This is a genomic window from Streptomyces griseiscabiei (assembly GCF_020010925.1).
GTDB lineage: Bacteria > Actinomycetota > Actinomycetes > Streptomycetales > Streptomycetaceae > Streptomyces > Streptomyces griseiscabiei.
The window spans coordinates 457,237-514,907 of record NZ_JAGJBZ010000003.1 but is presented as its reverse complement, the minus strand read 5'-3'; the positions used below and the strand labels follow the sequence as shown (position 1 = coordinate 514,907).

Sequence of the window (57,671 nt, the reverse complement as noted above, 5' to 3'; positions counted from 1 at the left end):
CCCCCGATGTCCTCCACCCGCAGCGGCAGCTTCAGCACGGCGGCCCGCCGCTCCCTGGCCCGCGGATCCGTGGCCAGCCGCCGGGCCCGCTCGATGTGCCCCTGGGTGGCCCGGGCGGCCACCGCCGCAGCCTCCGGCTCGATGCCCTCCCGCCGTACGAGCATGTCCGCGACCGCGTCCACCGACGGCGTGAGCAGCCCGACGTGCCGGCACCGCGACCGGATGGTCGGCAGGACGTCCTCCAGCGAGGGCGCGCACAGCAGCCACACCGTACGAGGGGCGGGCTCCTCCACTGCCTTCAGCACCGCGTTCGCGGACTTCTCGTTCAACCGCTCGGCGTCCTCGACGAGGATCACCTGCCACCGCCCGTTGGCCGGCGACGTGAACGACTTCCGCACCGTGTCCCGCATGTCGTCGGCGAGGATCTGCGTGCCCACCGCCGCCACGGTGCTGACATCCGCGTGCGTCCCCACCAGCGCCGTATGGCACCCGTCGCAGAACCCGCACCCCGGGCTCCCCCCGAGCGCCCGGTCCGGACTCACACACTGCAGCGCCGCCGCGAACGCCCGCGCCGCCGTCACCCGCCCCGACCCCGGCGGCCCCGTGAACAGCCACGCGTGCGTCATCTTCGACGCCTCCGGAGGCGCGGTCCGCGTCACCGCCGCCGTGACGATCGCGTCCGCGTCCCGGGCAGCCGCGTCGAGCTGCCCGCTCAACCGCTCCTGCCCCACCAGGTCGTCCCACACGGTCATGCCCGCCACGCTCCGTCCCACAAGACCACTCCGCGCCCCATTGTGCGCGACCCCACTGACACCCGGCCGAACGGCGGGTCAGCCGCGAGACAACGGAAGGAGCCGTGCCGGTGCGTAGCAGCCCGTCGCATACAGCGGCCCGGAGAACGGCTCCCCACGCACCCCCGAGCAATAGGGCCACCCGCGACGGGCTCTACGCACCGGCACGGCCCCGCCCCACCCACGACCGCCCGCGCCCCCACAGGGGCGCGGGGAACCGCGCGAACAACCCCCACGCACCCGCACCCGCACCCGAAGAACGCACCCGCGCATGCCCCGAACCCGCACCCACAGAACGCGCCTTCACCACCCCGGACTCAGCGGCGCCGCCGCCCCCAACGCCCTCGCCCTTCATCCGAGTCGTCCTCGCCCCCGAGCGGCCCCAGCAACTCGTCCGCCAAGGTCGGCAGATCGTCCAACGGCGTTTCCTCGGCCCAGTCCGACCGAGGCCGCCGCCGAGGCACCCCTTCCTCGTCGACCTGCGGAAGCTCCCTCGTGCGCCCCTCCGCCCCATCGGGTCCGGTCCGCTCGTCACGGAAGTACCCCGGCGGCACCCGGTCCTCCCGCACCGGCGGCAGCACAGCCGTCTCGTCGACCGCACCCGAAGGCACCTGCGGCAACACCGTGGTCTCATCCTCCGCGGCACCCGCCGCACCCGCCACACCCGCAGCAGCCCCCGCCCCCGAGGACGGCGGCACCGGCGGCACCGGCGGCTTCGGCAACTTCGCCGTCGTCTCGGAGTCCGCCCCGCCCGGCCCGTCCCTGCGCACCGGAGGCAACACGGCCGTCTCGTCCACAGGTCCACCCGACGCGTTCGTCGGCGTCACCACAGGCGTAGGCACGGTGACCGCATCGTCGACCCCGGAAGCCTTCGAAGCGCCCGAAGCCGAACCCGAACCCGCGTCCCCAACCGAACCCGAACCCGAGCCCGCACCCGAACCCGAGCCCCCAGCCGAACCCGAAGCCGCAGCCGCCCTCTCCGCCGCAACCCGATCCGCCTCAGCCCGCTCAACCGCGGCCCGCTCGACCGCGGCCCTCTCGACCTCAGCCCGCTCCGCCGCGGCCTTCGCCGCCGCCGCCCGCTCCGCGGCAACCCGGTCCGCCTCGACCCGGGCCGCCCGCTCAGCCTCCGCCGCCGCGGCCACCCTCCGGGCCTCCTCGGCCCGAAGCAGCGCCTCCTCGGCCTTCCGCTGCTTCTCCAGGCGGAGCGCCTCCGCCTCGGCCCGCAGCCGCTGCTCCTCCGCCTCCTGCTTGCGCCGCCGTTCCTCCTCGACCCGCCGCCGCTCTTCCGCCTCGGCCCGGGCCTTCTCCTCCGCGAGGAGCCGCGCCTGCTCCTCCTCGGCCCGGCGGCGCGCTTCCTCGGCCCGCTGCCGGGCCTCCTCCGCCTGCCGTTCCGCCTCGCGCCGCTGAGCCTCTTCCAGCTCGCGCCGCTTGCGCTCCTCCTCCTCGGCCCGCAGCCGCGCCAGTTCCTCCTGGCGCTCCCGCTCCAGCCGCTCTTCCTCGGCCTTCCGCGCGGCCTCTTCCTCGGCCTTGCGGCGCGCTTCCTCCTCGGCCTTGCGCCGGGCCTCCTCCTGCGCCTTCACCTCGGCCTCGGACAGCGGCAGCATCACATCGAGCCGGGCCCGGACCACGGTCGTGACCGCCTCGGGGTCCTGCGCGGCGTCGACCACCAGATAGCGCCCGCCGTCCGCGGCGGCCAGCGTGAGGAATCCGGCCCGCACCCGCTCGTGGAACTCCGCCGGCTCCGACTCCAACCGGTCCGGCGCCTCGGTGAACCGCTCCCGCGCCGCCTCCGGCGAGACGTCCAGCAGCACCGTCAGATGAGGAACGAGCCCGTCCGTCGCCCAGCGCGAGATCCGCGCGATCTCCGTCGGCGAAAGATCACGCCCGGCGCCCTGGTAGGCCACGGACGAGTCGATGTACCGGTCGGAGATGACGACCGCGCCCCGCTCCAACGCGGGCCGCACCACGGTGTCCACGTGCTCGGCACGGTCCGCCGCGTACAGCAGCGCCTCGGCGCGGTGCGACAGCCCGGCGCTCGACACGTCCAGCAGGATCGACCGCAGCCGCTTGCCCACCGGGGTCGCCCCCGGCTCCCGGGTGACCACGACCTCGTGGCCCTTGGCCCGGATCCACTCGGCGAGCGCCTCGACCTGGGTGGACTTCCCGGCGCCGTCCCCGCCCTCCAGGGCGATGAAGAACCCTGAGGCGGCGGGCGCCTGAACCGGATCGTCACCCTTCAGCAGCGCGTCCCGCAGATCCTGCCGGAGCGGCACCCCGGACCGGTCGTCGACCTTGGCGAGCACCAGCGCGGCCACCGGCAGCAGCAACGCCCCCACCAGCATCAGCGTGAACGCCGCACCACCGTGCGCGAACACGAACTTGCCGCTCTCCAGCCGGTGCGGGCCGATCACGGCGGCGACCAGCGGAGCGACGAGCACCGCCAACGCCACGAACACCCGTACGACGGCATGGAGATGCTCGGTGGTCCGCGCCCGCCGGAAGTCCTCGGCCTCCTGGTCGAGCAGCGTGTGCCCGGTGTTCGCGGCGATGCCCGCACCGGCACCGGCCAGTCCCAGGATCAGGACCACACTCGTGACATCCGGGGTCAGTCCGGCGGCGAGCAGCGCGACACCGGTGAAGGCGATCGCGAGGGCGAGCAGCCGGCGCCGGGACAGCGAGGGCAGCACGGCGGGGGCCCGCCGGATCCCGACGACCACACCACCGGTCAGCGCGCCGACGAACAGCCCGTACATCACGGGCCCGCCGCCCAGGTCCTTGGCGTGCAGCACGGCGACGGCGACCACGGCGGCGACCGCACCGGCCACGGCGCCGCAGGCGGGCACCAGCAGCGGGATCGCACCCGTACGCCCCTTGTCGACGCCCGTGCCGGTCCTGGGCCGGCGCAGCCCCTCCAGCGGCGACCGCGCGCGCGGGGTGCGCGTCCTGGGCAGTTCGAGGAAGGTCACCAGCGACAGCGAGGCGGCGAAGAGCCCGGCGGCGACGTACGAGGCGAGCGCGGCCTGGTGCTGGCCGAACCAGTCGATGCCGGCGCCCAGCAGATTGTTGAGCAGCGAGGCGACGACGAGGACGGCGGCCGCGAGGGGCACGGCGACGAATCCGGTACGCAGGGCCAGACGCCGCAGGGCGTCCATGTGGTCCGGCAGCGGCCGTACGGTCGCGCCCTCGGGCGGCGGCGCGGGCAGCAGCGCGGGGGCCGCGCTCTCCCGGCAGACCGTCCAGAACCGCTCGGCGACACCGGCCACGAACACGGTGACCAGCAGCACCGCGAGGGCGTTGTCCGGCGTCCAGTCGATCCACAGGGGCGCGACGATCAGCAGCAGGACCCGGACGCCGTCGGCGCCGACCATGGTCCAACGGCGGTCGAGTGGCCCCTCCTGCGCGGTCAGTGAGGTGAGCGGCCCGAGGAGTACGGCCCCGAAGAGCAGCGTCGCGAGGGCGCGCGTACCGAAGACGGCCGCGACGGTGAGCGCGACGCCCCGGTACCCGCCCCCGAAGGCGCCCTCGGCGATCGCCGCCTGGAAGGCGAGGAGCACCAGCACGAACAGGGCGAGCACATCGCCCACACCGCCGACGAGTTGGGCGCCCCACAAGCGTTTCAGCTGCGGCCGCCGCAGCAGCGCCCGGACGGCGCGCTCCCTGGAATCCGCCGCCAGGGCCTCGTCGGAGGCCGGGTGGTGGGCCGTCGGCTGCTCGGCTCGCATCATGCTTTCAGCCTATCGGCACCCACCGACACCCAGAAGCAGTGCCCGAACGCACGCACGCGCCATCGCCAAGTCACACAAAACGCACACATTCGACAAGGCGCAGGCGAAACTTCCGGCCACCGGGAACAGCAGCCGAGTCAGGGACGCGGGAACTGCGCGACCAGTCACATCGATCCCACAGCCGCGCAAGCACCCGCACCCCCGAGCTACTGGGCGCCGTCCCTACTGGGCCCCGTCCCTACTGGGCGTCGTCCCCACTCGCCGCAGTCTTCTTCGCCGCCGCGGTCGCCTTCTTCGCCGGAGCGGCCTTCTTGGCCGCCGCGGTCTTGGACGTGGCCGTCTTCTTGGCGGCGGTCTTCTTCGCCGGCGCCGCCTTCTTCGCGGCGGCGGTCGTCGCCGTCTTCTTCGCCGGCGCCTTCTTGGCGGCCTTCTTCGCCGTCTTCTTGGCGGGCGCCTTCGCCCGCTTCTCCGCCAGCAGTTCGAACCCGCGCTCGGGAGTGATCTCCTCCACGCTGTCCCCGGACCGCAGCGTCGCGTTGGTCTCGCCGTCGGTGACGTACGGCCCGAAGCGGCCGTCCTTGACCACGACCGGCTTGCCGCTGACCGGGTCCTCGCCCAGTTCCTTCAGCGGCGGCTTGGCCGCGGCCCGCCCGCGCTGCTTGGGCTGGGCGTAGATCGCCAGCGCCTCTTCGAGGGTGATCGTGAAGAGCTGGTCCTCGGTCTGCAGCGATCGCGAGTCCGTGCCCTTCTTCAGATACGGCCCGTACCGCCCGTTCTGCGCGGTGATCTCCTGGCCCTCGGCGTCGGCACCGACCACGCGCGGCAGCGACATCAGCTTCAGCGCGTCGGCCAGCGTCACCGTGTCCAGTGACATGGACTTGAACAGCGAGGCCGTACGCGGCTTGACCGCGTTCTTGCCGGTCTTCGGGGTGCCCTCGGGAAGCACCTCGGTGACGTAGGGGCCGTAGCGGCCGTCCCGGGCGATGATCTGGTGGCCGCTCGTCGGGTCGGCGCCCAGCTCGAAGTCGCCGCTCGGCTTGGCGAGCAGTTCCTCGGCCAGCTCGACACTCAGCTCGTCGGGGGCGAGGTCCTCGGGGACGTCCGCCCGCTGATGCCCCTCGGCGTCCTTCTCGCCCCGCTCGATGTACGGGCCGTAGCGCCCGACGCGCAGCACGATGTCGTTGCCGACGGGGAAGGACGAGACCTCGCGGGCGTCGATCGCGCCCAGGTCGGTCACCAGCTCCTTCAGACCGCCGAGGTGATCGCCGTCGCCGTTGCCGGCCTCGGCCGCCGTGTCACCGGCGCCCGCGGCCGTGCCCGCGCCCTCGCCGAAGTAGAACCGCTTCAGCCACGGCACCGCCTGGGCCTCGCCGCGGGCGATGCGGTCGAGGTCGTCCTCCATCTTGGCGGTGAAGTCGTAGTCGACGAGCCGCCCGAAGTGCTTCTCCAGCAGGTTGACCACGGCGAAGCTCAGGAAGGACGGCACGAGGGCCGTGCCCTTCTTGAAGACGTAGCCCCGGTCGAGGATCGTGCCGATGATCGACGCGTACGTCGACGGGCGGCCGATCTCGCGCTCCTCCAGCTCCTTGACCAGCGACGCCTCGGTGTAGCGGGCCGGGGGCTTGGTGGCGTGCCCGTCGACCGTGATCTCCTCGGCGGAGAGCGGGTCGCCCTCGGCGACCTGGGGCAGCCGGCGCTCGCGGTCGTCCAGCTCGGCGTTCGGGTCGTCGGCGCCCTCGACGTAGGCCTTGAGGAAGCCGTGGAAGGTGATCGTCTTGCCGGAGGCGCTGAACTCCGCGTCCCGGCCGTCCGAGGTGGTGCCACCGATCTTGACGGTGACGCTGTTGCCGACCGCGTCCTTCATCTGGGAGGCGACGGTCCGCTTCCAGATCAGCTCGTACAGCTTGAACTGGTCGCCGGTGAGTCCGGTCTCGGCGGGCGTGCGGAAACGATCACCCGAGGGGCGGATCGCCTCGTGCGCCTCCTGCGCGTTCTTGACCTTCCCGGCGTACGTCCGTGGCTGGGCCGGCAGGTAGTCGGCGCCGTACAGCTGCGTGACCTGGGCGCGGGCGGCGGACACGGCGGTGTCGCTGAGCGTCGTGGAGTCCGTACGCATATAGGTGATGAAGCCGTTCTCGTACAGCTTCTGCGCCACCTGCATCGTCGCCTTGGCCCCGAAGCCGAGCTTGCGCGAGGCCTCCTGCTGGAGCGTCGTCGTCCGGAAGGGGGCGTACGGCGAGCGGCGGTACGGCTTGGACTCGACGGAGCGGACGGAGAACCGGGTGTTGTCCAGGGCGGCGGCCAGCGCGCGGGCGTCGGCCTCGTCGAGGTGCAGGACGTTGGCGCCCTTGAGCTGCCCGACCGAGTCGAAGTCGCGGCCCTGGGCGACGCGGCGGCCGTCGACCGACTGGAGGCGGGCGACCAGCGACGACGGATCGGAGGCGTCACCGGCGCGGCCGGTGGAGAAGGTGCCGGTCAGGTCCCAGTACTCGGCGGAGCGGAAGGCGATGCGCTCGCGCTCCCGCTCGACGACGAGCCGGGTCGCGACGGACTGGACGCGGCCCGCCGACAGCCGCGGCATGACCTTCTTCCACAGGACCGGCGAGACCTCGTAGCCGTAGAGGCGGTCGAGGATGCGGCGGGTCTCCTGGGCGTCGACCAGGCGCTGGTTCAGCTCGCGCGGGTTGGCGACGGCGGCCTGGATCGCGGCCTTGGTGATCTCGTGGAAGACCATCCGCTTGACCGGGACCTTGGGCTTGAGCACCTCCTGGAGGTGCCAGGCGATGGCCTCGCCCTCGCGGTCCTCATCGGTGGCGAGGAAGAGTTCGTCGGACTCCTTCAGGAGATCCTTGAGCTTCCTGACCTGCGCCTTCTTGTCCGCGTTGACCACGTAGACGGGCGCGAAGTCATGCTCGACGTCCACGCCGAGGCGGCGCACCTCGCCGGTGTACTGCTCGGGCACCTCCGCGGCGCCGTTGGGAAGGTCGCGGATGTGCCCCACGCTCGCCTCGACGATGTAGCCGGGGCCGAGATAGCCCTTGATCGTCTTCGCCTTGGCAGGCGACTCGACGATGACGAGTCGGCGGCCGCCCTTCGCGGTCTCGCTGGTCGGGGACAACTTCGCTCTTCTCTCCGGTCGACGCTGGGTCTCCCCAGGCTTGCGTCCCGGGGCGGGCGCCCCCTGCGGTCGGTGCCTGGCACGGGGCTCGGCGGTCGGCCCGGGGGTCGGGTCATGCTGACGCTGCGGAGTGTGACGGTACATCCCGCCCCCGTGTCAAACGGGAAAAGCCCGCAACGGCCACTCGAACGGTAACCCGACTACCGCCATTCCTGCCGCCCGGCGTGGTCGGCGATCCCCTCGGGGGCCTATGCGGAGCGTCACATCGCCGTTACCCCGCACGCTGCCCGCCCCCGGCTTCCCGGGGGCCTCAGACGCGGGTGAGACACCACGCGCCGAGCACGAGCGCGGTGACCGCGGTGACGCTCGCGAGCGTCGCCGACATCACAGGACGCACCCCCTGGGCGACGGGCTCGCCCGCCCTCAGCCGCCTCGCGGTCCACAGCAGCAGCCCACCCCCGAACAGGGCGAACACCATCCCCACGAAGATCGCCGGTCCGCTCTCCATGTCCCGTCCCTCCACCCCTCGACCGCTCCGGGACGGGAGGCTCGCACGGACGGGAAGCGGGTGTGCGAACCCGAGGTGAACGCGAGGCGTCCCCGGCTCTCAGACCGAGCCGGGCGTGGGTATCTTCCCGGTCGTCTTCGACGCGTCGGCGTTGCGCACCGTGCACACCACCTTGTTGAAGCCCTTCTCCCATTCCTTCTCTTCGGACACCCATCCCGACACGATCAGGTCGGTGCCGGGCGCCCAACTCGACTCGAACCGGTTGGTGCAGAGCTTCCCGCCTTCGGCGAGGGCCCCGTCGAAGGTCATGTTGGAGGGCGCCTGGACCGATCCGACGACCTGGTCGGTGTGCGCTTGGGCACAGTCGGTCAGCGGGGCGTCGTACCCCTCGTCCTCCCTGGGGGTGTAGTCCCAGCAGTCGCCGACGGCCATCTGTGTGGGCCACAGGTTCATGCCCGCGTCACGGAGGCGGCCCACCTCGCCGCCGATCGGGACGTGCCTGCCGAGCACGAGACATGCCGTACCGCCCTTGGCGGCGGTGAAGCCCGCCTTCGTGGGGACGAGCGCGTAGACGTCCGCGTCGGGCAGGGCCTCGGCCGTCGGGTCGGCCTGCCCGGCGCAGCGCCGGCCCCCGTCGGCCTTGGCGTCCGCGTGGTCGGAGGCCGTCTCTATCGCCACGACCTGGCCGTCGGGCCAGTCCTCGTCGCAGTCGACCACGCCCAGGTCGGGCACCGAGTCGAACGCCGTGCCCGTCCAGACCGCCTTCACGCAGTCGCCGACCTCCAGCGCCTTCTTGAGGGCGGCCCGCTCGCCGTACGGGTACTCCGATCCCGGTGGCGACGCCAGTGCCTCCGGGCTGTCGGAGGGCTTGGGGTCCGGGTCGCCCGTGAAGTTCACCGCGGCCCAGGTCCCGCCGCCGGCCACCAGCAGCACGGCGACCACGATCGCCACGACGGCCGCCGCGGGCGTCTTCCGCTTCGGCCCGCCGGGCGGCGGCGGTCCCCCGGCCGTGATGGTCGGGAACCCCGCGCTTCCCGGCGGCGGGGCGCCGCCGCCTCCGTACGGTGTCGACGGATTGGCCGCGTACGGCAGCCCCTGATGCCCCGCGGTGCCTCCGTGGCCCGGGGCCTGTCCGCCGGCTCCGGCGCCGTACGGGCCGCCGGGGGTGCCCGCGTAGGGCGTGGGCCGGCCGCCCCCGTACGGGTTGTAGCTGTCGTAGGGGCTGCCGGGCCGAGGCGGCTGCTGCCCCCGCTGCCAGGGGTCGTACGGCGACGGACCGGCCGCCGCCCCTCCCGGTGTGTGCGGAGCGCCGGCCGGCGTGTTCGGGGTGTTCGGCCCCGCGGGCCCGCCGGGTGTGTGCGGGGTCCCCGGGGTGTGCGGCCCGTACGGCGTGTGGGGTGCGCCCGGGGTGTTCGGGGCGCCTCCGAGACCGTGCTGCCCGGCGGCCACGTACCCGGGCGGCGCGCCGACCACGTACCCCGGGGGCGCGCCGGCGGTCGCGTGGCCGCCGGGCGTACCGGGGGTGGCGGGTGTACCGGGCGTGCCGGGAGCCGGTCCGAAGGCGCTCGGCGCCGAGGCCGGCGTGACCCCCCAGCCGGGCGGAGTCGATGCGCCGCCCGCGTCGGCCACCCGCTCCAGGCCCCGGGCCACCGCCTCCGGCGACAGCCGGCGCACCGGGTCCTTGATGAGCAACCCGTGCAGGACGGGGGCCAGTTCACCCGCGCGGACGGGCGGGGGCGGCTCCTCGCCGAGCAGGGCCGTGAGCGTGGCGTACTCGCCGTGCCGGTCGAAGGGGCCGCGGCCCTCGACCGCCGCGTACAGCGTGGCGCCGAGCGAGAACAGGTCGGCGGCCGGTGTGGGCGGCTCGCCCCGCGCGCGCTCCGGCGCCAGATAGCCAGGGGTGCCGAGGATGCCGGCGGTGGCGGTGAGCCGGGGTTCACGGGACTCCGGCTGGAGCGCGATGCCGTAGTCGGTCAGCAGCACGCGCGCGTACGGGTCGCCCGAGGCGTCGGCCGCGAGCAGGATGTTGGCCGGTTTCACATCCCGGTGGAGTATGCCGATCCGGTGCCCGGCGGTGAGCGCGTCGAGGACGGCGAGCCCGATCCGGGCGACCTGCTCGGGCGCGAGCGGCCCCCGCTGCCGTACGACCGCCTGGAGATCGATGGCGTCCGGTACGTACTCCATGACGATCCACGGCAGGCCCTCGTGGAGCACCACGTCGTGGACCGTGGCCACATGCGGATGGCCGCGCAGCCGGGCGGCGTGCCGGGCCTCGCTGCGGGCCCGGGCGATGCGCTGGGCGGGCTCGGTCGCGTCCAGCGGGACGCCGGGCAGGGAGATCTCCTTCATGGAGACCTCGCAGGCCAGCTCCTCGTCGTACGCGAGCCAGACCCGGCCCATGCCGCCCGCGCCCAGGGTGCGCAGCAGGCGGTACCGGCCGTTGATGATCCTGCCCTGGCCCTGCTCCGGCGTATCCCCCGCCATCGCGACCCCCCGATCCCCCAGAGACAGCGCGTGCCTCCCCCGAGGACACGTCGGATCCGTCTCTTGAAAATAGCTTCGCACGCACCACTGACAGGAGCCCTTTTACGGACCAATCCAGACAGAGGAGACGCATGAGCCACAGGGGCACGAACCCGCCCCGCCCGTCACGGGAACGGGCGCCTCGCGGGGTACCGATACGGTCATCGGACGGTACGGAAATCGTCACCCGGCACGAGAGGAGTCAGGGCCGGGCCGGACGCGGTCCGGTGGCTCACGGAGCCGGTTCGAGGAACCCCTGCTCGACGAGGAGCCGGATCTGGACCGGCGTACGGTCGCGCAGCGCCACGGGGTCCTCGCCGACGAGTTGGGCGATGGCGTCCAGAATCCGCCCCGCGCTGAGCGTGCCGTCGCACACACCGGCGAATCCCGCGCCGACCGTGTCCACCTTCGCGGCCCGGCGCATGCCCCGGTTCTGACGCAGCACCACATGCTCGGGGTCCTCGGCGCCGGGCAGTCCGACCTGCTCCTGCACGACCTCGGCGGTGAGCCGGAAGTGCGCCGCGAGCAGCGCCGCGTCGTCGTTCGCCCGCAGGTAGTCGACGCGCGCGAAGTGCCGCCGCACGGCCTCGCCGAGCGGTTGTTCGACCGGATGCGGCCACTCCTCGACGGTGACCGAGGGCGCGGAGTCCGCGGCGGCCGACCTGCGCAGCGTGATCCACCCGAACCCGACGCCCTTGACCTTGCGCGCCTCGAACTCGTCGAGCCAGGCGTCGTACCGCGCCTGGTACTCGGCCACGTCACCGCGGTGGTCGCCCGCGTCCCGCAGCCACAACTCGGCGTACTGGGTGACGTCCTGGACCTCCCGCTGCACGATCCACGCGTCGCAGCCGCGCGGCACCCACGACCTGAGCCGCTCCTGCCAGTCCTCGCCCTCCACGTGCTGCCAGTTGGCGAGGAACTGCGCGAACCCGCCCTCGTTGAGCCGCTCCCCCGCCTGCTGAACAAGCGTTTGGCAGAGTTCGTCCCCGGCCATCCCGCCGTCGCGGTACGTCAGCCGGGCCCCGGGCGAGATCACGAACGGCGGGTTGGACACAATCAGGTCGTACGTCTCGTCCGCCCGAATCGGCTCGAAGAGCGAGCCCTCGCGCAGCTCGGCCGCCGGGGCGCCGGAGAGCGCCAGCGTGAGCGCCGTGATGTGCAGCGCGCGCGGGTTGAGGTCGGTCGCGGTCACGCGCGTGGCGTGCTGGGCGGCGTGCAGCGCCTGGATACCGGAGCCGGTGCCGAGGTCGAGCGCGGCGGCGACGGGCGTGCGCACGGTGATCCCGGCCAGCGTCGTGGACGCCCCGCCGACCCCGAGCACGACACCCTCGTCCCGGCTCCCGATCCCCCCGGCCCCACCGACCGCGCACCCCAGGTCGGACACGATGAACCAGTCCTCGCCGGCGGGCCCGCCGTAGGGCCGTACGTCGACGGCGGCGGCGATCTCGTCCCCGCCGTCACCGACGCGCACGAGCCAGCCGCTCTCGACACACGCGTCCACGGGCAGCACGTCGTCCACGCGCGCGCGGACGACCGGCTCCTGCAACAGGAACAGCCGCACGAGCGCCTCCAGCGCGGTGTCGCCCCGGGTCGCTCTCAACGCAGGCACGACCTCACTGCGCGCGAGGGCCGCGTACGCGGAGGCGCCGAGCAGTTCGAGCAGCCCGTCAGCGGTGAAGTCGGCACCGAGCAGCGCCTCGCGAAGCCGCACGGCGACATCGGTCCGGTCGGTGGAGGGCAGGGACGACAGCTTGGAGTTACTCACGACGCTCAGCGTAGTCGCGCGGCACGCCCCGGCTCAGTCGCGGACGGCGCTCTCGCCGTGGCCGCGGGCGGTCGTGCCGCCAGGGGCGTCACGGGCGGGCACGGGTGGGCGCAGGTGGCACGGGTGGGCACGGGTGGCACAGGCGGGCGCGGCGGCACCTCGTGGCCGCCGCGCCGCGGAACCCGCCCCGCTCAGCTCCCCGTGGGCACGGCGGGCGCCGAAGCCGCCCCGGAGGTCGTCGCCGACTTGCAGCTCTGCTGCTCGGCCATCGCCTGCCCGACCTCCCCCTTCTCCAGCTCCTTGAGCGCGTCGCTCCCGGTCTTGCTCAGCTTCTCCAGCTCGGTCGCGACCCCTTCGAGCCCGTCCGCGAACTTCGCCTGGTCCTTCGTGTTGAGCGCGTCCGACTTCTTCTTCAGCTCCCCGTACGCCGTGGACAGCTGGTTCAGCTCGGCGACCGCGGCCTTCTGCTTCTTCGCGCCGTCCTCGACGTCCGGCGCACCGGCCTGCTGAATGGCCGTCGCCATCGCCTTGTAGGCGTCGGAGATGTCCTGGAAGCCCTGGGAGTCGGCCTTCTGCACGTCCGCCGGTGCGCTGTCGTCCGAGGTCTCCTTCTGGATCGAGGCGTTGGCCGCCGCGATCTTCTTGATCTGCGGCTGTACGGAGTCGCAGACCTCCTTGGCCCAGGAGTTCAGCTTGTCGTTCGTCTCGTCGTCGCCGCCGCAGCCGGACAGCGCCATCACCAGTACCGCACCGCCGGACAGTGCGGCCGCGAGCTTCTTGTTCACCGGATTGGTCCCTTCCATGGCTCTCGGCCCCGGAACATACACGCCGAATGGGAGCCACCTGTGTGCCGAGCACCCCCCGTGCACCTTTTGTAACCGTTTGCACCAAGAGAGAGAAGGCTCACGGAGACCGCGGGCACGGACAAGGGCGGGCGGCCGGCGCGTCAACACGCGCCGCCCGCCCGCCCCTTGAACAGGACCCTCGCAGGCCCGGTCGTAAGACCGTCTACGAAACCACCGCTGGATCCGCCGACTTGGCCACCCGCTCGGAGTTGCCTTCGTCACCCACGGCGATCCCGCGCCGCTTGGACACGTACACCGCCACGACGATCACGGCGATCGAGGCCACCGCGATGGCGACGCGCAGGGCGACGCTCTTGTCCTCGCCGTAGCTGAACTGGACGACCGCGGGCGCGATGAGCAGCGCGACGAGGTTCATCACCTTCAGCAGCGGGTTGATGGCCGGTCCCGCCGTGTCCTTGAACGGGTCGCCGACGGTGTCGCCGATGACGGTCGCGGCATGGGCCTCGCTGCCCTTGCCCCCGTGATGGCCGTCCTCGACGAGCTTCTTCGCGTTGTCCCACGCGCCACCGGAGTTGGCGAGGAACACCGCCATCAGCGTCCCCGTCCCGATCGCGCCGGCGAGATACGCGCCGAGCGCGCCGACCCCGAGCGTGAACCCGATCGCGATGGGCGCCATGACGGCGAGCAGGCCGGGCGTGGCCAGCTCCCGCAGGGCGTCCTTGGTGCAGATGTCGACGACCCGGCCGTACTCCGGCTGTTCGGTGTAGTCCATGATCCCGGGCCGCTCACGGAACTGCCGCCGCACCTCGTAGACCACCGAACCGGCCGACCGCGCGACCGCGTTGATCGCCAGCCCCGAGAAGAGGAAGACGACCGCGGCGCCCGCGACGAGCCCGACCAGGTTGTTGGGCTGCGAGATGTCCATCATCAGGTTCATGGGCGCGCCTTCACCGGAGACCTTCTCCCCGACGTCGTTCGCGGCCGTGAGGATCGCGTCCCGGTACGAGCCGAAGAGCGCGGCGGCGGCGAGGACGGCCGTGGCGATGGCGATGCCCTTGGTGATGGCCTTGGTGGTGTTGCCGACGGCGTCCAGGTCGGTGAGCACCTGCGCGCCGGCGCCCTCGACGTCACCGGACATCTCGGCGATGCCCTGCGCGTTGTCGGAGACCGGCCCGAAGGTGTCCATGGCGACGATGACACCGACCGTGGTGAGCAGACCGGTACCGGCCAGCGCCACCGCGAACAGCGCCAGCATGATCGACGTACCGCCGAGCAGGAACGCCCCGTACACGCCGAGGCCGATCAACAGGGCGGTGTAGACGGCCGATTCGAGACCGATGGAGATACCGGCGAGGACGACGGTGGCCGCGCCGGTCAGCGAACTCTTGCCGATGTCCTTCACGGGACGCCGGGTGGTCTCGGTGAAGTAGCCGGTCAACTGCTGGATCAGCGCCGCGAGCAGGATGCCGATGGCCACCGCGAGGACCGCGAGGACCCGCGGGTCGCCGTCGTGGCCCGCGATCGCCGTGTCCGTGACGCCTTCGAGGTCGGCGTACGAGGACGGCAGGTAGGCGTAGACGGCGATGGCGACGAGCACCAGCGAGATCACCGCGGAGATGAAGAAGCCGCGGTTGATGGCCGACATACCGCTGCGGTCGGTGCGGCGGGGGGCCACCGCGAAGATGCCGATCATCGCGGTGAGCACACCGATCGCGGGCACGATCAGCGGGAACGCGAGCCCGGAGTCGCCGAACGCCGCCTTGCCGAGGATCAGCGCGGCGACGAGCGTCACGGCGTACGACTCGAAGAGGTCGGCCGCCATGCCGGCGCAGTCGCCGACGTTGTCGCCCACGTTGTCGGCGATGGTCGCGGCATTGCGCGGGTCGTCCTCCGGGATGCCCTGCTCGACCTTGCCGACCAGGTCGGCGCCGACGTCGGCGGCCTTGGTGAAGATGCCGCCGCCGACTCGCATGAACATGGCGATGAGCGCGGCCCCGAGGCCGAAGCCCTCCAGCACCTTCGGCGCGTCGGCCGCGTAGACGAGGACCACGCAGGACGCGCCGAGAAGGCCGAGCCCCACCGTGAACATGCCGACGACGCCGCCGGTGCGAAATGCGATCTTCATCGCCTTGTGCGAGACGGCGGTGAGATCCTTTTCCGGCTCGCCTTCCGCCGGTGTCGCTTCCCGGGCCGCCGCGGCGACGCGCACATTGCTGCGCACGGCGAGCCACATACCGATATAGCCGGTGGCCGCCGAGAACGCCGCGCCGATCAAGAAGAACACCGATCGTCCGGCGCGCTGATTCCAGTCGTCGGCGGGAAGCAGCATGAGCAGGAAGAACACGACGACGGCGAATACGCCGAGCGTGCGCAACTGCCGTGCCAGATAGGCGTTGGCGCCTTCCTGGATGGCCGTCGCGATCTTCTTCATGCTGTCGGTGCCCTCGCCCGCCGCGAGCACCTGGCGCACCAGGACCCCGGCGACGGCGAGCGCGGCCAGGGCCACGACGCCGATGAGCATGACGATGATCCGGTTGTCGTCGGTCAGTACCGCGGCTGCGAAGTTCGCGGTGTGGTCAAAACTTTGAGGGGTAGAAAGCCCCGCCATTCGTCCTCCTTGACGCTTGGGCTGAGCTCAAGATGTGGACGGATTGTAGGGAGGTGCACCTGATCAAAACAGTGCGCGGGAAACGGAATTGGCCTTCACATGCTCTTCAGCAAATGATCCGCGCCCGTCCACGCTACTCGAAAGAAGTAACGCCTCAAAGGCATTGACACTTGATCAATTATCACGTGAATGATCGTGAATTCCTTCACGAATTCCGGTGTTCCGATGAACGGTGATCGGAATAGCTGCCGAGAAAACACGAAGGGCCCTGCTCAGCAGGGCCCTCGCGGTACTACGTGGAGCGGTACTACATGAAGTTGAGAAGATCGGGACGGAGACGATCAGGACGGAGACGATCAGGGCAGGACCGCGACCGACGGTGTCGTCGGCCAGGTCATACGGATCAGTCCGCCGTTCTCCCCGGCCGAGACCTCGACGTCGTCGACGAGGCCGCTGATGACCGCGAGGCCCATGTCGTCCTCCTCGATCTCGGCGTCCGCGCCACCGGCACCCGACGACCCGTCACCGGGCACGGCGTGCGGCGCCTCGTCACCGACCTCGATGGAGAACTGCTTCTCCTCCTCGATCAGCGACACCCGCACCGGTGCCGAGATGCCGCTGCTCTGATGCAGTCCGACGGCACGGGTGCACGCCTCGCCGACGGCCAACCTGACCTCGTCGAGGACGGCCTCGTCCACTCCGGCCCTGCGCGCCACCGCTGCCGCCACCAGTCGGGCGGTCCTGACGTGCTCGGGCAGCGCGCTGAAGCGGAGTTCAACGGTGGCCATGCATCCCCCTCGGAACTACGGGCGTGCTGTCGAAGGGCCGGGCCGTCGGGCCCGGTCCCCCCTCACTTGTCTCTTGCCGTTCCGGGCGCCGGGCCCGGGCGGGCACGATCAGTCGGTGGCAGCCACCGCTTCGTCGACCGAGGTGTGAATCGGGAACACCTTGGTCAGACCGGTGATGCGGAAGATCTTCAAAATCCGCTCCTGGTTGCACACCAGACGCAGCGAGCCCTCATGGGCCCGTACGCGCTTCAGTCCGCCCACCAACACGCCGAGCCCGGTGGAGTCGAGGAAGTCGACGCCCTCCATGTCGACGACGAGGTGGAAACTCCCGTCGTTGACCAGCTCGACCAGCTGCTCACGCAGCTTGGGCGCGGTATAAACGTCGATTTCGCCACCGACCTCGACGACCGTACGATCGCCGACGGTACGGGTCGACAGGGACAGGTCCACGGATCCTCCAGCACCTTGCTATCGAGCGTTCGCCCCTCGGGACACCTCGGCTTGAAAGCCCCCGGGACGGTTCGCCAGCCGCGATGGCATTCAATCACTTACCGGCAGGCGTGCACGACGCCTTGGCTCCATTGTCCGTCACGCCGGTGACACACTCGATGCCGATGGCCAAGAATCACCGATCCGATCGATCCCCGACGGACACCGCCTCCAGCCCCTCGCCGGGCACGGTCCTGGACCGGCTCGCCTCGGGCCCGAGCCGGGCTTCGCGCATCACTCATACGGAGCATGTGCCCCCGCGCGCGGGTCGCCATGCCGTCTGGCCCGACCGGATCCGACCGGAAGTGGTCGCCGCCGTGCAGCACGCGGGAATCGAACATCCCTGGGCCCACCAGGCACGCGTCGCCGAGCACGCGCTGGACGGCGAGTCGGTCGTCGTCGCCACCGGCACCGCCTCCGGCAAGTCGCTGGCCTACCTCGTCCCGGTCCTCTCCCGCCTCCTGGACGGCTCCGAGGCCCCCAACGGCCGTGGCGCGACCACCCTCTACCTGGCCCCCACCAAGGCCCTCGCGGCAGACCAGCGCCGCTCCGTGAAAGAACTTTCACAACCTCTGGGAAACGCCGTACGCCCGGCCGTGTACGACGGCGACACCCCCGTCGAGGAACGCGAGTGGATCCGCCAGTACGCCAACTACGTCCTCACCAACCCCGACATGCTCCACCTCGGGATCCTGCCCTCCCACCCCCGCTGGTCCTCCTTCCTGCGCGCCCTCAAGTACGTCGTCATCGACGAGTGCCACACCTACCGCGGCGTCTTCGGCTCCCACGTCGCCCAGGTACTGCGCCGTCTGCGCCGCCTCTGCGCCCGCTACGGCGCCGAACCCGTCTTCCTCCTCGCCTCCGCCACCGCCGCCGAGCCCTCGGTCGCCGCCCGCCGCCTCACCGGCGTCCCGGTCACCGAGGTCGCGGACGACGCCTCACCCCGTGGTGAACTGGTGTTCGCCCTCTGGGAGCCCCCGCTCACCGAACTGCACGGCGAGAAGGGCGCCCCCGTACGGCGTACGGCCACCGCCGAGACCGCCGACCTGCTCACCGACCTGACCGTCCAGGGCGTCCGCTCGGTCGCCTTCGTCCGCTCCCGGCGCGGCGCCGAACTGATCTCCGTGATCGCCCAGGAGCGCCTGGCGGAGGTCGACCGCTCCCTCGCCCGCCGCGTCGCCGCCTACCGCGGCGGCTACCTCCCCGAGGAACGCCGCGCCCTCGAACGCGCCCTCCACTCCGGCGAACTCCTCGGCCTCGCCGCCACCACCGCCCTCGAACTCGGCATCGACATCTCCGGCCTGGACGCCGTCCTCATCGCCGGCTACCCGGGCACCCGCGCCTCCCTCTGGCAACAGGCCGGCCGCGCCGGACGCGCCGGCCAGGGCGCCCTCGCCGTCCTCGTCGCCCGCGACGACCCGCTGGACACCTTCCTGGTCCACCACCCGGAGGCCTTGTTCGACCAACCGGTGGAATCGACCGTCCTCGATCCCGACAACCCGTACGTCCTCGCCCCCCATCTCTGTGCCGCCGCCGCGGAACACCCCCTGACGGACGAGGACCTCGCCCTCTTCGGCCCCGCCTGCGAGGACCTGCTGCCCCAGCTGGAGGCCGCGAAGCTGCTCCGCCGCCGAGCCAAGGCCTGGCACTGGACCCGCCGCGAACGGGCCGCCGACCTCGCCGACATCCGGGGCCAGGGCGGACGCCCCGTCCAGGTCGTCGAGACCGGCACGGGCCGCCTCCTCGGCACGGTCGACGCCGGCGCCGCCCACACCACCGTCCACGAGGGCGCGGTCCACCTGCACCAGGGCCGCACCTACCTGGTGCGCGACCTGGACCTGGACGACTCGGTGGCCCTCGTCGAACAGGCCGACCCGCCCTACTCGACGGTCGCCCGCGACACCACCGCCATCTCCGTCCTGGAGACCGACACCGAAGTCCCCTGGGGCGACGGCCGCTTGTGCTACGGCTCCGTCGAAGTCACCAACCAGGTCGTCTCCTTCCTCCGCCGCCGCCTCATCACCGGCGAGGTGCTCGGCGAGTCCAAACTCGATCTCCCCCCTCGTACCCTGCGCACCCGCGCCGTCTGGTGGACCGTCACCGAGGACCAGTTGGACGCGGCCCGGATCAACCCCGAGATCCTCGGCGGCGCCCTGCACGCCGCCGAACACGCCTCGATCGGCATGCTGCCCCTCTTCGCGACCTGCGACCGCTGGGACATCGGCGGCGTCTCGGTCCCGCTCCACCCGGACACCCTGCTCCCGACGGTCTTCGTCTACGACGGCCACCCCGGCGGCGCGGGCTTCGCCGAGCGCGCCTTCCACACGGCCCGCGCCTGGCTCACCGCCACCCGCCAGGCCATCTCCTCCTGCGAGTGCGACGCCGGCTGCCCGTCCTGCATCCAGTCCCCCAAGTGCGGCAACGGCAACGATCCGTTGCACAAGCGCGGCGCCGTACGCCTGCTGACCGAACTCCTCCGCTCAGCACCGGACGCTCCGCCGGAGGGCCAGGTTCCTTGAGGCCCGAAGGACTCGCCCCTCACTCCGGTGCCGGGACAACCGGTCCCGGTGGTCCGGCCCGTGCCCTCACCTCGACGGTCAGCGGGCCCGCCCCCGAGGCCGCCGTGAGGTCCGAGATCTCCCCCTCGACCGCACAGCGCACGACCCGACCGCCCTGGGCCCTCGCCACCCGTTCCGCCGTCGCACAGGCGCCCTCGCTGCCCTTCGTCCAGTGGTCGGCGGCAGCGAGAGCCGCGAGATCGGCCGCGGCAGCCGCCTGATGCCGGATCACCAGCGCCTGCCCCAGAGCGAGTACCGCACCGAACACGGCACACAGCACCGCCATCGCCCCTACGGCCCAGACGGTCGCCGACCCCCTGTCCGAACGGATGGAACGGTCGGAACGGTCGGAGCGGACGGAACGCACCCATTGCACCCATCGGACCCGTCTGGCCCACCTGGCCCACCTGACCGACCGGGGTGTACGCGCCCACAGGCGGACCCCCAGCAACCCGCTCACCCGGCCCTCACCCCCTCCCCCGCGGCCATCCCGACCGCACCCACCGTCTCCTCCGCCAGCGCCACAGCCGTATGGCTGAGGTCGAGCCCCAGCCCCCTCGGCCCCGGCGCCCGGGCCGAGACCACGACCCGTACGAGGTCGCCCTCCCGGCCCACGCTCACCTCGGCCCCGTCCGGCGCCGCCTCCCGGGCCACCGCCACGACCTCGGCCGACGGGTCCTGCCGGGCTGCCGCCCGGGCCCCGGCCCGGGCGGCGTCCACGACCTGGATCTGCGCACAGGCGGCAAGCAGACCCCACACCAGCGCCGTGGCGAGCAGAACCAGCACGGGCAGGGCTATGGCCGCCTCGGCTGTCACGAACCCCTGGTCGCCTCTCAGCGCCCTACGGCACCGACCCGGCTCACGCCCCGCCATTGAGGGCCCGCCCGACGATCTGCTGCAGCTCCGCCTGGACCTGCCCGCTGGTCACGACCTTGTAGAGCACCGCAGCGAAGGCCACCGCCGCGATGATCCCCACCGCGTACTCGGAGGTCACCATCCCCGCGTCCCTCCGCGCCGCCCGCACCCGGCACAGCACGGCACGCACCACCCGATCCCGGACCACGTCCCGCACGGTCTTCACCGCTGTCACTACCGTCACTGCCTTGGACATCTCAACCCCCGTGAGTTTCTGACCGGTTGCCGGTCACCGACTGCTCTTGGCCACTGCTGACTACTGATCACTGGTCTCTGGTCACCGCCGCCTCATCTCCGCCCCCTCATCTGCCACCCCCTCCCAACAACCCGTCCGCCAGCCCGATCACCACCGGCAGCACGCCCACCGCGATGAAGGCGGGCAGGAAACACAGCCCCACCGGTGCGGTGACCATCACGGCGGCCCGGCGCGCTCGCTCCGTCGCCGAGCGGCCCCACTCGGCGCGGGCCTCGGCCGCGAGGCGGGCGACGGGGGAGGCGGCGGGCACCCCTGACTCGTCGGCCCGTTCCAGAAGCCGTGCCAGGGGCCGGGCGCCGGGGAGGGCCGCCAACGAGCGCCACGCCTCGGCCGGTTCGCCACCGAGCCGTGCCTGTGCCGCCCCTCTGGCGAGCCGCTCGCCCACCGGGCCTCCCAGGGCCTCTCCGACGGCCTGGGCGGCCGTCACAGGGCTCGCCCCGGCGGTGATGCAGGCGGCCAGCAGATCGGCGGCGAGAGGCAGCTGACGGGCGGCCGCCGCGGCGTCGTACGCCTCCACGGGATCTCCGCCCGCGCGCCGTGCCCGCCGCAGCCACAGCCAGGCCCCGACCCCGGCCGCCGAACCCATCAGCAGTCCCGACGGACCGCCGACCAGCACCCACCCGGCACAGACCGCCCCGGCGACCGGCAGCCATCGCCGAACGGCACCCTGTGGCACGAGGTTGCGCCGGGGCGGCTCCGCCGCGAGGGCGAGCACGGCGGCCAGCCGGGCGCGGAGCCGGCGCTCGCGCCGGGCGGTGACGAACGACCGGGCCGACCACCACAGGGCCGCGAGCACACACACCACCGCCCCCAGCCTGTGGACGACCTCGCCGCTCACGCCGCCTCAGCTCCCCGTACGATCCGCAGCGCCCACCACAGCCCCGCGCCCTCCAGCACCCCGCCGACGAGCAGACAGCCCATCCCCGCCGTGCTGTGCAGCACCACGTGCAGGGGGTCGGCGCCGAGCGCGGAGCCCAGCAGGAGCCCCAGGACCGGGAGCCCGGCGAGCATCACCGCCGTCGACCGGGCGCCGGCCAACTGGGCGCGCAGGTCGGCCCGCTGGTCCCGCTCGGCGCGCAGCGCGCCCTCCAGCCGCTCGAGCCCGGCGGCGAGGCCCGCGCCCCGGTCGACCGCCACCCGCCAGCACGCGGCGAGCCCCAGCAACCCCTCGGCACCCGGTCGCCGTGACGCGTCCGCCAGCGCACCCGGCACGTCCCCGCCGAACCGCGCCGCGGCCAGTACCACCGCCTCGGCCTCCCCGAGCCCTCCGGAGTCCCGCACGGCCCGGGACAGCGCCTCGCCCGGCTGCCGCCCGGCCCGTACCTCCCCGGCGAGCGCCGAGCACAGCGCGACCACGGCACCGCCCCGCCGCTCCCGGACCCGGCGCTCCTCCGCGGCCCTCCGCACCCGCCCCAGCAACGGCACCGCGACCGCCCCCGCGAGCACCGGCAGCACCGAGGCCCCCAGCACGCCGATCACCACCCCGGCCACCGCCGCCCACCACTCGGCCCCCAGCGCCCGCACCCGGCCGGCCATCCGCTCCCGGAGCGGTGGCCCCTGCGTCCCGTCCCCGGGCAGCAAGGACCGCGCCCGCCGCAACCCGGCGCCCCGCCCCTCGTCCGACATCCAGGCCGCCGCCCCGGCGCACATCACCGCCACCACCCCCGAGACCTCCCCGACCCCCGTCGTCACCGCTCACTCCCTTCCGGCGAGCCGTCGGCCCGCACACGCGCCCCGTCCGTGAACCCGTCGCCCCGGCCGTGCGACCCGCCCCGCAGCAGCCCCCGCAACCGCTCCCACCCCCGCTCGTACACGAACGCCTCCTCGCCCCAGCGGAGCGCGGGCACGGTCACCACCAGCCCCGAGGCGTCCCGCTCCAGCACATGCGCCTCGGCGATCCGGCGCCGCCCGTCCCGGTCCCGTACGAGGTGCAGGACCACGGACAAGGCGGCCGCCACCTGGCTGTGCAGCGCGGCCCGGTCGAGCCCGGCGGCCGTCCCGAGGGCCTCCAGCCGGGCCGGCACCTGTCCCGCGGCGTTGGCGTGCAAAGTCCCGCAGCCGCCCTCGTGGCCGGTGTTGAGCGCGGCCAGCAGCGAGACGACCTCGCTTCCGCGCACCTCGCCGACCACGAGCCGGTCCGGGCGCATCCGCAGCGCCTGCCGTACGAGGTCCTGCAGCTCGACGAGGCCGACGCCCTCCTGGTTGGCCGGTCTGCCCTCCAGCCGCACCACATGCGGATGGTCGGGCCGCAGCTCCGCCGAGTCCTCGGCCAGCACGATCCGCTCGCCGGGGTCGACCAGGCCGAGCAGCGCGCTCAGGAGCGTGGTCTTGCCGGTCCCGGTCCCGCCGCTGATGACGTACGACAGCCGGGAGCGGATCAGCGCCCGCAGGACGCGGTCGCCGCCGGGCGGAACCGTGCCCGCCGCCACCAGTTCGGCGAGGGTGAAAGCGCGGGGCCGTACGACCCGCAGGGACAGGCAGGTGGAGCCGACGGCCACCGGTGGGAGCACCGCGTGGAGCCGGGTGCCGTCCGGAAGCCGGGCGTCCACCCAGGGCCGGGCGTCGTCCAGCCGGCGTCCGGCGACGGCCGCCAGGCGCTGTGCGAGGCGTCGTACGGCCGCCGCGTCCGGGAAGGCGATCCCGGTCAGTTCGAGGCCGCCGCCCCGGTCCACCCACACCCGGTCGGGCGCCGACACCAGCACATCGGTGACCGACGGGTCGGCGAGGAGCGGCTCCAACGGTCCGCTCCCCACCAGCTCCGACCGCAACCGCTCGGCCGCCCCGAGCACCTCGGCGTCCCCGAGCACCCTCCCCCGCTCCCGCAGCGCCTGCGCCACCCGCGCGGGCGTCGGCTCGGCCCCGCTCTCGACGAGCCACTGCCGGACGCCGTCCAGCAGCCCGTCGTCGGACATCTCCTTCACCGGACGCCATCCCCCGATCGAGGCACCGCCCGCGGGTTCCCCGCCCGCAGGCCGGTCCTCCCGCACGCGCTTCACGCCGCCTCACCCCTGACCGCCACCCGCTCCCAGAAGCCCTCGCAGAACCGCGCGAGCGGCCCGCGGGGAACGCCTCCCGGTGGTTTTCCGCCGTCCGGCAGGCCGGTCTCGGTGGGCACTTCGCCCGCGAGCGGCAGCTTCAGCAGGCGGGCCACTTCGTGGTCGTCGAGGCCGGGGGCGTACGGTCCGCGGACCGCGACGCGGAGGTCCCGCAGGACCATGCCGTAGGCGGAGGCGACCCGTGAGGCGGCGGCGACGGCGCGCAGCTCCGCGGGCACGACCAGGAGTCCGAGGTCGAGCTGGGCGAGGGCCTCGGCGACGCCTTCGTCGATGCGGCGCGGCAGGTCGACGACGACCGCGCCGCCGCGCCGCCGGCCCGCCGCGAGGACCGCCCGCACGGCCTGGGGCGGGACGGCGACGGCGTCGCCGCGGTCCCAGCTGAGGACGCGCAGCGAGTGCACTTCGGGCAGGGACTCCTCCAGGGCTCCGCCGCCGACCCGGCCGCGTGAGGCGGCGAAGGCCGGCCAGCGCAGTCCGTCGGCGCTCTCGCCGCCGAGGAGGACGTCCAGGCCGCCGCCCAGCGGGTCGGCGTCCACGAGGAGGGTGCGCGTGCCCTGCCGCGCGGAGGTGACGGCGAGCGCGCAGGCCAGGGTGGACGCCCCGGCCCCGCCCCGGCCGCCGATCACGCCGACGGTGAGCGCGGGCCTGCCGACGCCCTCCGCCACGTCGGCGATGCGGTCGACGAGCCACTGTTCGCCGTCCGGCAGCATCAGGACGTGATCGGCGCCGATCTCCACGGCCCGCTGCCAGACCCCGGAGTCGTCCTGGTCCCTGCCGACGAGCACCACTCCTCGTCTGCGCGCGGCCCCGCGCAACCGCCGCGCGGCATCGTCCCCGACGAGCACGAGCGGTGCCGCCTCCCACCGGCCCCGGCCCTGAGGCAGTCCGTGGTGGACCTCCGGCCGGGCCCCCGCCGCCGCGCACAGGCGCAGCAGGTCGTCCAGCAGCTCCACGTCCTCGGTGACGATCAGCGGCCTGCCCTGCCGCCCTTCGGCGGCGGACCGCCGGTCATGGGTGATGGCTCCCGCCACGATCCCCAGCCCCCTTCGCTCATGTCCACGCGGCGCCGTGTGTTCCGGGCGCCCGTGTTCAAGTCCTGTGTGAAGAACCGGTGATCGGCCGCCATTGGGGCGGCCGACGGAAACCGGCCGTACGCATCCGGGAAACGGAACCGGCCATGAACTCGCCGCCGTCGGGACGCGCTGGAATCACGGTGCAGCGAAGCCGGAAATCGTGTGGATCTTGGTCGATAACTGTGGACAACTCGGCGCTTGTGAATATCGCCGTCACCCGAACAGGCGACTCCGGAACGGCTGCCACAGCGCATCCCGACGACTACGTATGGTGACGAATCCTGGGTGGGGGCAGAGGAAAGCCCGCAGGGGCACGAAGGCGCCCGGCGGGCCGGCAGGAGGTGGGGAAAACGCACCCGGACATGCGACGACCCCCACCGGGGGGGAGAGTGGGGGTCGTCTTCACGGCCGACTCGGGGGGGGAGGAGCCGGGCCGCGTTAGCACGGTCGCGAACGATCCGTGACTTCCATGGTGTACCCGAGAGGCCTCTCAGGCAAACCCACGCGCCCCACACTAGCCCGAATGGCGGGCGCATATGCTCGGCCTCGTGGAAAACCACTCCTTGCCCCGCACAGCGGCCTTCTTTGACCTGGACAAGACGGTCATTGCGAAGTCGAGCACGCTCACGTTCAGCAAGTCGTTCTACCAAGGCGGCCTGATCAACCGCAGGGACGCCCTGCGGACGGCGTACACCCAGTTCGTGTTCCTCGCGGGCGGCGCCGACCACGACCAGATGGAGCGGATGCGGAAGTATCTGTCCGCGCTGTGCCGGGGCTGGAACGTCCAGCAGGTGAAGGACATCGTCGCCGAGACCCTGCACGACCTGATCGACCCGATCATCTACGACGAGGCCGCCTCCCTCATCGAGGAGCACCACGTCGCCGGACGGGACGTCGTCATCGTCTCCACGTCCGGCGCCGAGGTGGTCGAGCCGATCGGCGAACTCCTCGGCGCGGACCGGGTGGTGGCGACCCGGATGGTCGTCGGCGACGACGGCTGCTTCACCGGCGAGGTGGAGTACTACGCCTACGGTCCGACCAAGGCGGAGGCGATCCGGGAGCTGGCCGAGTCCGAGGAGTACGACCTCGCGCACTGCTACGCGTACAGCGACTCGGCGACCGATCTGCCGATGCTGGAGGCCGTGGGGCATCCGCACGCGGTGAATCCGGACCGGACGCTGCGCAAGGAGGCCCTCGCGCGCGGGTGGCCCATTCTCGACTTCCACCGCCCGGTACGTCTCAAGCAGCGCCTGGCGGTACGGCCGCGGCCCGCGCTGCTCGCGGCCGCCGCCATAGGCGCCGCGGCGGCCACCGCGGGCCTCGTCTGGTACGCGAGCCGGCGGCGGGTGGCGACCGCCTGAGCCGGGGTCTCGCACAGCGGCGGCCGAATGACCCTCTTTGAACCTAAAAGTAAAGAAGCACAGCGAGGGGTTCCGCTTACCCCGGTCCTGGAGTAGAAAGGATTCAAGGCCCGCGAGACCAAAGGACATCCGAGAGGATCACCTTTAATACTCATTTTGGCCCCACGGACCTAGCATGAACACCGGGCACCCACGCGACGTCGACCCGTCGATTACGGGCCAGCCGCACCAGGTCACGGGCCATAGTTCCCGGCCTGATGGGCATATTTCGAGGACGCTTGGTAACCGGGTGGACATGCCAGCGGCGGTACGAATTCTCGTACCGCCGCAACCCTTTTCCGGGGTTCCCCGTCGCCCGCCTCGGCGGCTTCCCGGGCGTTACGCCGCCCCGCGCTGCAGCGCCTCGCACACAGCCGTCGACTCGCGCGCGCCCAGCTCGATCGCCCTGCCGCAGTGGGCGATCCAGGAGGCCATCCCCTCCGGGGTGCCGGAGACATAGCCGTCGAGGGCGGCCAGGTAGGCGGCGCGGCCCAGTTCCGCGTGACCGACCTCCGCCGGGCAGACCGACTTGGGGTCGAGGCCGCTGCCGATCAGGACGATCCGCTCGGCCGCGCGCGCGACGAGGCCGTTGTGGAAACCGAAGGGCCGCAGGGCGAGCAGTTCGCCGTGGACGACGGCGGCGGTCACCAGGGCGGGGGCCGAACTGCCCTTGATGATCAGCTCGGAGAGGCCGTCGAGACGGCCCGCGACCTCGGCGGCGCCGGGCAGCGGCAGCTCGACGAGCGGCTCGTCGACGGGCTCGCCGTCCTGTCGCGGACGTCCCACGCGCGCGTCGTCGCTGCCGGCCGCCACCAGATGCAGCCGGGCCAGCACCCGCAGGGGCGACTGCCGCCAGATCGACAGCAACTGGCCGGCCTCGGCGGTCAGCCGCAGCGCGGCCCCCATGGCACGGGCCTCGTCGTCGCCGTCCTGGCCGCTGAAGTCGCTGCGGCGGCGCACCTCTTCGAGGGCCCAGTCGGCGCCGGAGAGCGCCGCCGAGCCGCGCGCGCCGCGCAGGGCCGCCTCGGAGGTGACCGCGTTGCTGCGGCGTCGCATGACGCGGTGGCCGTAGACCCGGTCCACGGACCTGCGCACCGACTCCACGGAGCCGGCCACGCCGGGAAGCTCTCCCAGGGCCGCGAGCGGATCGGCGGCCGCACCTGTCGTACTCATGAGTACGACCCTACGCGCACCGGCCCCGTCCCCCTCGAAGGAGTGGTCTTCCGCCACCGCGTGGACACCCTTGGCACTCACCCCACTACCGTTAGTGAACATGAAAATTGCTTTCGTCGGGAAGGGCGGGAGTGGCAAGACCACGCTGTCCTCGCTGTTCGTCCGCCATCTCGCCGCCTCAGGGGCGCCGGTCGTCGCCATCGACGCCGACATCAACCAGCACTTGGGCGCCGCTCTCGGCCTCGACGAGACGGAGGCCGCCGAACTGCCCGCGATGGGCGACCGGCTGGCGCTGATCAAGAACCATCTGCGCGGCTCCAATCCGCGGATCACCTCCGCCGAGACGATGATCAAGACCACCCCGCCCGGCGACGGCTCACGCCTGGTGCGGGTCCGCGAGCCCAACGCGATCTACGACGCCTGCGCCCGCCCGGTGGAACTCGACGGCGGGGCCGTCCGTTTGATGGTCACCGGCCCCTTCACCGACGCCGACCTCGGGGTCGCCTGCTACCACTCCAAGACGGGCGCGGTGGAGCTGTATCTGAACCACCTGGTGGACGGCCGCGACGAGTACGTGGTGGTCGACATGACGGCCGGTTCGGACTCCTTCGCCTCCGGCATGTTCACCCGCTTCGACATGACGTTCCTCGTCGCCGAGCCGACCCGGAGGGGGGTCTCCGTCTACCGCCAGTACAAGGAGTACGCCGCCGACTACGGCGTCGCCCTGAGGGTCGTCGGCAACAAGGTGCACGGTCAGGAGGATCTCGACTTCCTCCACGCCGAGGTCGGGGACGACCTGCTGGTCGCCTTCGGGCACTCGGACTGGGTGCGCGCCCTGGAGAAGGGCCGCCCGCCGCGCTTCGAGCACCTGGAGGAGGCCAACCACCGGTCCCTGCGCGCCCTGCACGACGCCGCGGACGCCATGTACGAGCTGCGGGACTGGGAGCGCTACACCCGTCAGACGGAGCACTTCCACCTGAAGAACGCGACCAGTTGGGGCAACGAACGGACCGGGGCCGACCTGGCCGCCCAGATCGACCCCGGGTTCGTGCTCGGCGAAGAGGTCGCCGCCGCCGTGTGAGTGCGGCTACGGCTTGGCCGCCGGAGCTCCGGGAACCCCCTTCGGGGCCGGTGCCGGTCCGGCGGACAGGAAGTTCTTCCACCCCTTCTTCGGCGCCTGACCGACTCCGAGGGTGCGCAGCCTGTCCAGGACCTTCGGGTCCTGGGCGTCGAGCCAGTCGGCGAGTTGCCGGAAGGAGACGCAGCGCACCTCGGCCTTGCCGCAGACCGCCTCGATGGTCTCCTCGACGGCACGCATGTAGACGCCGCCGTTCCAGGACTCGAAGTGGTTGCCGATGATCAGGGGCGCGCGGTTGCCCTCGTAGGCGCGCTCGAAGCCGGCGAGCAGGCCGTCACGGAACTGGTCGCCCCAGTGCTCCCGTCTGCCCTCCGCCCCCGCGCGGGCTCCGGACTGGTTCACATAGAAGTTGTAGTCCATGGTCAGCGTCTCGAAGTCCCGTCCGGGGACGGGGACGAGCTGCATCGACAGGTCCCACAGTCCGTCGTCCTTCTCGGGCCAGACCTGGTCCCTGACGCCGCTGGTGTCGTAGCGGAAGCCCAGTTCGCGGGCGGCCCGCATGAAGTTCTTCTGGCCTTCCAGGCAGGGCGTCCGGGCGCCGATCAGCTCCTTGTCGTAGTCGAAGGGCAGCGGCTCGGCCCGTCCCGAGCCCGTGTTGGTCTTCCACGCCTTCACGAACGACTTGGCCTGGGAGATCTCGCTCTTCCACTCCTCGACCGACCACTCGCCGACGCCGCCGGGGCCGCAGAAGTGGCCGTTGAAGTGCGTGCCGATCTCGTCGCCCTCCAGCCACGCGCCGCGCAGCTGGTCCACGGTGTCCTTGATTCCGCGGACGTCGTTGAAGCCGATGTCCGAACGGCCCGGTGAGTGCTGGGGCGGGCGGTAGAGGTCCCGCTTCTCCTCCGGCAGCATGTACACACCGCTGAGGAAGTACGTCATGGTCGCGTCGTTGTCCCGGGCCACCTTGCGGAAGTGCGAGAAGAGCCGCTGGCTGTCCTCGCCCGCGCCGTCCCAGGAGAACACCACGAACTGCGGGGGCTTCTGACCGGGCTTCAGCCGCTCGGGCCGGGGCAGGTGCGGCTGCGCACCGGTGTACGCGGTGGAGCCGTCACCGATCAGCCGGACCGCGGCCTTCGGCGGCGCCGGGACACCCTCCTTCGTGGCCGACAGGCCCTGCCCGCCCTCCTTCTCGGCCTTCTTCGCGCCGGGCGGGCCGACGGTGCCCGTCGGTTCACCGATCCCGCATCCGGCGAGGGCCGCGGCACATGTCGCGGCGAGCGTGACACCGACGGCGATCCTCTGGGTGACGGCCATCTTCCGCCCACCTTCTTCCTTCGCTCGGAGGCAGAGCCGCCAAGGTCACACAGAGTTCCGATCATGATTAATACGACAAGCCGATGAAATGCTTCATTCACTCCCACGAGTGATCTAATGACCTATTTGCGGCTTATGTTCTTGCGCAGCCTTTACTCTGCATTACGATTCGTTTACTGAGTGTTGAGAAAATCCCGCCGCTGAACGGAGACGGGAGAACATGTCCGCCTGTGTCCCCACCCACGCCACCGACCCGGACCCGACGAACCGGACGGAGCGTGATCACCGACCGCACAGCCCCCCGGAGGGGCCGCGTCGCCGGTTCCGTATTTCGGCCGCCGACCTGTCCGCCTCCGTCGCGGTCTTCCTGATCGCCCTTCCCCTGTCCCTGGGCATCGCCCTCGCCACCGACGCCCCGCTCCAGGCCGGCCTCGTCGCCGCCGCCGTCGGCGGTCTCGTCGCCGGCCGCCTGGGCGGCTCCCCCCTCCAGGTCAGTGGTCCGGCGGCCGGTCTCACCGTCGTCACCGCCGACCTCATCCACCAGTACGGCTGGCGCACCACCTGCGCCATCACCGTCTTCGCCGGCCTGTCCCAACTGGGCCTGGCCCACCTGCGCGTGGCCCGCTCGGCACTGGCCGTCAGCCCCGCGATCGTGCACGGCATGCTCGCCGGCATCGGCGTCACCATCGCCGTCGCCCAGCTCCACATCGTGCTCGGCGGCACCCCGCAGAGTTCGGTCGCCGCCAACATCGGGGCCCTGCCCGCCCAGTTGGCACATCTGCATCCCGCCGCGGTCTCCGTGAGCGCCCTCACCCTCGTCCTGCTGCTCGCCTGGCCCCGGCTCCCCGGCCGCCTCGGCCGGCAGCTGCGCACGATCCCGGCAGCCCTGGTCGCCGTCGCAGGCGCCACGGCGACCGCCTCGCTCGCGGCGCTGAGCCTGCCCAAGGTCGACCTGCCGTCCTGGCGGAGCCACGCCCTGGCGGGAGTGCCCGACGGACCGGTGCTCGGCCTGGCCGCCGCCGTCCTCACCACCACCCTGGTCTGCAGCGTGCAGTCGCTCCTGGGCGCCGTCGCCATGGACAAGCTGGCGGCGGGCCGGACCGACGTACGGCGCTCGGACCTCGACCGCGAGCTGCGCGGCCAGGGCGCTGCCAACGTCGTCTCCGGCATCCTCGGCGGCCTGCCCATCGCCGGCGTCGCCGTCCGCAGCACGGCCAACGTCCGCGCGGGCGCCATCAGCCGCAACTCCACGATGCTGCACGGCGTCTGGGTGGTGGCGGCCGCACTGCTCCTGGTCCCCTGCCTGGAGCTGATCCCCCTCGCCTCACTCGCCGCCCTGGTGATGGCCGTCGGGGTCCAGATGGTCTCCCTGCACCACATCCGCACGGTCACCCGCCACCGCGAAGTGCTGGTCTACGCGGTCACCACCCTCGGCGTCGTCGCCCTGGGCGTCCTGGAAGGCGTCGCGCTCGGCATCGCCGTGGCCGTCGGTGTCGCCCTGCACCGGCTCACCCGCACCCGGATCACCCATGAGGAGAGGGAGGGCGTCCATCACGTCCATGTACGAGGGCAGTTGACGTTCCTGGCCGTGCCCCGCCTCAGCCGCGCCCTGCACCAGGTCCCCCAGGGGGCCACCGTCGTCGTGGAGCTGGACGGGTCGTTCATGGACCACGCGGCGTACGAGTCGCTGCAGGACTGGCAGCACGCGCACCACGCGCACGGCGGCTCGGTGGAGATCACCGGCCGCGCGGGCACCCGTATCTCCGAACCCGCCGGTGCCTCGGCGGCCAATTGCCGCTGCCGCCCCTGGACGCCCTGGCGGAACCACCAGTGCGAGGCCCCGGCCACCCCGACCGCGGGCACACCCGAGGAGGAAGCCGCCGAGGGCCCGAACAGCCATCAGCTGGCGCGCGGCATCAGCGCCTTCCAGCGGAACACCGCCCCGCTGGTGCGCGGGGAGCTGGCCCGCCTCGCGCGCGAGGGACAGCAGCCCTCCCAGCTCTTCCTGACCTGCGCCGACTCCCGGCTGGTCACATCGATGATCACCTCCAGCGGCCCCGGCGACCTCTTCGTCGTCCGCAATGTCGGCAACCTCGTGCCGCTGCCCGGTGAGGAGAGCGGCGACGACTCGGTGGCGGCGGCGATCGAGTACGCGGTGGAGGTGCTGAACGTCCGGTCCATCACGGTCTGCGGGCACTCCGGCTGCGGTGCGATGCAGGCCCTGCTCAAGGCCGATCCGCACGGCGCCCAGACCCCGCTCAAGCGCTGGCTGCGGCACGGCCGGCCCAGCCTGGACCGGGCGACCGACAAGAACCGCCCCTGGGCCCGCCTCGCCGGACGCGAGCCGGCCGACGCCATCGAACAGCTCTGCCTGACCAACGTCATCCAGCAGCTGGAGCATCTGAGAGCCCACGAGTCCGTCGCCCGAGCCCTGCGCGCGGGCGCGCTCGAACTGCACGGGATGTACTTCCACGTGGGCGAGGCCCAGGCGTATCTGCTCACGGAGGCAGCACCCGAGAGCGGAGTCTTCGACCAGGTCGCCGGAACGACCGGCACGACCGGCACGAGCGGCAAGCCCGACCCCGACCCGACCGGGACGGTCCTGCACGACACGCGCGCGTGAACCGATTTCCGTTCCGGTCCGTGGGAACGGGTGGCGTCGCGGCCGCACGGCCACCCGCCCACAGGTCTAAACCAATCAGAGGAAGGCCCTTGTCATCGGGGGTCCGGGTCTGATGAGCTGTGGGCTGGGACACAACGGTCGCCCCGGCAAAGCACCGCGAGGGAGATGTCGTGAGCAACGAAAGCCTGGCCAACCTCTTGAAGGAGGAGCGTCGCTTCGCGCCGCCCGCTGACCTGGCCGAGAACGCCAACGTCACGGCCGAGGCGTACGAACGGGCCAGGGCGGACAGGCTCGGCTTCTGGGCGGCTCAGGCCCGGCGGCTGACCTGGGCCAAGAAGCCTACCGAGACGCTGGACTGGTCGAACCCGCCGTTCGCCAAGTGGTTCGCGGACGGCGAGTTGAACGTCGCGTACAACTGCGTGGACCGGCATGTCGAGGCCGGGAACGGCGACCGGGTCGCCATCCACTTCGAGGGCGAGCCCGGGGACAGCCGCTCCCTCACCTACGCCCAGCTGAAGGACGAGGTGAGCAGGGCGGCGAACGCCCTGCTGGAGCTGGGCGTCCAGGCGGGCGACCGGGTCGCGGTGTACATGCCGATGATCCCGGAGACGGCCGTGGCGATGCTCGCCTGCGCCCGGATCGGCGCCGCGCACTCCGTCGTGTTCGGCGGTTTCTCCGCCGACGCGCTCGCGACCCGGATCCAGGACGCGGACGCGAAGGTGGTCATCACCTCCGACGGCGGCTACCGCCGCGGCAAGCCCTCCGCGCTGAAGCCGGCCGTGGACGAGGCGGTCGCCAAGGCGGGCAACGTCGAGCATGTCCTCGTCGTCCGCCGCACCGGCCAGGACGTCGCGTGGGACGACTCACGCGACGTGTGGTGGCACGAGATCGTGGACCGGCAGAGCAGCGCGCACACCGCGCAGCCCTTCGGGGCCGAGCACCCGCTGTTCATCCTGTACACGTCCGGCACCACGGGGAAGCCCAAGGGCATCCTGCACACCTCCGGCGGCTACCTGACGCAGACCTCGTACACCCACCACTCCGTCTTCGACCTCAAGCCGGAGACGGACGTCTACTGGTGCACGGCCGACGTCGGCTGGGTCACCGGCCACTCGTACATCGTGTACGGGCCGCTGGCCAACGGCGCGACGCAGGTGATGTACGAGGGCACCCCGGACACCCCGCACCAGGGGCGGTTCTGGGAGATCGTGCAGAAGTACGGGGTGACGATCCTCTACACGGCGCCCACGGCCATCCGTACGTTCATGAAGTGGGGCGACGACATCCCCGCGAAGTTCGACCTGTCCTCCCTGCGCGTCCTCGGTTCCGTCGGTGAGCCGATCAACCCCGAGGCGTGGATCTGGTACCGCAAGCACATCGGGGGCGACGCGACGCCGATCGTGGACACCTGGTGGCAGACCGAGACCGGCGCGATGATGATCTCGCCGCTGCCCGGTGTGACGTCCACCAAGCCGGGCTCCGCGCAGACACCGCTGCCGGGCATCTCCGCGACCGTCGTCGACGACGAGGCGAACGAGGTACCGAACGGCGGCGGTGGCTATCTCGTCCTCACCGAGCCGTGGCCGTCGATGCTGCGCACCATCTGGGGCGACGACCAGCGGTTCCTCGACACCTACTGGTCCCGGTTCGAGGGCAAGTACTTCGCCGGTGACGGGGCGAAGAAGGACGACGACGGGGACATCTGGCTCCTCGGACGCGTCGACGACGTGATGCTCGTGTCCGGCCACAACATCTCGACGACCGAGGTGGAGTCGGCGCTCGTCTCGCACCCGTCCGTCGCCGAGGCGGCCGTGGTCGGCGCGGCCGACGAGACCACCGGTCAGGCGATCGTGGCGTTCGTGATCCTGCGCGGCACGGCGAACGCCGAGGACGAGAACCTCGTCGCCGACCTCCGCAACCACGTCGGCGCCACCCTCGGCCCGATCGCCAAGCCGAAGCGGGTCCTGCCGGTGCAGGAGCTGCCGAAGACCCGTTCCGGGAAGATCATGCGGCGGCTGCTGCGGGACGTCGCGGAGAACCGGCAGCTCGGTGACGTCACGACGCTCACCGACTCCACGGTGATGGACCTGATCCAGGCCAAGCTGCCGGCGGCGCCCAGCGAGGACTGACGCGCCGCGTACGACCACGAGGGGCACCCTGCGACAAGCGCGCCGGGTGCCCTTTCACTAAGCTGAAGAACAGGTGTGCCGGGAAGTCTGGTCGGCGAGCGATCCGTGCTGCCCACCGACCGGAGGTCCCCACCGTGGCCGCGTCCCGCACCACCCCCACCCGCAAGGTCCTCGGCCGGCTCTCACTGCCCGAGCGGACCTTCGTGGCGGACGCGCTGCGCACGGAGACCGTCGGCGGCTGTCTGCTGCTCCTGGCCGCCGTCACCGCGCTGGTCTGGGTCAACGTCCCCGCGCTGCACGACAGCTACGAGAGCGTCAGCGACTTCCACTTCGGCCCCGAGGCGCTGGGGCTGAACCTGTCCGTGGCGCACTGGGCGGCCGACGGACTGCTCGCGGTCTTCTTCTTCGTCGCCGGAATCGAGCTCAAACGCGAACTGGTCGCCGGTGATCTGAAGGACCCCAGGACGGCCGCGCTGCCCGTGGTCGCGGCCCTGTGCGGCATGGCCGTACCGGCGCTCGTGTACACGCTCACCAACCTCACCGGCGGCGGCTCCCTGGCCGGCTGGGCGGTGCCCACGGCGACCGACATCGCCTTCGCGCTGGCCGTGCTCGCCGTCATCGGCACCTCCCTGCCGAACGCGCTGCGGGCCTTTCTGCTCACCCTCGCCGTCGTCGACGACCTGTGCGCGATCCTGATCATCGCGGTGTTCTTCACCGACGATCTGAACTTCGCCGCGCTCGGCGGCGCGTTCGCCGGTCTCGCCGTCTTCTGGCTGCTGCTGAGGAAGGGCGTGCGCGGGTGGTTCGTGTACGTTCCGCTCGCGCTCGTCGTGTGGGCGCTGATGTACAACAGCGGCGTGCACGCCACCATCGCGGGTGTCGCGATGGGGCTCATGCTGCGCTGCACCCGGCGCGAAGGCGAGGAGCGCTCTCCCGGCGAGCACATCGAGCACCTTGTGCGCCCCCTGTCGGCCGGTCTCGCCGTGCCGTTGTTCGCCCTGTTCAGCGCGGGCGTCGCGGTGTCGGGCGGTGCGCTGGAGAAAGTGTTCACCCAGCCCGAGACGCTCGGGGTGGTGCTCGGGCTGGTCGTCGGCAAGGCGGTCGGCATCTTCGGCGGGACCTGGCTGACCGCCCGTTTCACCCGGGCCACGCTCTCCGAGGAACTGGCCTGGCCGGACGTCTTCGCGGTCGCCTCGCTGGCCGGCATCGGCTTCACCGTGTCGCTGCTCATCGGCGAACTCGCCTTCGAGGACGACCCGGTGCTCACCGACGGCGTCAAGGCGGCCGTCCTCACCGGGTCGCTCGTCGCGGCGGTCCTGGCGACCGTCCTGTTGAAGCTGCGGAACGCCAAGTACCAGGCGCTGTGGGCCGCCGAGGAGCGCGACGACGACCTCGACGGCGTCCCCGACGTCTACGAACAGGACGACCCGGCGTACCACCTGCGCATGGCCGCGATCCATGAACGTAAGGCCGCCGAGCATCGCAGGCTTGCCGAAGTGGCGGGCGGGGCAGGCGACGGCGACGACGGTCCGGCATGATCTGACAGGACCGCAGACAGGACCGTACAAACGCATATGAGGGAGACCCCGATGAGCGCACCCGACGGCAGCCCGGTCGGAGCCGAACGCAGCGTCGGCCAGTTGTTCGCCTCGGCGACGGCCGAGATGTCCGCGCTGGTGCACGACGAGATCGCGCTGGCCAAGGCCCAGCTGAGGCAGGACGTCAAGCGAGGCGTGATCGGCGGCGGGGCGTTCACCGCGGCCGGCGCGGTGCTGATCTTCTCCCTGCCCATGCTGAGCTTCGCCCTGGCGTACGGCATCCGCACCTGGAGCGAGTGGAACCTGGCGATCTGCTTCCTGCTGTCGTTCGCGGCGAACGTGGTGGTCGCCCTCGTGCTGACCCTCATCGGCGTGGTCTTCTCCAAGAAGGCCAAGAAGGGGCAGGGTCCGCAGAAGGTCGCCGCGTCGATGAAGGAGACGGCGGGCGTGCTGCAGAACGCCAAGCCGCACCCCCGTCGGCCCGCCCCGGCCGACGACGCCGTCGAGGCTGTGGCACGCTCGACGTCATGACCGACCCCGCGACCACCCCGGCCGCCCCCTCGAATCAGCCCGCGTCTCCCGTACGGCTCGACGTGCCCGGCGCCAAGGAGCTGATCCACCGGGACGTGGCCGCCAACGGCGCGCGCTTCCACATCGCCGAGGCGGGCGACGGGCCGCTGGTGCTGCTGCTGCACGGCTTCCCGCAGTTCTGGTGGACCTGGCGGCACCAACTGGTCGCCCTCGCCGACGCGGGGTTCCGGGCCGTGGCGATGGACCTGCGCGGGGTGGGCGGCAGCGACCGCACGCCCCGGGGGTACGACCCCGCGAACCTCGCCCTCGACATCACCGGGGTCGTACGGTCCCTCGGCGAGCCCGATGCCGCGCTGGTCGGCCACGACCTGGGCGGCTATCTGGCGTGGACGGCGGCCGTGATGCGCCCGAAGCTCGTACGGCGGCTCGCGGTCTCCTCGATGCCGCACCCGCGGCGCTGGCGCTCGGCGATGCTCTCCGACGTCAAGCAGACCTCGGCGGGCTCCTACATCTGGGGGTTCCAGCGGCCCTGGATCCCCGAGCGGCAGCTCACCGCCGACGACGGCGCCCTCGTCGGGCGGCTCCTGCGGGACTGGTCGGGGCCGCGGCTGCCCGACGACGAGGCCGTGGAGGCCTACCGGCGGGCCATGTGCATCCCGTCGACGGCCCACTGCTCGATCGAGCCGTACCGGTGGATGGTGCGGTCGATGGCCCGCCCGGACGGCATCCAGTTCAACCGCCGGATGAAGCGGCCGGTCCGGGTGCCCACCCTCCACCTGCACGGTTCGCTCGACCCGGTGATGCGCACCCGCAGCGCGGCGGGGTCCGGGGAGTACGTCGAAGCGCCGTACCGTTGGCGGCTGTTCGACGGTCTGGGACACTTCCCGCACGAGGAGGACCCGGTGGCGTTCTCCGCCGAACTCATCAACTGGCTGAAGGACCCCGAGCCCGACCGGTGAGTCCGGCCGGGCCGCCCGCTATCCGGACGTGAACACCTGTTCCCCGAACAGCCACTTGCCCGGCGCATAGGCCAATTGGGGGGCGTGGGGGCGGTTATCGACCTTGGGGCGGGGGCACACGTCGGGGTATGGGCTGGACGCACGACTACAGTGACGCAGCACGCAACCGCCGCTCGGCCGCGGGCCTGAGCTCCCACCAGAGGGGCGCCCCGCAGCTGCAGGGGACGGATCCCCGGCTGGGCATTCCGCGCATCCTGCGCCGCCGTGCCCGCTGGGTCTCGGCCCGGCTGCGCCATCCTCGCCCCTGACCCGTACGGGGCGACGCGCACGGGATCTCCACCGCACCGGCCCGCCCGGCCTCAGAGGGCGCAGCTGTCGCTGTCCACCTGCTGGTTGGCCGTACGGCCCTTGGCGATGTCCTCCTCGACCTCGTCCGCGGTGAGGGCGTACCCCGTGTCCGGGTCGTCGAGGGACTTGGCGAAGACCACGCCGTAGACCTTGCCCTCGGGTGTGAGCAGCGGGCCGCCGGAGTTGCCCTGGCGGACGGTCGCGTAGAGCGAGTAGACGTCGCGGTGGACGGTGCCGCGCTTGTAGATGTCGGCGCCGTTGGCCGTGATGCGACCACGCACGCGCGCGGGGCGGATGTCGTACGCGCCGTTCTCCGGGAAGCCGGCGACGATGGCGTCGTCGCTGCTGGCCGCATCCTCGGTGGTGAACTTCAGCACGGGTGCCTTCAGGCCCGGTACGTCCAGGACGGCGATGTCGCGCTCCCAGTCGTAGAGGACGACCTTGGCGTCGTACTTGCGGCCCTCGCCGCCGATCTGGACGGTGGGCTCGTCGACGCCGCCGACCACGTGGGCGTTGGTCATGACCCGGCGCTCGCCGAAGACGAAGCCGGTGCCTTCGAGGACCTTGCCGCAACTCTGGGCGGTGCCCATGACCTTGACGATGGAACGCTTGGCGCGCTGGGCCACCGGGCTGCTCGCGAGCGCCGGGTCGGGGGGCTGGACCTCGGTGATCGGCTCGTTGGAGAACGGGCTGAAGACCTGTGGGAAGCCGTTCTGTGTGAGGACCGAGGAGAAGTCCGCGAACCAGGTGTCGGCCTGGGTGGGCAGGGCTCCCGCCACGCCCTGCAGCACCTTGGAGTTGCGGACCTCCTTGCCGAGCGTCGGCAGGGTCGTCCCGGCGAGTGCGGAACCGATCAGCCAGGCGACCAGGAGCATGGCGACGACGTTGACGAGGGCGCCGCCGGTGGCGTCCAGGGCGCGGGCCGGGGACCAGGTGATGTACCGGCGCAGTTTGTTGCCGAGGTGGGTGGTCAGGGCCTGGCCGATCGAGGCGCAGACGATCACGATGACCACCGCGACGACCGCGGCGGCCGTGCTGACCTCGGAGTTGTCGGTCATCCAGTCCCAGATGACGGGCAGGGCGTAGACCGCGACGAGACCGCCGCCGAGGAAGCCGATCACCGAGAGGATGCCGACGACGAAGCCCTGTCGGTAGCCCACGATCGCGAACCAGACGGCGGCTACCAGCAACAGGATGTCCAGCACGTTCACCGCTTCAAGCCTCGCCTCGTCACTTCGCGATCACTACAGGCCGGCCGGGGGTCCGGTCCGCCGCGCGGCGACGGGAGGACACGACAAGCCCCAAAAGACGCAGCACGGCAGACACCCTGTCATGAGCGCCAGTCGAGCGGGACCTGCTTCTCCCGGTCCCAGGGGCGCTCCCAGCCCGCGTAGTGCAGCAGACGGTCGATCACTCCGGCCGTGAAGCCCCACACAAGGGCTGATTCGACCAGAAATGCCGGGCCTGCGTAGCCGCGGGGGTGAATGGCGGTGGCTCTGTTGGCCGGATCCGTGAGATCCGCCACGGGGACGGTGAAGACGCGGGCGGTCTCGTTCGGATCGACGACCCGGACCGGTGTCGGGCGGTGCCACCAGCCCAGGACGGGGGTGACGACGAAGCCGCTGACCGGGATGTACAGCTTGGGCAGCACGCCGAAGAGCTGGACTCCGGCGGGGTCGAGGCCGGTCTCCTCCTCGGCCTCGCGCAGGGCGGCGCGCAGCGGGCCGTCGGCGCCCGGGTCGCCGTCCTCCGGGTCGAGGGCGCCGCCGGGGAACGACGGCTGGCCCGCGTGCGACCGGAGCGAGCCGGCGCGCTCCATGAGCAGCAGCTCGGGCCCGTCCGTGCCGTCGCCGAAGAGGATCAGGACCGCCGACTGCCGTCCCGAGCCGTTCTCCGGCGGCAGGAAGCGGCTCAGCTGCAGCGGCTCGACCGTCTCGGCGGCGTGCACCACCGGGTCCAGCCAGCCCGGCAGGCCCGACTTGTCCAGACCGACCCGTCCGTCCCAGGCGTGCCGCCGCACCTCGTGGTGCCGCCCCCCGTGGTGCCCGTGCCCGGTGTCCGGGCCGCCGTCCGTCCGGCTCGCGCGTGTCATAGCCACCCCCGTCGTTCTTCCGGTCCCAACGCCCGAGGGACCGCTGATCGTTCCGCCCGGGCCCCGCGTCCCTCGTGTGGGTGGCGGCGGCCGGAGTGGGGCGGGTGCGCGCGGGAGTGGGCGCGCGCGGTGGCGTACGTGCCGGGTCGCTCCGGGCGGGCCGTCATCCGGCGGCTCCCAGGGGCGGGGCCGGGATGCCGCCCGCGTCCAGGTAGGACTGCGGCGGCTTGAGGCGCTGGCCGGGGAAGCCGCCCTTCTCGTACTTCAGCAGCTTCCGGGCCTTCTCCGGGTCGGTCTCGCCCTCGCCGAACGCCGGGCAGAGCGGGGCGATGGGGCAGGCGCCGCAGGCCGGTTTCCTGGCGTGGCAGATACGGCGGCCGTGGAAGATCACATGGTGCGACAGCATCGTCCACTCGCTCTTCGGGAAGAGCGCGCCGATGGCGGCCTCGATCTTGTCCGGGTCGGTCGCCTCGGTCCACTTCCAGCGTCGTACGAGCCGCTGGAAGTGGGTGTCCACGGTGATTCCGGGGCGGCCGAAGGCGTTGCCCAGCACGACGAAGGCGGTCTTGCGGCCGACTCCGGGCAGCTTGACGAGGTCTTCCAGACGGCCGGGGACCTCGCCGCCGTGGTTCTCCACCAGGGCCTTCGACAGCCCTATCACCGACTTCGTCTTGGCCCGGAAGAACCCGCAGGGCCGCAGGATCTCCTCGACCACCTCGGGTTCGGCCGCGGCCAGGTCCTCGGGGGTCGGGTACTTCGCGAAGAGCGCCGGTGTCGTCTGGTTGACCCTCAGGTCGGTCGTCTGCGCGGACAGGACGGTCGCGACGATCAGCTGGAACGAGTTCTCGAAGTCCAGCTCCGGGTGGGCGTACGGGTACACCTCGGCGAGTTCGCGGTTGATACGGCGGGCCCGGCGGACCAGGGCGGTGTGGGACTCGGGCTTGGCGGATCCTGCGGACTTGGCGGACCGATTCGCGGTCGCGGGAGCGGCGGGGGTCGCGTCCGCCGCGGGCGCCTTTCGCGCGGAGGCCGGCTTCTTCGCCGCCGCCTTCCGGGGGACGGCAGCCCTTCTCGCCGACGCGGCCTTCTTCGCCGGGGCCGTGGTCTTCTGGGCGGGGTTCTCCGCCGCTGATGGATCGGACACCTTCGTCGCCTTTGCCGTTTTGTTCGCTCCCGTGAGGCGCTGTTCGCCCACAGCGGAATCACGCCGTACCACCACGTGCCCAGCCCCCTCGGCCTGTGCTCTCACCGGCGATTTGGACACCCGGCCAGCCTAGAGCCCGGCACTGACATCCGCCCCGGGCCCTGAAGATCGGCCCCCAATTGGACCCCTGACGCTTACCCCGGGACATGTGTGCGGCATCCTTGTGACAGATCACACTGTTTGGACCGTCCGGCAAGATGGGGAACACGGTCCCCTGGTAGTACGGGGAGCAAGATCCCCTGAGCAGGTCGACAAGGAGAGAACTCGTGGACGACGTTCTGCGGCGCGCCCCGCTCTTCGCGGCGCTCGATGACGAGCAGGCCGCGGAGCTCCGCGCCTCCATGAGTGAGGTGACCCTCGCGCGCGGTGACGCTCTCTTCCACGAGGGCGACCCCGGTGACCGCCTCTATGTGGTCACCGAGGGCAAGGTCAAGCTGCACCGCGCGTCGCCCGACGGCCGCGAGAACATGCTGGCCGTGCTCGGCCCCGGCGAGCTGATCGGCGAGCTGTCGCTCTTCGACCCGGGCCCGCGGACGGCGACCGCCACCGCACTGACCGAGGTCAAGCTGCTCGGCCTCGGCCACGGCGACCTCCAGCCGTGGCTGAACGCACGGCCCGAGGTGGCGGCGGCGCTGCTGCGCGCCGTCGCACGGCGGCTGCGCAAGACCAACGACCAGATGTCCGACCTCGTCTTCTCGGACGTGCCCGGACGGGTCGCCCGCGCGCTGCTGGACCTCTCGCGGCGGTTCGGTGTGCAGTCGGAGGAGGGCATCCATGTGGTGCACGACCTCACGCAGGAAGAGCTGGCCCAGTTGGTGGGTGCGTCACGGGAGACCGTGAACAAGGCGCTGGCGGACTTCGCGCAGCGGGGGTGGCTGCGCCTGGAGGCCCGCGCGGTGATCCTGCTGGACGTGGAGCGGCTGGCGAAGCGGTCGCGCTGACGCGGGTGGTTCGTAGGCACGCGCAGACGCACGCAGTCGTCCGTACGTAGGACGTAGGCGTCCATGCGCAGTCGTACGTCGATGGGGTTCGTCTCGGTCCGGGGCGGGCCCCATCGGTGTCCCCCCTCCGCCCTCGGCCGTTCCCGTCCTCATGCATGGGGCCCCTCCCGGCACACTGACCGCATGGCGGGAACGGGGAGTTCGCGAGGGCTGGACGGGCAGGGGTTCATCGAGCGGGAGGGGGCTGTCGGGCGGGTCGGTGACGACTTCCGGCCGGTGGTCGCGGCGGCCCGGGACCGGGTTCTGAACGTGTTCGGGGATCGGCTGCACAGTGCGTACCTGTACGGGTCGATCCCCCGGGGTACGGCCCGTCCGGGGCGGAGCGACCTCGATCTGCTGGTGGTGTTGCGGGAGGAGCCCACGGGGACGGACCGGGCCGGGGCGCGGGCGCTGGACGAGACCCTGGACCGGGAGTTCCCGCAGATCGACGGGGGCGGGACGCTGCTGGCCGGCCGGGATCAGGTGCTCAGCGACCTGGAACGGTACGACCTGGGCTGGTTCGTGGCCTGTCTGTGCACTCCCCTGCTGGGCGAGGACCTGGCGGCGGACCTGCCCCGCTATCGGCCGACCTCCCTCCTCGCCCGCGAGACCAACGGCGACCTCGGGCTGCTCCTGCCGCGCTGGCGCGAGCGGGTCGCGGAGGCCTCCGGTGACGACGCCGTACGGGCGCTTGTGCGCGGCTGTTCCCGACGTCTCGTCCGCACCGGGTTCACCCTGGTCATGCCCCGCTGGAACGGCTGGACCAGCGATCTGCACGAGATGGCGGCGGCGTTCGGCGAGTACTACCCCGAGCGTGCCGCCCAGATGCGCGCCGCCGCGGTGGCCGGGTACGAGCCGGGCGCTCGCGTCGACGTTCTGCGTTCCTACCTCGACGACCTGGCCCCCTGGCTGGCCGAGGAGTACGCGCGCGTGCACGGCGCCAAGGCGCCCCGTCCTGGGGATCGGTGACGGGAGCACAGGAGGCGGGAGCGCCTGCGGATGCCTGCCGGATGCATCTGGATGCCTCTGGGCGCCTCTGGAGGGGGCTGCTGGGGTTCGGGGGCCCTTGTGGGGGCCCGTGAGCCCTCTGCGGTGCCGTGGCCCCGGAGAGGGCCCTCAGAGGGCCTCGGCCGGGCGCGTGGCGCGGGTCGTCAGATCAGGCCGTGTTCGGTGAGGTACTCCAGCTGTGCCCGTACCGAGAGTTCCGCGGCGGGCCACAGGGAGCGGTCGACGTCCGCGTAGACATGGGCGACGACCTGGTCGGGGGTGCGGTAGCCGTTCTCGACGGCCGTCTCGACCTGGGCGAGCCGGTGGGCCCGGTGGGCGAGGTAGAACTCGACGACTCCCTGGGCGTCGTCGAGGACGGGGCCGTGACCGGGCAGGACGGTGTGCACCCCGTCGTCGACCGTGAGGGACCTGAGGCGGCGGAGGGAGTCGAGGTAGTCGCCGAGGCGCCCGTCGGGGTGGGCCACGACCGTCGTACCGCGCCCCAGGACGGTGTCGCCCGTCAGGACGGCGCGGTCGGCCGGGAGATGGAAGCACAGCGAGTCGGCGGTGTGGCCGGGGGTGGGGACGACCCTGAGTTCCAGGCCGCCGACCGTGACGACGTCGCCCGCGCCGAGCCCTTCGTCGCCCAGCCGCAGCGCCGGGTCGAGGGCCCGTACGTTCGTCCCGGTCAGCTCGGCGAAGCGGGCGGCGCCCTCCGCGTGGTCCGGGTGCCCGTGGGTGAGCAGGGTCAGCGCGACCCGCTTGCCGGCCTCCTCCGCCGTGGCGACGACGTTGCGCAGGTGGACGTCGTCCAGGGGGCCCGGGTCGATCACCACCGCGAGGTCGGAGCCGGGCTCGGACACGATCCAGGTGTTGGTCCCGTCCAGCGTCATCATCGACGCGTTCGGCGCGAGCACGTTGACCGCGCGCGCGGTGGCGGGCCCCGACAGGACGCCGCCCCTGGGCTGGCCGGGGAGGGCTGCTGCGTCGGTCATGCGGGGGTGCCTTCCAGCGGGACGGGCGGAGTGTCGTGATGCGGGGCGCGGGAGCACGGGGTGGTGCGAGGAGCGCGCGACGGAGTGCAGCGCGGGGCGCCCGGCGCGTGAGGGAGCGTGGTCTCGCCGCTCCGTCGGCCCGCGAAGGTTCCGCCCCGCCACCCGGCGACGGCCGTCACGGGGTGCCCCCGCCGGCCGATATGCGCTTGGTGAACTCCTCGTGGCCGGGCCAGGAGAGGACCACGTCGTCGTTCTCCAGGCGGGCCCTGGCGAGGACGGGGGTCAGGTCGCGGGCCGGGGCCGCGGCGAGCGCGGCGGCGGCCGTGTCGTACTCCGCGAGCCGGCGCAGGGTCGCGATGGTGGGCGGCATCATCAGCAGTTCGCCCTTGTCGTAGCCGTCCGCGGCGTCCCCGGGGCGGATCCACACCGTACGGTCGGCCTCCGTGGAGGCGTTGCGGGTGCGCTGGCCCTGCGGGAGGGCGGCCACGAAGAACCAGGTGTCGTAGCGGCGGGACTCGAACTCAGGGGTGATCCAGCGGGCCCAGGCGCCCAGCAGGTCGGACCGCAGGACCAGCTGTCTGCGCTCCAGGAACTCCGCGAAGGACAGCTCCCGGGCGGCCACCGCCGCGCGGTCAGCCTCCCAGTCGTCGCCCGTCGTGTCGCCGATCACGGTGTCGGGGCTCGGCCCGGCGAGCAGGACGCCCGCCTCCTCGTACGTCTCCCGTACGGCCGCGCAGACGATCGCCTGGGCGTCGTCCTCGTCGACACCGAGCCGGGACGCCCACCACGCGCGCGTGGGGCCCGCCCAGCGGATGTGCCGGTCGTCGTCGCGCGGGTCGACGCCGCCGCCCGGATACGCGTACGCGCCCCCGGCGAAGGCCATGGAGGCGCGTCTGCGCAGCATGTGCACGACCGGGGTGTCGGCCGTGTCCTTGAGCAGCATGACGGTGGCGGCCCGCCTGGGGGTCACCGGTGTCAGCGTGCCGGCCGCGAGTGCGCGGATGCGGTCCGGCCACTCGGCTGGGTACCACTGCCCGTTTGCCATGGGCGGAGGCTAACTCGTCACGGGCGGATGTTCGAGTGAGCCTCCGCGATCTCGGCGGGCCTACGCGGTGGTCAGCTCCACCTGGATCTCCACCTCGACCGGAGCGTCCAGCGGCAGGACCGCCACACCGACCGCGCTGCGCGCGTGGACACCCTTGTCGCCGAGGACGGCACCCAGGAGCTCGCTCGCGCCGTTCAGCACGGCGGGCTGGCCCGTGAAGTCGGAGGCCGAGGCGACGAAGCCGACGACCTTCACCACGCGCGCGACGCGGTCCAGGTCGCCCGCCACGGACTTGACGGCCGCGAGGGCGTTCAGCGCGCAGGTGCGGGCCAGCTCCTTGGCCTCCTCGGGGGTGACCTCGGCGCCGACCTTGCCGGTGACGGGCAGCTTGCCGTCCACCATGGGCAGCTGTCCGGAGGTGTACACGTACACGCCGGAGCGGACGGCCGGCTGGTACGCGGCGAGCGGCGGGACGACCTCGGGCAGCCTCAGCCCGAGCTCCGCGAGCCTGGCCTCGACGGCGCTCACGGCTTGGGCCGCTTCAGGTAGGCCACCAGCTGCTCGGGGTTGTTCGGCCCGGGCACGACCTGGACGAGCTCCCAGCCGTCCTCGCCCCAGGTGTCCAGAATCTGCTTCGTGGCGTGGACGAGCAGCGGCACGGTTGAGTATTCCCACTTGGTCATGTGGCCGACTTTATCCGCTGCCCGCCCGCCGCCGTCCCGCACGGGTTCCGTCTCGGTCCGCCGCGGGTTCCGCCGCGGTCCAGGGCTCGGTCCGGGGCCAGGTCCGGCTCGGGTTCCCCCTCGGTTGCGCGGGGGTTCCGGGGCCGTCCCGGCGGGCAGGACGACCTGGACAGGCGGGGGTCGACAGGCAGGGGAAACACAAGTTGTCCACAGCCTCCCGCGTATGCCGGGCGTCGACTGGTTAGGCTCGAATACGTGAGCAGGCTCCAGGTCGTCAGCGGCAAGGGCGGGACCGGAAAGACCACGGTCGCCGCCGCACTCGCGCTCGCCCTCGCGACCGAGGGGAAGCGCACCCTCCTGGTCGAGGTCGAGGGCAGACAGGGCATCGCACAGCTCTTCGAGGCGGAGGCACTGCCGTACGAGGAGCGGAAGATCGCGGTGGCTCCCGGGGGCGGGGAGGTGTACGCGCTGGCCATCGACCCCGAACTGGCCCTGTTGGACTACCTCCAGATGTTCTACAAGCTCGGCAGCGCGGGCCGGGCCCTGAAGAAGCTCGGCGCCATCGACTTCGCGACCACCATCGCGCCGGGGCTGCGGGACGTGCTGCTGACCGGCAAGGCCTGCGAGGCGGTGCGCCGCAAGGAGAAGAGCGGGCGGTTCGCGTACGACTACGTGGTGATGGACGCGCCGCCCACCGGACGCATCACCCGCTTCCTGAACGTGAACGACGAGGTGGCGGGGCTCGCGAAGATCGGTCCGATACACAATCAGGCGCAGGCGGTGATGCGGGTCCTGAAGTCGCCGGAGACGGCTGTGCATCTGGTGACGCTGCTGGAGGAGATGCCCGTCCAGGAGACGGCGGACGGCATCGCCGAGCTGCGGGCGGCGAAGCTGCCGGTGGGACGGATCATCGTCAACATGGTGCGGCCGGAGATCCTGGACGCCGACGAGCTGGAGTACGCGCGCGCGGTGCCGCGTACAGCGGTCGCCAAGTCCCTGTCCACGGCGGGTCTGGGCGGCGCGCGGCGCGGCGGCACCGCGGAGCGTCTGGTGGAGCCGCTGCTCGCGCAGGCCGAGGAGTACGCCGAGCGGTACACCCTGGAGCACGAACAGCGGGGCGTCCTGGGCGAGCTGGACCTGCCGTTGCACGAACTGCCGCTGCTCGCCGAGGGAATGGATCTGGCGGGCCTGTACGAACTGGCCAAGGAACTGCGTCAGCAAGGGATCTCATGACTCCGGACCCGGCCGCCACGCGTGATTCGGCCCCCTCCCACGACGGACACCGCGCGATCAGCGCACCCAGGCTCCTCGCGGTCGATCCGCTGCTCGACGACCCCGGCACCCGCATCGTGGTCTGCTGCGGCGCCGGCGGCGTGGGCAAGACGACCACGGCGGCGGCGCTCGGGGTGCGGGCCGCCGAGCGCGGCCGCAAGGTGGTCGTGCTCACCATCGACCCGGCCCGGCGGCTCGCCCAGTCCATGGGCATCGACTCGCTGGACAACACCCCGCGCCGGGTGAAGGGCATCGACGGCGACGGCGAACTGCACGCCATGATGCTCGACATGAAGCGCACGTTCGACGAGATCGTCGAGGCGCACGCGGACCCCGACCGGGCCTCCGCGATCCTCGGCAATCCCTTCTACCAGTCGCTCTCCGCGGGCTTCGCCGGCACCCAGGAGTACATGGCGATGGAGAAGCTGGGCCAGCTGAGGGCCCGGGACGAGTGGGATCTGATCGTCGTCGACACCCCGCCGTCCCGTTCGGCACTGGACTTCCTGGACGCCCCGAAGCGGCTCGGCTCGTTCCTCGACGGCAAGCTGATCCGGGTGCTGCTGGCTCCGGCGAAGGTCGGCGGGCGGGCCGGCATGAAGTTCCTGAACGTCGGCATGTCGATGATGACGGGCGCCCTGGGCAAGCTGCTAGGCGGTCAACTGCTCAAGGACGTCCAGACGTTCGTGGCCGCCATGGACTCCATGTTCGGCGGTTTCCGTACCCGCGCGGACGCCACGTACAAGCTGCTCCAGGCACCCGGCACGGCGTTCCTGGTGGTGGCCGCGCCGGAGCGGGACGCGCTGCGTGAGGCGGCGTACTTCGTGGAGCGGCTGGCGGCCGAGGACATGCCGCTGGCCGGGCTGGTGCTGAACCGCGTCCATGGCAGCGGCGCGGCCCAGCTGTCCGCCGAGCGCGCGCTCGCCGCCGCGGAAAATCTTGACGAGCCCCGCATTGTGGATCAGGTGGACGGGAAAGCAGTTCGTAACTCTCCCGACACGTACGGCAGTTCAGACAATCCAAGCAGTCCGGACAGTCCAGAACCATCCGCAACCACCGCCGGTACCCAGGACGGCTCCCCTGCCCCGGACCGGACGGTGGAACAGCTCACGGCAGGCCTGCTCAGGCTGCATGCCGAGCGGATGCGGCTGCTCTCCCGTGAGCAACGCACGCGTGACCGCTTCACCGCGCTGCATCCCGAGGTGGCCGTGGCCGAAGTGGCCGCGCTGCCCGGTGATGTCCATGACCTCTCAGGTCTGCGGGACATCGGGGACCGGCTCGCGGCCATAAGGCCGGAACTGCCCACCTCCGACGAGACCTGACGCTCCGACGACGCCTGATACCCGGACTGGCGTCCGATGCCTGATGCCCGGACTGACGTCCGGCCGGGCCCGTCCGTTCGACCGGCCCGCCGATCCACCCCACCGATCCACGCCTCGGGGCACCCGAGAGCCGGCACACCTGCCCGACGCGCCGACACCTCAAGGGCGCCCTCGACCGACGTGACCCGGAAGGGGTCTCGCCTCAGCTCACCGCCGCGTAGTTCTCGTACATCTCGTCATCGTCGAGCGGCAGAATGCCCGCGCCACGCTCGTACTCCGTGCGCGCGGTCTCCAGCAGCCTGCGCCACGACGTGACGGTCGGTCGCCTGCGCAGCAGTGCGCGGCGCTCTCGCTCCGTCATTCCTCCCCACACGCCGAACTCGACGCGGTTGTCCAACGCGTCCGCCAGGCACTCCGTGCGTACCGGGCATCCGGTGCACACCGCCTTGGCCCTGTTCTGCGCTGCTCCTTGAACGAACAGTTCATCCGGATCGGTAGTGCGGCAGGCAGCCTGCGCACTCCAGTCGGTTACCCAGCCCATACCGGCGCCGTCCTCTCCCGAATCGAGGCTCCCCCACGGCGGCAGCGGCATATTCACCGCCGCCAGTTGAGGACGTTACGGAAGGTGGGCACAGCGCAACACCCCCTTCGGGCCCAATCTTGAATGGCCCGAACGGACTATGCGTAAGCGGCAGATCACCCGCGGGAGTGACCTGAGGACATACGTGACTATCCCGTCAGAACGGGACAGTTGACATGCGTCACAACGGACACCGAATGACACACGAGGTGGATTCGGACACGGCACCGGAAAAAAATCGGAAGAACGTCAGAACGATTCGGGCTCGCCCGACGTACTTGATACAAGGGCCTACGGCTGTGACAGTTGAGAGCAGCTTAGGCCAACGCCTGCGCGCGTGTCCGGCGAATGAGAACGTAGACAACCGTTCATGTTCTTCGGGCTTTCCAGAGCGCCCCGGATGTCACGATCCGGCACCCGTACCCCTCTGGACCCACCTGCTCCTTCGGAACGATCAGAACTACGGATTAGGCTGCCCCCATGCCAAACAAGCGCTCGGGTGGTGGTCTGTCCCCCACACAGCAGGCCGCCAAGTTCCTAGGTGTCAGCGTCCTCGCCGGTGCCGTCATGGCGGGCATCGCGCTGCCCGCGGTCGGCGCCCTGGGGCTCGCGGCCAAGGGGTCGGTCGAGGGGTTCGACGAACTCCCCGCCAATCTCAAGCAGCCACCGCTGAGCCAGCGCACGACGATCCTGGACAGCAAGGGCGACTCGATCGCCACGGTGTACAGCCGCGACCGTACGGTGGTCGATCTCAAGGAGATCTCGCCGTACATGCAGCAGGCGATCATCGCCATCGAGGACGCCCGCTTCTACCAGCACGGCGCGATCGACCTCAAGGGCGTCCTGCGCGCGCTCAACCGCAACGCGCAGGAAGGCGGTGTCGCCCAGGGCGCGTCCACGCTGACGCAGCAGCTGGTGAAGAACGTCGCCGTGGAGGAGGCCGGGGACGACCCGACCAAGGTCCAGCAGGCCACCCAGCAGACCCTCGGCCGGAAGATCAACGAGCTGAAGAAGGCGATCCAGCTCGAAGAGGAGCTGGGCAAGAAGAAGATCCTCGAGAACTACCTGAACATCACGTTCTTCGGCCAGCAGGCCTACGGCGTCGAGGCCGCCTCCCATCGCTACTTCTCCAAGTCCGCCAAGGACCTGGACGTCGACGAGGCCGCCCTCCTCGCCGGCATCGTGCAGTCGCCCAGCCGGTACGACCCGGTGAACGACCCGCAGGAGGCCACCAAGCGGCGCAACATCGTGCTGCAGCGCATGGCCGAGGTCGGTGACATCTCGCAGACGGAGGCCGACAAGGCCAAGGACAAGCCGCTCGGCCTGGACATCAGCAAGCCGAAGAACGGCTGCATCACGGCCGTCAAGAACGCGGGCTTCTTCTGCGACTACGTCCGTGAGGTCTTCCTGAACGACCCGATCTTCGGGAAGAGCAAGGAGGCCCGGGCCAAGATCTGGAACCAGGGCGGTCTGACCATTCGGACGACGATGGACCCGAAGGCCCAGAAGTCGGTCCAGGCGTCCATCAAGTCCCATGTCAACCAGACGGACGAGGTCGCCACGGCCGCCACCATCGTGGAGCCCGGCACCGGCAAGATCCTCGCCATGGGCCAGTCGCGGCCCTACGGTCTCGACATAAAGAAGAACGAGACCACGATCAACCTGTCGGTCGACGAGTCCATGGGCGGCGGCGCGGGCTACCAGCCCGGTTCGACGTTCAAGCCGATCGTCGCCGCGGCCGCCCTCGAGGACGGCATGGCCCCGACGAAGTCGTACTCGGCGCCGTACAAGATGAACTACCCGAGCCCGATCTCCGCCTGTGACGGCGCCACCTGGCGCAACGGCACCGGCAGCGCCGCCGCGGATCTCACCAACGAGAACACGTCCGAGGTCGGTCCGTACTCGATGAAGAAGGCGACCGCGCTCTCGGTCAACACCTACTTCGTCCAGATGATCGCGGACATCGGCATCTGCCCGGTGACGAAGATGGCGAAGAAGATGGGCGTCGAGCGGGCCGACGGCCGCAAGATCGACCAGGCCCCGTCGATCGCGCTCGGCACCCAGGAGATGTCGCCGCTGACCATGGCGAACGCGTACGCCACCTTCGCCTCGCGCGGTATGTACTGCACGCCGGTCGCCATCGAGTCCATCACCCAGCGGGTCGGTGAGACGTCGAAGTCGCTGGACGTCCCGAAGTCGACCTGCTCGCGCGCCATGTCCGAGAACACCGCCGACACCATCAACGCCCTGCTCAGGGGCGTGGTCGAGGACGGTACGGGTACGGAGGCCGGCCTCGGCAGCGGCCGTCCCAGCGCCGGTAAGACCGGTACGACGGACTACCGCTACGCAGCCTGGTTCGTGGGCTACACCCCGAACATGGCCGGTGCCGTCTGGGTGGGCGACCCCGCGCACAAGCGCCAGATGGTCAACATCACCATCGGCGGAGTGAGGTACGGCAAGGTCTTCGGCGGCAAGGTTCCCGGCCCGATCTGGCGCGACATGATGTCCGGCGCGCTGGAGGGCAAGCCCAACCCCGACTTCAACCGCGTCTACATCCCCGACCCGCAGCCGGACCGCGACCGCGGGGACGACGACAACGGGAACGGCAACGGAGGCCGGGGCGGGAACGACGACGACAACGGCAACGGTGACGACGGCGACAACGACGGCTTCATCGGCGGCGCCGACGGCGGCACGAGGTTCCCGACGCCGGAGTTCAGCATCCCGGAGAACTTCATCCAGGGGCAGGGCAACGGCGGGAACAACGGGAACGGCAACGGGGGCGGGTTCGGGTGACGGCCGGCCCTGGTCGGGTGACGGTCGTCGCTGGTCGGGTGACGGCAGGACCTGAGAGGGCTGTCCGAGCCTGATCCGATGGGTCTTCGGCCGGCCCGTTCTCCGGCCGGTACGTTCTCCGATCGGCTGGCTCTCCGATCAGCTGCTACTCCGGCCGGTACGCATACGGCGGTGGGGGCGTCCCTTGTAAGGGACGCCCCCACCGCCGTTCCGCTGTGGCGCGAAGTCCGGTCGTGCGTGCGGCCGACTCAGCCGCCGGCGAGCTGCTGCTTCACGAGGGCGGCGACCCGGCCGCCCTCCGCGAGCCCGGCCACCTTCGGGTTGACGATCTTCATGACCTGGCCCATGGCGCGCGGGCCCTCGGCACCGGCGGCCCTGGCCTCCTCGACGGCCTGGACGACGATCTGCCGCAGCTCCTCGTCGGACAGCTGCTTGGGCAGGTACTCGGCGAGGAGCGCGCCCTCCGCCTTCTCCCGCTCGGCCGACTCGGTACGACCGCCCTGGGCGAACGCGTCCGCGGCCTCACGGCGCTTCTTCGCCTCCTTGGTGATCACCTGGAGCACCTCGTCGTCGGAGAGCTCGCGCTTCTCCTTGCCCGCGACCTCCTCCTTGGTGATCGCGGTGAGGGTCAGCCGGAGCGTCGAGGAGCGGAGCTCGTCGCGCTCCTTGATGGCGGCGTTGAGGTCTTCCTGCAGCTTCGACTTGAGCGTGGTCATGGGGTCGATTGTCGCAGGTGCGGTGCGAGGAGCGCGCGTTGATTTCGCTGGTGTGTGCGGGCGGGGTGAGAAACGCGGACCGGGAGACGGAGTCGGTTGTCCACAGGGGGAGTTGACGATCGGCGGCGCTGTTCCGGAGTTGTCCACAGGCGCGCACGCGGGCTCGGCGGGGTCTGACACGATGGACACATGCGAGCGCGATACGGAGTACCTCTGGGGATCGCGGCGGTCGGTGCCGCCGGTGTGGTGTATGCGGCGGGTTTCGAGGCCCGCTCCTTCCGGTTGCGGCGGGTGACGGTGCCGGTGCTGCCACCGGGCATGCGGCCGCTGCGGATACTCCAGGTCTCCGACATCCACATGGTGAGCGGGCAGCGCAAGAAGCAGCGCTGGCTGCGTTCCCTGGCCGGGCTGCGCCCCGACTTCGTGATCAACACCGGGGACAACCTCTCCGACCCCGAGGGTGTCCCCGAGGTGCTGGACGCGCTGGGCCCGCTGATGGAGTTCCCGGGCGCGTACGTCTTCGGCTCGAACGACTACTACGGCCCCAAGCTGCGCAACCCCGCCCGTTACCTGCTGGAGAAGGCCCAGGGCCGCCATGGGCTGAACGGCAACAAGCCGGTGGTCGGCGCCATCCACAACCCGTGGGAGGACCTGCGCGACGGGTTCGACGGGGCGGGCTGGCTCAACCTCACCAACACCCGCGGCACACTGAAGGTCGAGGGCATGTCGGTCGAGCTGACCGGCCTCGACGACCCGCACATCAAGCGGGACCGCTACGCCCGCGTGGCCGGCGGTCCGTCCGACTCCGCCGACCTCTCCCTGGGCGTCGTGCACGCCCCCTACCTCCGCACCCTCGACGCCTTCACCGCCGACGGCTACCCCCTGATCCTGGCCGGCCACACCCACGGCGGTCAGCTCTGCATCCCCTTCTACGGCGCCCTCGTCACCAACTGCGACCTCGACACGGAGCGCGTGAAGGGCCTCTCCACGCACACGGCCGACGGCCACACCGCGTACATGCACGTCTCGGCCGGCTGCGGCACCAACCGCTACACCCCGGTACGGTTCGCCTGCCCTCCGGAGGCCTCGTTGCTGACGTTGGTGGGGCGGGAGGATTCGGCTGGCTGAGGGGGCGATCGACGGACCGGGGAGGGGTGTGGAGTCCGGCTCGGCCGGAGCGTTGACCCGTACGGATCACCCCGAATAGCCCGTTTCGCCGGGTCGTCCTAGCGTGAGCGCATGACCTCACCGATACCCAGGGACATCCCCGACCTGCCCGCGATCTCGGGCATTCCGGCGCCGGTGACGTCCGTCGTGCCCGCGACGGCGGTGGTGGCACCGGCCCGACGCCCACTGGCGGCGGTGTGCCGCGCCCTGATCGCACTGGCGGCGGCAGCGGCCGTGGTGACCGAGATGGTGCTGGGCAGCCCACTGCGCGCGTTCAGCCATTTCTCGGTCCAGAGCACGGCCCTGGTGGCGGTGGTCTTCGCCGCCTCGGCCCGCCGCGCGTGGGTGGCCGGGCGGCCCCTGCCCTCCTGGATGACGGGCGGCACGGTTCTCTATGCCACGATCACGGCACTGGTGTACCACCTGATCCTGACGAGGGATCCGGCGACGTTCTCCATGACCATGACGCCGACAGGCGCCCCGGTCGACCCGACCGGCTGGCTCGCGGTGACGAACGCGGCCTTCCACACGGCGATCCCCCTCGCGGTGGTGGCGGACTGGCTGCTCCTGACCCGCCCGTCGCCGCCACGCCTGAGCCATGCGGCGGCCTGGCTGCTCTACCCGATGGCGTACCTGCTCCTCACACTCGGCCGGGCCGCACTGGTGACCCCCGACTGGCCGGCCCCGTACCTGTATCCGTTCCTGGATGTCGACCGGCACGGCTACAAGAGCGTCCTCGGCAACGCCCTCCTCCTGGGCCTCGCCTCCTACGCCCTGGCCCTCCTCCTCATCGTCATCGACCACCTCCGCCCCGACCTCGTACACCCCCGCCGCGGCCGCCCCAGCCGCCACGACCGCCGCCCCGAAAACCGGATTTCGTCTCCGGCCACCGGTGGGCTAAAGTAAACGACGTCGCCGCGACAAGCAGTGACAATCGGGGTGTAGCGCAGCTTGGCAGCGCGCTTCGTTCGGGACGAAGAGGTCGTGGGTTCAAATCCCGCCACCCCGACAGCCAAAACACCAGGTCAGGCCCGGTTCTGAGAGATCAGAACCGGGCCTGATTTGCTTTGCAACCCTGTTTTGGGAGCCATTTGGGAACCAACTGGGTGTGATCTTCGAGATCCGGCTCCCGGTGGTTCCCCGAGGAGCTGCCCGGCTTGTGCCGCGCAGACCTGAGACGGTACGACGATCGCCATGCACCCTTGGTCTCCGTTAAATGACCGGCAACTCGCACTCCTCACCCGTATCGGGGGCGGAACCGACCCCGTCACGTCGGACAGCCCCGAGCTCGCCGTCACGGCTCGCGCGCTCAGGGATCGGGGCTTGGTGACCATGCCCCGGAAGAAGGGGAGGTGGCAGGCCGAGATCACTGACGCGGGGCGCTTCTACCTGGAGCACGGGCACCATCCCGACCGTCCGGAGTTGGCTCCACGCAAGCCTCGCGCTGCGGCGTCTGAATCCGGGGCGCCGGTTGCCGCTGGTCCGTCGCAGGATGCCGATCTCCCGACCGAGCCAAAGCCCGCCCCGAAACGGGCTGTGAAACCTCCGCGCCCGTCGCCAGCAGCTATCGGGCCGGCGCTCATCGCGCAGGTGCAGGAGGCCGGACGATTCCTTCGGATCCCTGACCCCAGCGCAGAGGAACGGGCTCGGTATCGCAGAGCGTTCGACGCGGCACGGCAGTGCGCTCCGGATGGGTACCACCTGAAGTACAGCGGGCGGGCGAAGGGCGACTTCTTCCTCGGTCTGCTGAGGGTGTCCGGCGAAGACGACACCGAGTGGAACCGAATCCGGCTGGCGCGCAGCCGAGTGATCACCGACGTCGAGGACGTGCTCGCCGCGGTCACCAAGGATCACAGCGCCTTCGAGATCTCCGACGAGGTCCTGCCGAGGGTGCTCGCGCTGATCCGGCTGCTCGCCGAACAGGCCCTCGCACGGTACGGCGAGATCGCGGTGTCCAAGAAGCGCAGGCAGCCAAGGCCGCTGCTCACTGTCCACGGCAGGACGTACGAGGTCGGCTTCCGTGAGCGGCAGAAGCAGGTCCGGTACGTCCCCAAGCAGCCGGGCCGACGCACGTACGACTGGCAGCGGGTCACGCCGGCCCAGAAGTTTGAGCCGTCCGGCGAACTGGAACTGCTGGTCAGCGAGAACTCGGGCTACAGCTACAACTACGGCTGGAAGAAGGAATGGGCCGACACGGCCAAGAAGCCGCTGGAGGAGCAGATCGCCTCAATCTTCCGGGCGTTGAAGGCACGCGCGGAGGAGCAGGAGCAGGCACGGCTAGAACGAGAGGCCGAGCAACGGCGTCTCCGCGAGGAGCGGGAGCGCCAGGAGGCCGAGCGCCGACGACTGGCGGAGGAGCGGGAGGAGCGCGAGCGGCGGGAGTGGGAGGCCGCGGTAAGTGCGGCTTCGGTGCAGGCGGTTCACGCGGTACGGGCCGAGCACTTCGGCACGGCCCTGGAGCAGTGGCGGGTCGCCGGTGAGATCCGGGCCTTCTGTGCCGCGCTGGATGACGTCGCCGCCGCATCGGAGGACGCCCTCGAAACTGAGAGGCTGCGCGAGTGGTCGGCTTGGGGGAACACAGAGGCCGATCAGCTCGACCCCACGACGAATGGCAAGGGTCTGGCCGCCCGTGACTTCAACGTGGAGCCGACGAAGAAGCAGCTGCGACCGTTCCTCGACGGCTGGCGGCCGGACCGTCCGGAGAAGGAGCCTCCGCCTCAGCCAACGCCTCCCAAGCCGGAGCCGGACTCGTGGCGCGGCGTCATCGACGCACATCAGGATCAAGGGTGGCGATATGGACGCCAAGGTCGCGCTCAATGGTGGAGGCGATGACGCCGTGACCTCGGTCGCGTAGGGCCTTGACCGCCTTGTCGACGAGTTCTCCGAGCCGGATGACCTCGGCGCGCAGGGCGACCAACTCGTCGTAGCGGTCGGCCTTGTCTTCGCCGCACCAGGCCCGGACGGTTCGCAAGACAGCTGCCTCTGCGTCCAGCTTCCGGTCGTCCCGTCGGCTGTAGGAGTACCAGGAGGACTGGGCACGCTCCTGTTCGACGCCCTGCTGCTTGCGATCCACCTCCGGAAGGATCTCGTCGGCGAGGCGGCCGGCGATCTGACGGGTAACGCGCTCGGTGACCGGCCACCCGGCCAGGCACATGCCGTGGCGGTTCTCGTACACCATGGCGTCGCTGCGGAGTTCGGCTGCATCCATGCCGATGAGCGGTGCCGTCTCGTCGAGGCGGCTCAGTTCCAGGACCCCGGCGTCGGCCACTGTTCGGCGCAGGCGGAGCCTGTTCTTCGGACGGACGAAGCCGAGGATCATGCGGGCCGCCTCGAAATCCGTGCTGCCCCGGACGTGGCGAGAGGACTCCGCCAGCGCCAGCTCCGCCGCGTCATCCGCGCGGAACGTATCGACATCCGCCCACGGCGCTACGAGAGAGCCGGAACTGACCCACTCCTGCAAGCCAGCGGCATCGCCTTCGAGAAACCGCACGTGGATCCAGCCAGACCTGCCGGAGCTGCCCACGCGTACGACCTCGACCTGGCGGACCTCGCTACCCAAGCCCTTCGGCCTCGCGCGGTATGCCCAGTGCTCGCCAATCTCCATGTGCCTATTGAGCCAGGTCTGATGGACCGTCGGTGAGCATTCACCGTTCCTGCGAGAGCCAGCTGACCCTGCTACCTCTGCCCCAGCGAGCTATAGCTGCGCGCGAAGTCGGCATCAGCTCTGCTCTCCTGGGCGACCGCATACGCCTGATCGAGC

General features: G+C 71.5%; 46 protein-coding genes and 1 tRNA gene (1 of these 47 running past the window's edge). 18 read left to right on the top strand and 29 right to left on the bottom strand.

Going from position 1 to position 57,671, the window contains the following annotated elements:
* The 10 genes from J8M51_RS36155 to bldG form a co-directional block, all read right to left on the bottom strand.
* On the bottom strand, positions 1-752 hold the 5' portion of the coding sequence (locus J8M51_RS36155; protein ID WP_086763958.1) for a DNA polymerase III subunit delta'. It extends 454 nt beyond the left edge of the window; the window shows 752 of its 1,206 coding nt (coding positions 1-752); its start codon is at positions 750-752; its stop codon lies beyond the left edge, outside the window.
* 356 nt (positions 753-1,108) lie between these two features.
* Positions 1,109-4,519, bottom strand: a complete 3,411-nt coding sequence (tmk, locus tag J8M51_RS36150; protein ID WP_267299783.1) for a dTMP kinase — start codon at positions 4,517-4,519, stop codon at positions 1,109-1,111.
* Positions 4,520-4,757: 238 nt separating this feature from the next.
* Positions 4,758-7,637: a type I DNA topoisomerase gene (gene topA / locus J8M51_RS36145; RefSeq protein WP_086753598.1), complete on the bottom strand. Its 2,880-nt coding sequence runs from the start codon at positions 7,635-7,637 to the stop codon at positions 4,758-4,760.
* Between the two features lie 310 nt (positions 7,638-7,947).
* Positions 7,948-8,145, bottom strand: coding sequence for a hypothetical protein (locus tag J8M51_RS36140; protein ID WP_086753600.1), 198 nt, complete (start codon positions 8,143-8,145; stop codon positions 7,948-7,950).
* Between the two features lie 99 nt (positions 8,146-8,244).
* Positions 8,245-10,629, bottom strand: a complete 2,385-nt coding sequence (locus J8M51_RS36135) for a serine/threonine-protein kinase (RefSeq protein ID WP_086753596.1) — start codon at positions 10,627-10,629, stop codon at positions 8,245-8,247.
* Between the two features lie 271 nt (positions 10,630-10,900).
* A complete protein-coding gene (locus J8M51_RS36130) occupies positions 10,901-12,433 on the bottom strand; it encodes a class I SAM-dependent methyltransferase (RefSeq protein ID WP_267299782.1) in 1,533 nt (510 codons plus the stop codon).
* A 191-nt stretch (positions 12,434-12,624) separates the two neighbouring features.
* Positions 12,625-13,236 carry a small secreted protein gene (locus tag J8M51_RS36125; protein WP_086764142.1) on the bottom strand — a complete coding sequence of 204 codons (612 nt, stop codon included), beginning with the start codon at positions 13,234-13,236 and terminating at the stop codon, positions 12,625-12,627.
* Between the two features lie 205 nt (positions 13,237-13,441).
* Positions 13,442-15,847 (bottom strand): sodium-translocating pyrophosphatase, encoded by a 2,406-nt coding sequence (locus J8M51_RS36120; protein ID WP_086764140.1) that lies wholly within the window; start codon positions 15,845-15,847, stop codon positions 13,442-13,444.
* Positions 15,848-16,203: 356 nt separating this feature from the next.
* On the bottom strand, positions 16,204-16,635 hold the full coding sequence (locus tag J8M51_RS36115; RefSeq protein WP_086764138.1) for an ATP-binding protein: 432 nt from the start codon (positions 16,633-16,635) through the stop codon (positions 16,204-16,206).
* A gap of 108 nt (positions 16,636-16,743) precedes the next feature.
* Positions 16,744-17,085 carry an anti-sigma factor antagonist BldG gene (gene bldG, locus J8M51_RS36110; protein ID WP_005475923.1) on the bottom strand — a complete coding sequence of 114 codons (342 nt, stop codon included), beginning with the start codon at positions 17,083-17,085 and terminating at the stop codon, positions 16,744-16,746.
* Between the two features lie 83 nt (positions 17,086-17,168).
* On the opposite strand from bldG, the gene J8M51_RS36105 reads away from it, so the two are divergent.
* Complete coding sequence (locus J8M51_RS36105; protein ID WP_179203527.1) at positions 17,169-19,643, top strand: DEAD/DEAH box helicase; 2,475 nt, start codon at positions 17,169-17,171, stop codon at positions 19,641-19,643.
* Between the two features lie 19 nt (positions 19,644-19,662).
* On the opposite strand, the gene J8M51_RS36100 is transcribed toward J8M51_RS36105, so the two are convergent.
* From J8M51_RS36100 to ssd, 7 genes are all read right to left on the bottom strand, one after another.
* Positions 19,663-20,049, bottom strand: coding sequence for an Rv3654c family TadE-like protein (locus J8M51_RS36100; protein ID WP_317853002.1), 387 nt, complete (start codon positions 20,047-20,049; stop codon positions 19,663-19,665).
* Between the two features lie 89 nt (positions 20,050-20,138).
* Positions 20,139-20,555 (bottom strand): TadE family type IV pilus minor pilin, encoded by a 417-nt coding sequence (locus J8M51_RS36095; protein ID WP_267299781.1) that lies wholly within the window; start codon positions 20,553-20,555, stop codon positions 20,139-20,141.
* Positions 20,542-20,793, bottom strand: a complete 252-nt coding sequence (locus J8M51_RS36090) for a DUF4244 domain-containing protein (RefSeq protein WP_086765043.1) — start codon at positions 20,791-20,793, stop codon at positions 20,542-20,544. The genes J8M51_RS36095 and J8M51_RS36090 overlap by 14 nt, the downstream gene beginning before the upstream one ends.
* Before the next feature lie 106 nt (positions 20,794-20,899).
* Complete coding sequence (locus J8M51_RS36085; protein ID WP_267299780.1) at positions 20,900-21,691, bottom strand: type II secretion system F family protein; 792 nt, start codon at positions 21,689-21,691, stop codon at positions 20,900-20,902.
* Positions 21,688-22,545 carry a type II secretion system F family protein gene (locus J8M51_RS36080; RefSeq protein WP_267299779.1) on the bottom strand — a complete coding sequence of 286 codons (858 nt, stop codon included), beginning with the start codon at positions 22,543-22,545 and terminating at the stop codon, positions 21,688-21,690. Before J8M51_RS36080 ends, J8M51_RS36085 begins: the two co-directional genes overlap by 4 nt.
* A complete protein-coding gene (locus tag J8M51_RS36075) occupies positions 22,542-23,765 on the bottom strand; it encodes a TadA family conjugal transfer-associated ATPase (RefSeq protein WP_086764501.1) in 1,224 nt (407 codons plus the stop codon). The genes J8M51_RS36080 and J8M51_RS36075 overlap by 4 nt, the downstream gene beginning before the upstream one ends.
* Positions 23,766-23,845: 80 nt before the next feature.
* On the bottom strand, positions 23,846-24,940 hold the full coding sequence (gene ssd, locus J8M51_RS36070; protein ID WP_086764498.1) for a septum site-determining protein Ssd: 1,095 nt from the start codon (positions 24,938-24,940) through the stop codon (positions 23,846-23,848).
* A gap of 578 nt (positions 24,941-25,518) precedes the next feature.
* On the opposite strand from ssd, the gene J8M51_RS36065 reads away from it, so the two are divergent.
* Positions 25,519-26,343, top strand: a complete 825-nt coding sequence (locus tag J8M51_RS36065; protein ID WP_086764495.1) for an HAD family hydrolase — start codon at positions 25,519-25,521, stop codon at positions 26,341-26,343.
* Between the two features lie 378 nt (positions 26,344-26,721).
* Here J8M51_RS36065 and J8M51_RS36060 read toward each other — a convergent pair whose 3' ends face one another.
* Entirely contained in the window at positions 26,722-27,555 is an 834-nt protein-coding gene (locus J8M51_RS36060; RefSeq protein WP_267299778.1) for a Fic family protein, read from the bottom strand.
* 100 nt (positions 27,556-27,655) lie between these two features.
* Here J8M51_RS36060 and J8M51_RS36055 point away from each other — a divergent pair, with 100 nt between their 5' ends.
* On the top strand, positions 27,656-28,636 hold the full coding sequence (locus tag J8M51_RS36055) for an ATP-binding protein (protein WP_086752055.1): 981 nt from the start codon (positions 27,656-27,658) through the stop codon (positions 28,634-28,636).
* A gap of 6 nt (positions 28,637-28,642) precedes the next feature.
* Here J8M51_RS36055 and J8M51_RS36050 read toward each other — a convergent pair whose 3' ends face one another.
* Positions 28,643-29,947, bottom strand: coding sequence for a polysaccharide deacetylase family protein (locus J8M51_RS36050; protein WP_086752054.1), 1,305 nt, complete (start codon positions 29,945-29,947; stop codon positions 28,643-28,645).
* 220 nt (positions 29,948-30,167) lie between these two features.
* Here J8M51_RS36050 and J8M51_RS36045 point away from each other — a divergent pair, with 220 nt between their 5' ends.
* The 6 genes from J8M51_RS36045 (at position 30,168) to J8M51_RS36020 (ending at position 38,035) form a co-directional block, all read left to right on the top strand.
* Entirely contained in the window at positions 30,168-32,570 is a 2,403-nt protein-coding gene (locus tag J8M51_RS36045) for a SulP family inorganic anion transporter (RefSeq protein WP_086752052.1), read from the top strand.
* Positions 32,571-32,740: 170 nt separating this feature from the next.
* On the top strand, positions 32,741-34,699 hold the full coding sequence (gene acs, locus J8M51_RS36040; RefSeq protein ID WP_086752051.1) for an acetate--CoA ligase: 1,959 nt from the start codon (positions 32,741-32,743) through the stop codon (positions 34,697-34,699).
* Between the two features lie 134 nt (positions 34,700-34,833).
* Positions 34,834-36,237: a Na+/H+ antiporter NhaA gene (gene nhaA / locus J8M51_RS36035; protein WP_086752049.1), complete on the top strand. Its 1,404-nt coding sequence runs from the start codon at positions 34,834-34,836 to the stop codon at positions 36,235-36,237.
* A gap of 51 nt (positions 36,238-36,288) precedes the next feature.
* Positions 36,289-36,768, top strand: a complete 480-nt coding sequence (locus J8M51_RS36030; RefSeq protein WP_086752047.1) for a phage holin family protein — start codon at positions 36,289-36,291, stop codon at positions 36,766-36,768.
* Positions 36,765-37,727, top strand: coding sequence for an alpha/beta fold hydrolase (locus tag J8M51_RS36025; protein ID WP_086752045.1), 963 nt, complete (start codon positions 36,765-36,767; stop codon positions 37,725-37,727). The genes J8M51_RS36030 and J8M51_RS36025 overlap by 4 nt, the downstream gene beginning before the upstream one ends.
* Before the next feature lie 128 nt (positions 37,728-37,855).
* Entirely contained in the window at positions 37,856-38,035 is a 180-nt protein-coding gene (locus tag J8M51_RS36020; protein ID WP_236067498.1) for a hypothetical protein, read from the top strand.
* Between the two features lie 51 nt (positions 38,036-38,086).
* On the opposite strand, the gene J8M51_RS36015 is transcribed toward J8M51_RS36020, so the two are convergent.
* The 3 genes from J8M51_RS36015 to nth form a co-directional block, all read right to left on the bottom strand.
* Positions 38,087-39,286, bottom strand: a complete 1,200-nt coding sequence (locus J8M51_RS36015; RefSeq protein ID WP_267299777.1) for a MarP family serine protease — start codon at positions 39,284-39,286, stop codon at positions 38,087-38,089.
* Positions 39,287-39,405: 119 nt separating this feature from the next.
* Positions 39,406-40,167: an NUDIX hydrolase gene (locus tag J8M51_RS36010; protein ID WP_216869066.1), complete on the bottom strand. Its 762-nt coding sequence runs from the start codon at positions 40,165-40,167 to the stop codon at positions 39,406-39,408.
* 163 nt (positions 40,168-40,330) lie between these two features.
* Complete coding sequence (nth, locus tag J8M51_RS36005; protein ID WP_107473773.1) at positions 40,331-41,386, bottom strand: endonuclease III; 1,056 nt, start codon at positions 41,384-41,386, stop codon at positions 40,331-40,333.
* A gap of 251 nt (positions 41,387-41,637) precedes the next feature.
* Between nth and J8M51_RS36000 the strand changes: the two genes are divergently transcribed.
* Both J8M51_RS36000 and J8M51_RS35995 read left to right on the top strand, forming a co-directional pair.
* Positions 41,638-42,312, top strand: coding sequence for a Crp/Fnr family transcriptional regulator (locus J8M51_RS36000; protein WP_005476003.1), 675 nt, complete (start codon positions 41,638-41,640; stop codon positions 42,310-42,312).
* A gap of 183 nt (positions 42,313-42,495) precedes the next feature.
* A complete protein-coding gene (locus tag J8M51_RS35995) occupies positions 42,496-43,320 on the top strand; it encodes a nucleotidyltransferase domain-containing protein (RefSeq protein WP_179203240.1) in 825 nt (274 codons plus the stop codon).
* A gap of 182 nt (positions 43,321-43,502) precedes the next feature.
* On the opposite strand, the gene J8M51_RS35990 is transcribed toward J8M51_RS35995, so the two are convergent.
* The 4 genes from J8M51_RS35990 to J8M51_RS35975 form a co-directional block, all read right to left on the bottom strand.
* A complete protein-coding gene (locus J8M51_RS35990) occupies positions 43,503-44,333 on the bottom strand; it encodes an MBL fold metallo-hydrolase (RefSeq protein WP_086758733.1) in 831 nt (276 codons plus the stop codon).
* A 175-nt stretch (positions 44,334-44,508) separates the two neighbouring features.
* The gene (locus J8M51_RS35985) at positions 44,509-45,378 is read right to left on the bottom strand and encodes an NUDIX hydrolase (RefSeq protein WP_086758735.1); all 870 of its coding nucleotides are present in this window, start codon (positions 45,376-45,378) and stop codon (positions 44,509-44,511) included.
* A gap of 60 nt (positions 45,379-45,438) precedes the next feature.
* On the bottom strand, positions 45,439-45,906 hold the full coding sequence (locus J8M51_RS35980) for a RidA family protein (RefSeq protein WP_086758737.1): 468 nt from the start codon (positions 45,904-45,906) through the stop codon (positions 45,439-45,441).
* Positions 45,903-46,061, bottom strand: a complete 159-nt coding sequence (locus J8M51_RS35975; RefSeq protein WP_005476015.1) for a DUF4177 domain-containing protein — start codon at positions 46,059-46,061, stop codon at positions 45,903-45,905. Before J8M51_RS35975 ends, J8M51_RS35980 begins: the two co-directional genes overlap by 4 nt.
* A 255-nt stretch (positions 46,062-46,316) precedes the next feature.
* Between J8M51_RS35975 and J8M51_RS35970 the strand changes: the two genes are divergently transcribed.
* Positions 46,317-47,294, top strand: coding sequence for an ArsA family ATPase (locus J8M51_RS35970; RefSeq protein ID WP_086758739.1), 978 nt, complete (start codon positions 46,317-46,319; stop codon positions 47,292-47,294).
* A complete protein-coding gene (locus J8M51_RS35965; protein WP_086758741.1) occupies positions 47,291-48,652 on the top strand; it encodes an ArsA family ATPase in 1,362 nt (453 codons plus the stop codon). Before J8M51_RS35970 ends, J8M51_RS35965 begins: the two co-directional genes overlap by 4 nt.
* A gap of 202 nt (positions 48,653-48,854) precedes the next feature.
* Here J8M51_RS35965 and wblA read toward each other — a convergent pair whose 3' ends face one another.
* Positions 48,855-49,193 carry a transcriptional regulator WblA gene (wblA, locus tag J8M51_RS35960; RefSeq protein ID WP_033524587.1) on the bottom strand — a complete coding sequence of 113 codons (339 nt, stop codon included), beginning with the start codon at positions 49,191-49,193 and terminating at the stop codon, positions 48,855-48,857.
* A 519-nt stretch (positions 49,194-49,712) separates the two neighbouring features.
* Here wblA and J8M51_RS35955 point away from each other — a divergent pair.
* Complete coding sequence (locus tag J8M51_RS35955) at positions 49,713-52,028, top strand: transglycosylase domain-containing protein (protein WP_179203241.1); 2,316 nt, start codon at positions 49,713-49,715, stop codon at positions 52,026-52,028.
* A gap of 248 nt (positions 52,029-52,276) precedes the next feature.
* Here J8M51_RS35955 and J8M51_RS35950 read toward each other — a convergent pair whose 3' ends face one another.
* Positions 52,277-52,744, bottom strand: coding sequence for a GatB/YqeY domain-containing protein (locus J8M51_RS35950; protein ID WP_086757963.1), 468 nt, complete (start codon positions 52,742-52,744; stop codon positions 52,277-52,279).
* 189 nt (positions 52,745-52,933) lie between these two features.
* Here J8M51_RS35950 and J8M51_RS35945 point away from each other — a divergent pair, with 189 nt between their 5' ends.
* The 4 genes from J8M51_RS35945 (at position 52,934) to J8M51_RS35930 (ending at position 56,743) form a co-directional block, all read left to right on the top strand.
* Complete coding sequence (locus tag J8M51_RS35945; RefSeq protein WP_086757965.1) at positions 52,934-53,872, top strand: metallophosphoesterase; 939 nt, start codon at positions 52,934-52,936, stop codon at positions 53,870-53,872.
* Between the two features lie 111 nt (positions 53,873-53,983).
* The gene (locus J8M51_RS35940; protein ID WP_107473763.1) at positions 53,984-54,817 is read left to right on the top strand and encodes a Pr6Pr family membrane protein; all 834 of its coding nucleotides are present in this window, start codon (positions 53,984-53,986) and stop codon (positions 54,815-54,817) included.
* A gap of 29 nt (positions 54,818-54,846) precedes the next feature.
* Positions 54,847-54,920, top strand: a tRNA-Pro gene (locus J8M51_RS35935).
* Positions 54,921-55,663: 743 nt separating this feature from the next.
* Positions 55,664-56,743 carry a hypothetical protein gene (locus tag J8M51_RS35930; protein WP_256965309.1) on the top strand — a complete coding sequence of 360 codons (1,080 nt, stop codon included), beginning with the start codon at positions 55,664-55,666 and terminating at the stop codon, positions 56,741-56,743.
* On the opposite strand, the gene J8M51_RS35925 is transcribed toward J8M51_RS35930, so the two are convergent.
* Positions 56,673-57,515 (bottom strand): PE-PGRS family protein, encoded by an 843-nt coding sequence (locus J8M51_RS35925; protein ID WP_086757969.1) that lies wholly within the window; start codon positions 57,513-57,515, stop codon positions 56,673-56,675. The two genes, J8M51_RS35930 and J8M51_RS35925, sit on opposite strands and share 71 nt — an antisense overlap.
* Positions 57,516-57,671: the final 156 nt, after the last annotated feature.

Bases quoted from the DNA above. Each gene is read 5' to 3' on its own strand.
- J8M51_RS35940 (WP_107473763.1), top strand. From the start codon at position 53,984: ATGACCTCACCGATACCCAGGGACATCCCCGACCTGCCCGCGATCTCG.
- J8M51_RS36025 (WP_086752045.1), top strand. From the start codon at position 36,765: ATGACCGACCCCGCGACCACCCCGGCCGCCCCCTCGAATCAGCCCGCG.
- J8M51_RS36030 (WP_086752047.1), top strand. From the start codon at position 36,289: ATGAGCGCACCCGACGGCAGCCCGGTCGGAGCCGAACGCAGCGTCGGC.
- J8M51_RS36075 (WP_086764501.1), bottom strand. From the start codon at position 23,765: ATGTCCGACGACGGGCTGCTGGACGGCGTCCGGCAGTGGCTCGTCGAG.
- J8M51_RS36095 (WP_267299781.1), bottom strand. From the start codon at position 20,555: ATGGCGGGGCGTGAGCCGGGTCGGTGCCGTAGGGCGCTGAGAGGCGAC.
- J8M51_RS36060 (WP_267299778.1), bottom strand. From the start codon at position 27,555: ATGAGTACGACAGGTGCGGCCGCCGATCCGCTCGCGGCCCTGGGAGAG.
- J8M51_RS35975 (WP_005476015.1), bottom strand. From the start codon at position 46,061: ATGACCAAGTGGGAATACTCAACCGTGCCGCTGCTCGTCCACGCCACG.
- J8M51_RS35985 (WP_086758735.1), bottom strand. From the start codon at position 45,378: ATGGCAAACGGGCAGTGGTACCCAGCCGAGTGGCCGGACCGCATCCGC.
- J8M51_RS36010 (WP_216869066.1), bottom strand. From the start codon at position 40,167: ATGACACGCGCGAGCCGGACGGACGGCGGCCCGGACACCGGGCACGGG.
- J8M51_RS35950 (WP_086757963.1), bottom strand. From the start codon at position 52,744: ATGACCACGCTCAAGTCGAAGCTGCAGGAAGACCTCAACGCCGCCATC.
- J8M51_RS36050 (WP_086752054.1), bottom strand. From the start codon at position 29,947: ATGGCCGTCACCCAGAGGATCGCCGTCGGTGTCACGCTCGCCGCGACA.
- J8M51_RS35945 (WP_086757965.1), top strand. From the start codon at position 52,934: ATGCGAGCGCGATACGGAGTACCTCTGGGGATCGCGGCGGTCGGTGCC.
- J8M51_RS35955 (WP_179203241.1), top strand. From the start codon at position 49,713: ATGCCAAACAAGCGCTCGGGTGGTGGTCTGTCCCCCACACAGCAGGCC.
- tmk (WP_267299783.1), bottom strand. From the start codon at position 4,519: ATGATGCGAGCCGAGCAGCCGACGGCCCACCACCCGGCCTCCGACGAG.
- J8M51_RS36125 (WP_086764142.1), bottom strand. From the start codon at position 13,236: ATGGAAGGGACCAATCCGGTGAACAAGAAGCTCGCGGCCGCACTGTCC.
- J8M51_RS36120 (WP_086764140.1), bottom strand. From the start codon at position 15,847: ATGGCGGGGCTTTCTACCCCTCAAAGTTTTGACCACACCGCGAACTTC.
- J8M51_RS35925 (WP_086757969.1), bottom strand. From the start codon at position 57,515: ATGGAGATTGGCGAGCACTGGGCATACCGCGCGAGGCCGAAGGGCTTG.
- J8M51_RS36090 (WP_086765043.1), bottom strand. From the start codon at position 20,793: ATGTCCAAGGCAGTGACGGTAGTGACAGCGGTGAAGACCGTGCGGGAC.
- J8M51_RS36045 (WP_086752052.1), top strand. From the start codon at position 30,168: ATGTCCGCCTGTGTCCCCACCCACGCCACCGACCCGGACCCGACGAAC.
- J8M51_RS36055 (WP_086752055.1), top strand. From the start codon at position 27,656: ATGAAAATTGCTTTCGTCGGGAAGGGCGGGAGTGGCAAGACCACGCTG.
- J8M51_RS35990 (WP_086758733.1), bottom strand. From the start codon at position 44,333: ATGACCGACGCAGCAGCCCTCCCCGGCCAGCCCAGGGGCGGCGTCCTG.
- J8M51_RS35995 (WP_179203240.1), top strand. From the start codon at position 42,496: ATGGCGGGAACGGGGAGTTCGCGAGGGCTGGACGGGCAGGGGTTCATC.
- J8M51_RS36115 (WP_086764138.1), bottom strand. From the start codon at position 16,635: ATGGCCACCGTTGAACTCCGCTTCAGCGCGCTGCCCGAGCACGTCAGG.
- J8M51_RS36135 (WP_086753596.1), bottom strand. From the start codon at position 10,629: ATGGCGGGGGATACGCCGGAGCAGGGCCAGGGCAGGATCATCAACGGC.
- wblA (WP_033524587.1), bottom strand. From the start codon at position 49,193: ATGGGCTGGGTAACCGACTGGAGTGCGCAGGCTGCCTGCCGCACTACC.
- J8M51_RS36105 (WP_179203527.1), top strand. From the start codon at position 17,169: ATGGCATTCAATCACTTACCGGCAGGCGTGCACGACGCCTTGGCTCCA.
- J8M51_RS36020 (WP_236067498.1), top strand. From the start codon at position 37,856: ATGGGCTGGACGCACGACTACAGTGACGCAGCACGCAACCGCCGCTCG.
- J8M51_RS35965 (WP_086758741.1), top strand. From the start codon at position 47,291: ATGACTCCGGACCCGGCCGCCACGCGTGATTCGGCCCCCTCCCACGAC.
- J8M51_RS36140 (WP_086753600.1), bottom strand. From the start codon at position 8,145: ATGGAGAGCGGACCGGCGATCTTCGTGGGGATGGTGTTCGCCCTGTTC.
- J8M51_RS36065 (WP_086764495.1), top strand. From the start codon at position 25,519: ATGCTCGGCCTCGTGGAAAACCACTCCTTGCCCCGCACAGCGGCCTTC.